Source organism: Cryobacterium sp. Hh7, from assembly GCF_004403155.1.
Lineage (GTDB): Bacteria > Actinomycetota > Actinomycetes > Actinomycetales > Microbacteriaceae > Cryobacterium > Cryobacterium levicorallinum.
The window spans coordinates 1-57,303 of the sequence record NZ_SOHG01000066.1 but is presented as its reverse complement, the minus strand read 5'-3'; the positions used below and the strand labels follow the sequence as shown (position 1 = coordinate 57,303).

Genomic DNA, 57,303 nt, shown 5'->3' with positions numbered 1-57,303 from the left:
GAAGCCTGCCTCGAAGTTGGTAACGCTACCGGTCAGGAGTGCCACCAGAATCGTCACTATCAGTGCCGTAGCGACCAAGTCGATGACTGCCCGAAAGCGCGGGCGCATCTTCCCCGGCAGCATCTCGATGGTGAAGTGCCGATCAGACGCGAACGCGAATGCCGCACCAAGGAACACCACCCAGAGGAGCGAACCGCGGGCAAACTCCTCGGTCCAGTGGACGCGAGGAATACCCTGAATGTATCGGCTCAACACCTGGTAGACCACTGTGATGGTGAATAGGGGAATGAGCACTTGAGTGGCTAGACGCGCGAGGCGTGCTAGCCACCTGTTCAGTGAACTGAGAAAGGACATGAGGGTTTAGAGTTCCTCGATTGACTTGAGTTCTTCGGAGACGCCCCACTGCTCGGCGTACTTCTCCCAGATCGGCTCCATCTTCGCGCGCCATGCCGAGGTGTCCACCTTAGTGACGGTCACACCATCGTGATCGCCGAGGCTCGCGATGAGCTCCTCGTCAGCGATGCCCTCAACGTCGCGGGCGAACACGCCAGCCTCTTCGCCTGCCTCGCGTACGAGCGGCGTCAGTTCGTCACCGAGTTTGTCCCACGTCTTGCTCGAGATCATGAGCATGCGGAAGGTGACCTCGTGCTGGGTGAGGAGGATGTTCGGAGCCGCCTCGTAGAACTTCTGGCTCTCGATGAAGACGGCCTCGTTCTCGGCGCCGTTCACGACGCCCGACTCGAGCGCGTTGTAGAGCTCGTTGTACGCAATAACGGTGGGCTCAAGACCCATGGCTTGGTACGACTCGGTGAGCATCTCAGACGGCTGCACGCGGAAGAGTCGACCCTCCACATCTTCGATCGACCTCGCCGGCTCGGTGAAGAACATCTGGCGCACGCTGCCACCGAAGTACGAGAGTATCTCAGTGCCGGTCTTGTCAGTGATGCCCTGCTCGATCGAATCGAGAATGCCCGACTCGAGGATCTGGTCGCGAGCGTCGCGATCCTCAACGAGGTACGGCATCGACAAGAGAGTAATGCTGGGGTAGTACTCGGCGATCGAACCCGGAGCGAAGATACCCGCGTCGACCGTGCCGGTCTCGAGTCCCTGGAACATTTCGGTCTCGTTACCGAGCTGTGCGTTTGGTTTCACTTCGACCTTGACTCGGCCGTCGGTCTTTTCCTCGACGAGTTCAGCGAACTTCTTGAGGCCTTGGTCGAACGGGGTGCCCTCTGCGAGCTGGTGGCCAGCAATGAGCACGATCGAATCGTCCTTGGTGCCCGATCCACCCTGATCGCTGCCCGAGCAACCCGTGAGCGCAAGCGCTCCTACTGCCGCGAGCGTGGCAAATTTCACAATTCGCTTATTCATCATTTCTTTTCTCCTTTGAACCGAATGGTCTGTACATCTTTGATCAAGGGTGTGAAGCCCATGTGCGCGATGATGTCTCGTTCAATATCGACGCCTTCCACCACCTCAACGAGTTCCACGCCCTCGTCGGTGAGCTTGAATACGGCACGTTCTGTGACGTAGAGCACCTCCTGGCCGAGTTCTTTTGCACGCTTGCCCGAGAAGGTCAAATGACCCACCCGCTCAACGAACTTTGCGTGACGGCCCTCGGTTTTCACGCTGAGGCCTTCGTCGCCGATCTCAACGTCGAGTCCTCCGGCGGTAAACGACCCGCAGAACACCACCTTGTGGGTGCCCTGCGTGATGTTGATAAACCCTCCCGCGCCGGTGATTCCGCCGCCGTATCGGCTCACGTTCACGTTGCCGTCACCGTCGACCTCGGCCATGCCGAGGAATGCGATGTCGAGGTGTCCACCGTCGAACAGATCAAACTGCTGCGGTGCGGTGAGGCTGCAGGCAGCGTTGTACACAGCGCCGAACTCAATGCCACCTGCTGGTGTACCGCCAATGTGCCCTTGCTCCACGGCGAAGGCGATCCTGTCGAGCTCTCCGCGCTCAGCCGCAAGCTTCGCGATGCCATCAGGCATACCGACGCCGAGGTTTACGAGTTGCCCTGGTTGGATCTCTTCGTAGGCGCGCTCAGCGATTATTCGGCGCATGCCTTGCGCGAGCTTCGGCATCGACCCGACCGGAACCCGGTAGGCGCCGGTGTAGCCAGGCTCGAGCCTGGTCTCGGACGTTTGCATGAATGGCTCCCCGACGACGAGGTAGTCGACGAGGAGTCCCGGCACTCGAACATCGCGCGGGTTCAGCGTGCCAGTGCTGACGTACTTCTGTACCTCGACGATTACGATGCCGCCCGCGCGGTGCGTGGCCAGCGCGGCTTCCATCGGCTCTAGCAAGGCTGCTTCGTTCTCGAAGCTGAGGTTGCCGTGCTCATCGGCCGTCGTGGCTCGCAGCAGGCATACGTCGAGATGGGGGGCCTTGAAGTAAAGGTACTCCTCACCGGCGACAGTAACGAGGTCGACGATCTCTTCCTTGGTGACTTTGTTGAGCTTGCCGCCATCAACACGAGGGTCAACGAAGGTCCGCAGCCCAACTTGGGTGAATAGGCCCGGTGCTCCGGATCCCGTGGACCGCAGCAGGTGAGAGATAACACCCTGCGGCAAGTTGTATGCCTCGAGCTCGTTGTTTTCGGCGAGGCGCGCGAGCTCGATGCTCATCCCCCAGTGCGCGCCGACGACGCGCCGGAGCTTGCCCGGTGCTTTCAGCAGGGAAAGACCGCCGCCTTTTTTGTCGCCGATCCCGCTGCAGTGCCAAACGGTGAGGCTGTGCGGGTTGCGCCCACCTTGGACATGGCCGCCGAGGGCACGCAAGAGATTCGTGGGCTCCTGGAGACCACCACCGGATCCGCCGACGAACACGGTCGAGCCGTCGGGAATGAGGTCTGCGACGACACGGAGCTCGATGACGGGCTTTGGGCCCCAGCTGACGGAGGTAGGCGCTGGGTTAATCACGGCGTCGCGCAGGGGAGGACGCAGAGCGTTGGAAGCTGCGCTAGGCAAGGTAACCTCCATCTACGGGGAGCACAACGCCGGTCACGTAGCGGAACGGGGCGGTGAACAGTGCAGTCACGACGGATGCAATGTCATCACCGTCGGCGACAGAGCCCAACGGGACACGCGAGACAATTTCTGCAAGACGAGTCTCGTCAGCGAGCATTAACTCAGTCAACGGCGTACGCACGTAGCCGGGAGCGACGACGTTGACTCGGATTCCGCGGGGTGCGAGCTCTCTGGCAAGCGACCGGGAAAAGCTGTGGACCGCAGACTTCACGGCGCCGTAGCACGCAAGGCCGGGCACTGAGGCCGCCCCTGAGATCGAACCGATGTTCACGATCCCGCCGCCATCGACCATACGCGGCAATGCCCACTGCGTTACCTCTACGATGGGGCGCAGGTTGTGTGTGTACAGGCGGTCGAGTTCGCCGAGTGCGACCTCCTCGACGGGACTGCGCTTGATCTGCACCCCTGCGCAATTGATCAGCGCTGCGATGCTTTGGCCTTCCAGCGCTGCTGTCACTCGGGCTTCGTGTTCGGGCCATCTGGTGAGGTCGGCTTCGATGCTCACATCAGCGTCGGGACAGAGCTTGATATCGATCCCCACGACGCGGAACCCCTCGTCGCGCAGACGGGCTGCTATGGCCCTGCCGATTCCACCGCCCGCGCCGGTTACGACTGCCAGCTTTTTCTGTATCACATCAGTCCTTTCAGTCGATCCGCCGCGTGGCGGACTTCATCTATCCAAGATCGCAACGCATCCATCTCGGACACGTGCGCAGCGATGCAAATGGCGTAGGTTCCTGTGCGCCCTGCGTTGTCCACACGAAACGGGACTGAGATGGAGGCCACCTGCTGCTCAAACTCGGCATTCGCCTCGGCATACCCGCGTTCGCGGACCAGCGCCACCTCGTCATCGAGTCGTGCTCGCGCAGTGATCGTCTCGCTGGTATATGCCTCAAGCGAGTATGAGCTGAGGAGCGCTGTGTAGCCCGCATCGGAGAGGGTCGACAGAATCGCCTTTCCGATCGAGGTGGCGTGGAGGGGGCCGGAGGAGCCGATTTCACCGCGCACGCTCATGGACCCTGTCGAGGGGATGTTCTCTGTGTAAACGAAGCGCTCCCCTACGAGCTTTCCGACCAGCGTCGAGAACGTCGTGCGCTCGTTGACCTCAAGCAGAACCTGACGGCCGCGAGCAGGTCCCCTCTGCTGGCTGATTGCCTGTGCGATGCGGAAGGCCCGCTCACCCAGCGTGTAGCGGCTGGTCGCTGCATCTTGAACCAGTAGTTCCGCTGTGACGAGGTGCTGCAGGTGTCGATGAGCTGTAGCCAAGGGCAGGACAAGAGCGCGACTGATCTGCAAGACGCCCTGCGGCGCGTCAGACGCAGCGACCATTTCCAAAATCGTCATTGCCTTTTCCATGGTTTTCCTTTTTACGGAAACTGTTTTCTTCATTGAATAGTTGCTAACACTATGCAGGCACCCTGATCGAGTCAACTCTGGCCACTGCGGTGGATCCGATGCTCGAGGGGAAAAGTCCACGGAATTGGGGGCTTCCGGGAGAAACGTGCTCCGTAGAGCGAGCAATTTGCACCACTTCGACATCTCTTCGTGATGCCTGGTGGTGCAGTCTGTCCTGGTCGACTTCGAGCTCAATACCTAGGCTGAAGGCATGTATTCTCTCTCTCCGACGGTGGTCCTCGCCCCGGACTCTTTTAAGGGCAGCCTGGCCGCCGCGGACGTCGTCGCCGCCATGGCGAAGGGGGTACGACTCGCCCTCGGCGATGCCGTCCGCATCGTGAGCGCGCCACTCGCTGACGGTGGCGAGGGCACACTGGACGCTCTTCTGCGCAACTGGCAGGGACATTTGGAATTTGTCGAGACCGTGGACGCGATCGGGCGGCCCAAGACGGCAAGGTTTGGGCTCAGCGCCGATCGTGCGACGGCGATCATCGAGGCTGCAGAGGCCAATGGCCTGCCGGCGGTGATGGATGCACCGCTGCAGCCGCTGCGCGCCGACAGCTATGGAGTTGGCATCATCGCCCGCCGCGCACTCGATCTTGGAGTGGCGCAGATCCTCCTCTGCGTCGGCGGTTCCGCCTCCACCGATGGAGGCACTGGGCTTTTGCGTGGCCTCGGCGCGAGGTTCCTCGATGCTGCCGAGAACGAGGTGGATTCTGGTGGCGGTGGCCTCAGTAGTATTCGTCAGATCGATCTGTCTGGACTACATTCTCGCGCACGTGAAGTCTCTTGGCGGATCGCCGTCGATGTCGATAATCCCCTCAATGGCGATCGCGGCACGGCCGCCGTTTTCGGGCCCCAGAAGGGCGCATCACGCGCGGACATCGCCGTGCTTGATCGGGGTCTCGCTGCATTCGCACAGATGTTGGACAAAGTCACCGAGGGCCACGTAGCCGAGATGAACTCACCGGGGTTCGGTGCAGCGGGAGGTCTCCCACTGGCTGCGAAAGCATTGCTCAAAGCTGAACTGGTCCCGGGATCACAGCTCGTCGCGGACGCCGTTCATCTCAACAGCAGGCTTGCGGATGCCGACATCGTGCTGACAGGTGAGGGCGCGTTCGACCGCCAGTCCCTAAACGGCAAGGTGGTGGGTATGGTGCTGAAGGCGGCTCCTAAAGGTGTTCCTATTGTGGTGATCGCAGGCCGGGTGGCCCTGTCTGCTCAGGAGGTGCGCGCGGCAGGGATCACCGCTGCATTCTCGCTCGCACCCGGCCCGGCTACTCTGGAGTCACTGGTGGAGGCAGCTGCTGAACGCGTCTCGGAGGTGACAGCGCACGTCGTCTCTGCCATGACGGGCCTGTCGAGCTACGGGGCAAGTGGGCGAGCGGTTGCCACGGTTACCGGGCCCACGTTGCCGGTAGCCGGTCCACCCGCGGCCGCTGGAGGACAGCGGTAAGTCCTCCTGTCCTCGCGACGTGGCGATTGCCGCGGTCTCGCTCGAATGGCTTGGGTGTGTCGTCCTCATCCTGCCAAGCCGCCCCGAACCCATAGGCCTTCGTTGGCGGTGATCCCGGTGTCGCAGTGGGCTGGACCGTCGTGTTCCTCGCGGGCTTGCCAAGGTAAGTCGGTATCGATCGGGGCCGACCTATGAAAACTCTTATCAAAGTCAGGTCGAGGACTGCCGCACGCGTTCTGCTCATCGCTACACCAGCGCGGGAGCTCAGCCATAGGCTCAGCTCCCGGGTTGCACACCCCGCCGTTCGGCAGCCAGCGCTATGCCTAGCCCGAGTTGTCCCCGACTGGAGCGCACATCCAGTCCGGTGAGGTCGCGCAGAGTACCCAGCCCGCGCGCGACCGAATTGCGATGCACACCCAGTCTGAGGGCGATGTCGCTCATGTTTCCGCCTGTTGCGAGGTACGCGGCTAGGAGTTCGCGCTGTTTGCTCTTGACATGCCGAAGCGGGTAAGCGAGCGTCTCGATGATGTTCGATGGCGCTGTAGCGACGAGAACTTCGGCGGTGAGGTCGTCGGTGCTCCAATAAAACTGGTCCACCGACAGCAAGTGTGGGTGCCGGGCGATGACGACGAGGACCCGTGTCGTTATAGCTAAGTCGGACGAGCTGGCGGCTGGTGGTGTAACCACGGAGACGAACTGCTGCCTTTCTGTTGCATCCAGAAATCGGGGCTCAGGTCCGAGTACCCAGAGTGCCCCCTCGAAGATGCCCCAGCGGCGCATGGTTTTGGGAAACTCGGCTTCGATTTGCCGCAACACGTTGACGGGCCATGAACCTTGGGCCCCTTTCGCGCGCGCGACAAATGCTGTAAGCCGCCATGGCCTTGGCAGTTGTGCCAGTCCGCGGTCGAGAAAGCCGGCTGCCACAGCATCCGTGTCGTGAACGAGTCGCGAGAGGAAGTCACGGTCTCGTGACCGGTGAATTTCTGATGCGCTCTGGTCTGCTTCGAGCGCGACAGTCAGTTCAACGGTAACTCGAAGCACGCGCGCGACGCTCTCGACTTCGGCGGGATCGCCCGTAACGCCAACGACGCCGACGACCCGGTTGCCGCTCCGAAACGGCAGATTGACTCCGGGCTGAATGCCTGCGGCGGGATCGGCGGCCCGCGCGCGGTATGCCTTGCCGCTTTCCAGCACCACCCGGGCTCCTCGGTGCATGGTGCCGACACGCTCAGGATTGACGGCCGCGATGATTAGCCCGGTAGCGTCCATGATGTTGACGTTGTACGGAATGCCCGGCGAGACGAGGTCGATGATCCGTTGCGCGAGCGCTGCCGAAAGGGGAATCGCCATGCCTGGAGTCTATGGCGAACCGCCCGCCGATAAATAGCACACTGGGGAGCAGGAATTCGTTCAAAGCGCGCACTGATCTCTGGCGTCAAGTTGGGGTACGCCCCAGTCGGACGTGTCCAGAGCTTCCTCCACAGCGGGAAGAGTGCATCTCAGGATCGCAGCAGACCATAGCTGCTCTCCAACTCCGCCGTAGACGGCCTCTCCAGAACTCGCCCGCGACAGGCCTAAACCTTGGGTCGGGAACCTACAGGGGCCGCCTGAATGTCATGTTGATGCTCGGGATCGGGGTCAAGGTCGTGCCCGCGCAGTCGCCGGACGCGTTCGGCGACACCGACGTTCCCCGCCGCTGTTCTCGCACCGGACAGGCGCTGCCGCAGCTCTACTGTTCGACGTCTCGCCTCAATCGCCGTGTGGTCTTCAATCACGCGAAGCCGCTCGAGAGATGCGACTGCCGCCGTGTACGCATCGTCATCGGGACGGGCTTCACCGAACGGCGACTCAGAATCCGTAATCTGGTTGAGGTCTCGGAAAGCGAGCACATTGCCGAGGTCGCGCCTCCACGCTCTCTGCAGGGAGGCATCATCGGGCTGGGACCGGAGGGCCGAGCGCCACGGTTCAGGCGTCGCGGCCGCGGCGTCGACGAGCGCTGCCGTTCGGTCTCGGATGAGGCCGGCCTGGGCATGCAGCCAATCGCGGACTGCCCGGTTGTCCCCGAGAGCTTCAACAGGCGGCGGAGTGACCCAGGTCGGCAGCGCACTGTCACCGGTTGTAGCCGCGGGTGCTGCGATGCGGTGATGGTAAATCTTCGCGAACGACTCCACTGTCGAGTCGGGTCCGGTATCCTCGGCCCGTACGGCCGCAGCCAGCTGCGCGCGCACGTCGGCACCCCGCGCCTCGTGCGCAGCCAACCGACTCGCGAGATGCGCCCACGCCTCGTCGTTGACGACCCGATCGGCGATGCCCGCGTCGAGCACATCGCGAACGATCGCTTCCATCCGCCCGATCTGGTCCGGGTCGTAGACCCGTGCGAGGGCATCCTCGTAGGCTGGCAGCAATGTTGAGAGGCTCGCCGCGGCATCCTGTTCGCGTTGGATCTCCTCGGTCGCAGAACGCTCAGCGCCCTCGCGCGCGAGCACCGCGGTAAGCGCATCGATGATCGAGGTGCGCAGGTGATCGGGAGCGTGCGCATCCACTTCGAGGGTCTCTTCCACGACCGCATACATCCGGTTGGATTCGCGGCCGCGGGTGGTCGCCACGTACAGCTGCTCGCGTGACGTGGACTGCGGGTCCACAAGAATATGGGAGGTGTCTACGGTCATGCCCTGCACCCGGTTGATCGTGGCTGCGTAGCCGAGCTCAACGTGCGTGGCCACGTATTCGGCCGGCAGGGTCAGCACTCCCCCGTGCCGGAGGCTCTTCACCTTCAGGTCGCCGCCCTCGTCGCCCAGGATCATCCAGAGGTCACCGTTCGCGACGAAGTCCTTGCCCTGGTTGGAGCGCAGCTTCCGATCGTTCTGCCGCGTCACGATCACATCATTCACACCGGCCCTGTTCCCGTCGTGCAGCAACGCCCCGCTCTTTCCGACAGCACCCTGGCCGATCAGGTCCAGGCGAGCACGCGCGTTCAGCGCGGCGACCTCTTCGTTGGTTCCCGCGACCATGATCGAGTGTCGGTGGTCTGCGCGATCGGCCGCCCATGCCACGTAGATCTCTTCCAGCATGCTCTGACGGATGCCGCCCCGCGTGCGATCCGCCGTGACATAGAAGTCCAGCGATCCGCTCGCGCCATCACGCAGCAGGAGGGACGCGGCCGCTTCGTCGGCGTCGATGAAGCGGTGCACCCGGTCGAGGTAGCTGGCGCCCACGCGCTGCTCGATCAGGCGCAGGGCTCCCCCGGATTCGACCGCGGCCAGCTGCGCCGGGTCCCCCAAGAGGCGGATCGTGGCCCCGTGCTGCTGGGCGAGCTCCAGCACGTCGGCCAGCAACGGGGTCGAGGCCATACCGGCTTCATCGATGAGAAGCACCGTGCTGCCGTCGATGCGGTACTGGTCCGATTCCTGCTGCTCCAGCGACCCATTGCGGTGCACGTCGACGAGCTTGTGCGCCGTCTCAGCCTCCACCTTGATCTCCTCGGCCAGCACCGTCGACGCAGCCGCCGTCGGAGCCAACGCCAGGACCCGGCCGCCGCCCGCTTCCACGGCACGCGCGAACGCGCGCATCGCCGTGGTCTTGCCAGTTCCGGCCGGTCCGATCCCGACCTCGAGGAGACGACCACCGGATGCGAAACGGCGGGCCAGCTCCACCTGCGAAGCATCCAACGGGTACGAGCTCGCGGCGTTCAGGGTCTCCACCGTGGTGGCGAAGATGGCCGGCTCGACGGCGAAGCCAGCGACGGTGCGGGCCGCGTCGATAAGGCTGTCCTCAATCGCGAGGATCCGCTCCGAGGTGAACCGTTCCGTCCCGTGCACACGGTAAACGGACTCGCCGTCTTGGCGCTGCAAAGCCTCGGGGACCGGGTTAAGTGTCGGCGCGGTGACGGCAATCACGCGCGCCATAACGGCCTGCACGACACCCTCTGCAATCTGCTGCGCGTCGACGCCAGGGCTCACGTTCGCGAAGGTCCGGGCGATGCGTTGCGCCTCCGCTGCAACATGCGACCGCCGCCAGGTTGCCCGGCTGTCTTCGACCGTGTGTAGCACCCGATCGGCGAGCTCGTCAATACTCAACGCTGCAAGGGTCTGGTCCTGCGCCGACAGCTGCTGTCGTTGCCGGACCGTAGTTCCGATCGTGTCTACGGCGACCTCGCCGATGATCCTGACCGCGGCCAGCCGCCACTCCGCGCGCTGCCGCGTCAGGCTCTTCGCAGCACTCTTGCCCTCGCGGGTTTCGAGAGTTGCCCGCTGCGCGAGGCTCAACTGCACCGACTTCGGCGGAGTGCGGCCATGCTTGGCCACGTACTCCTGCACCAGGGTTTCGTAGGCATCTTCAATGGCCGCACGCCGGGAGGAGAACGATTCCCGCAGCTCCCGGCTGATGCCGGCGATCTCCCGCACGCTGCGCTTGTTCCGCCCCCGCGTCTCATCCACGAACGTCACGCCGAGGCGGTTCCGGACCTCCTGCTCGACGAGGGTGTTGTAGCGTTCGGATGCCGCAACGCCGAGCGCGTGCAGCACCCGTCCATCCAGCGAACGCCACTTCCCATCGAGGCCCTGCACCTTCGTCGACACAGCAACATGGGTGTGAAGGTTGGGGTCGCCGGTGCGGGAATCGCGGTGTTCGAACGCGGTGGCAACGAACCCGTGCGTGTCGACCTGCGCGACCCCGCCGGCACCAACGCGCGTAACGCCGGCTTCGGTTTCGAGCCAGGAAACGGTGGCCTGCCAGGCGGCGTTGTGGGCCTCGCGCACCTGCTCCGAGGTGTCCAGATCGCCGAGCGCCCAGAGCACAGACACGCTTTTCACCGGCGTGAACACCAGGTCGTATCCGGCGACGGGCTGCCTGGGCGCCTTGCCCATTTGTGAGAGATGCGTGGCCACTTCCGCATCCGTTGCCGCCCGCTTCACCGTGGCTGCTACCCGGTCGGCAGCGATGTTCCAGCGGATCAGATCCCGCTCGACGCCGGGTTCGGGGCTGCGCCCGTTCGTGGCCGTGAACTCGGTGTACGCGTCGGCGACGGCGTCATCCCAGCCGTCCGCTATCGCTTGGATGCGCGGGAACCGGCGGCCCAGCCGGGATGCCTGCACGGCGTCTTCCGGGGTCGCTCCCCCGGCGACGGCGGCCCGAATGGCGACCTCCGCATCGGGGTGCAGTCCGTCGCCGAACAAGGCCTGCATCTGCTCTTCGGAGACCGCGCCGGAGACGCCGAGGTTGGCCAAACCCGACCCGAGCCATTGCCCGACCGGGTTGCCCTCGGCGGTGTAATACTCGGTGAGATCCTCACCGCGGCGCACGGAATGGTCCCCCGCCGCGACCTGGCGGGTCAGGTAGGTGTAGCCATCACCGGCGTGAAGGACATGCACGGTCATCATGGCGAAACCACCTCCTTTCAGACAGGTTAATGCCTGAATCCTTTCCAGACACTATTAGTGCAAGAGGTGTGTCTACTTGCCTTGGTTGTGGCGTGTCGTTTTGGAGCTGGTGATATCTGTGAAAAGTTTGATCTACGTGACGTTCGATGGGAGTGTTTGGTATGGCAATTGGACAGACTGGCAAGAAGATTGACGCTCGTGAGCGAGCGCGCCTTGCCCGCACTCGGGTTGATCAGGTGCGCGCGGAGCGTGACGACAAGATCGAAGCCACGCTCGCGGAGTTCTTCACCGCCGGTGATGAGCGCGACGCTCTGATCGCGCAACTGGCCACTCTGGAGATCACCATGGGTGCCCGGGTGACGAGCCTTTTCGAGCTGGGTGAGACGGCGACGCGAATCGCGGATCTGGTTGCGCTGGCCCCCAAGGAGCTCAAGCGATTGCGGGGGCTTGTCGCTCCCGTGCCGGCGGTAAGTTCCGTTCCTGACGCTGACTGAACTCCAAGGTCCGAACTCACGGGCTGCCCAAAAAGCTCCGCACTCGGCACCAGGGCTGCACTTTGGTGCGATTACCGGCTGTACGCCTGTTACTGAATTACTCTGTAACGCCGACCCACTGCTGGTGCGTGGGATCCCATTGCCCTTCCCTGAGGTCCCCGCTGAGGGCGGGCTGCAGCATCGCGTTCACAACAGAAATTGCGTCGTCGGGGTTCAGAAGGTCGATAAGAAGAGGGACTGTTCGGGCGACTTTGCTATACCCATCAGTCATCGATCGCGGCACCACGATCGACGTAAATGTTGGCAGGTGCCGGTGCAGCGCTTCAGTATGAACGCTGACGCGAAGTTGCTTGGCGCTGATGGGCATAGTTCGGGCGAGGATAGCCAGATCCACGAGATCTTTCGATCGGGTCGAGGACTGACCGCCGAACATCGAGAGGGTGGCGCAGACTTTGTCAGCGATCTGGTCCTCCACAGCGATTGCTTGATAGTCCACTACGGGGCCGAGGCGAGACATATCGAGCCGGAACGCCGGGGTGATCTTCTCCAGCGGGGCCGCAGGCGTGCGTTTGTGAATAGCCAGGTCGACGTTGATGGGGTTCTGAGTTCCGGCGCCACGCACTGTGACGCTGAAGGCGACTGCGGCGGCCTGCAATTCGGGCTGATTACGCCCGCCGGTGTCACGATGGCGGAGATATCGAAACTCCAGATGATCCCCCAGGTCGACGCTGACCGCCGCGCGAAGTTGGGTGATGGCCTCGTCAATAGTCATCTCCGGCGTCTCCAGATCAACGTCCGTTGTCCGCCGAGCTCCCGGAAGCCGTGCAAGCATGTTTGTGCCCCCTTTTAGAGCAAACGGGCAGTCCGGGGCGGAGAACACCCGGCAGAGAAAGCGGTCGAAAATTGCCAGTTCGATGAGGCTCTGAACGGATGTTCCCAGTCCGCTGCGATGCGCTGCGACCGCCTTCTCTTTAATGGCGGAGAGCACTGCTCGCCCATTCGGGTACGGCTGGTCGTTACTCATCAGCTTCTCCTGCTTCACTGGATCGTTCGTGGTCGCTCATCGTGTCCATGTCGGGAATCTCGCGCCCAAGACCGCGGGGTTGCGTAGCTGCGGGTACGGCAGGTGACGCGAACGACAGTTTCCAGGTATCCGCGGGGAAATTCATGACTGGCATTGTGGGCCTTTGCACCGTGATGGTTGGTAGCTGCGATGCGATGGTCGTCGCTATCTGATTCATCTGCTCTCGATACTGTCGAAGGACGGGCTCCAGCACCGCGTCCGCCATCTCGGAAATGAGATGACTCTGCTCCTGGATGGGCGCGAGCATCAGCCTCATCTGGTCGCCCAGCTGCGCATACCCGCCCAGCTGGAATTGAGCTTGCTCGGCGATGACCCGAAGCTGTCCAGCAACTTCTTGGCTTATGACGTTGGCAAGGGCAGCGCCCACCGCGGGACGCTGCACTAGTGCCCGAGCAACAGCAACATCGTCAATGCCCGCACTCCGACGGAGCTGCTCGACCAGTGCCGACCCATCCCCTCGAGCATGCCCGTACCGTGCTGCGTATGGTGCCAGCAGCCCGGCCAGGCGCTGCAGGTCAACGACACGATCCCCCCGCGTCGCGTCGGCGAGCACGTCACCAACTAGGGAGAGATCCCCGACGTCATCGACGAGATCAGCGACGGTGCGCTCGATGCTCGTCACCGGAAGTCCCCCCACAACGACAACATCCTCTGGATCCAGCACGCGCTGCCAGTACCCAATGTCCGGCCGTTGAGTTTGCCGCCGGTCGCGAGAAATCAGTCGGTACGGTGCCGGTGCAATATCGCCACACCCGTGCACGAGCGCCGCCGCTGCGCCGCCAACGACGACCTCCGGAGCGTCGACCCGCTCCCAGGCCAGCTTCTCCGGCACCGTCGACATCCATGCCGCCCGAAGCTCATCCAGGGGTGCCACCGGCACCCCGCCCAGCCGGTACACGCCGTGCGCGAGACGCACGAGACGCCCCTCTCGTTCCCGATGCGACAGATTGGCGCGGCTCACAAGCCGAATCCGAGCTTGAGCCGCCGTGAAGAGGCCCCACTGCCCGGAAGCTAGATCCTCAAGAATCGGCTCAACAACCATACTCATACTTGAAAAGTATAGTCTGGATATCCTTTTCAAGCAATCTTGCACCTGTGCCGTGCGGAAATGACCGACCCACACTGTCGGTACGGTGAAGTCTCAAACACGCAGGCCCTCAGCGTGCAACGGGAACAACTCACGGAGAGACAGATCGCTACACCCGTGGCCGGTGCGATATTGACCTGACGCTCGGCGCCGGATCCACATCGCCGTGATGCTCGTCGGCTCTTGCACGGGCGCGCGCGGCGAGCTCCTTGACCCGATCGCGCGCACCCACGGCGGCACCGTGGGCACCCTGCGCATCCGTCGTCTCAGCAGCCGGCTTCTGCTCGGTGGCCATGGCCGCGAGGCCTGCCGCCACTCGGGCCTGCCGCTCCTGCGCCTCTTGCAGGTCACCGCTGTGCTTGAACGGATCGTCGATGCGCGCATCCACCTCGGTGATTGTCGTCTCGGCGTCGACGCGTTTCTGCTGGGTCTCTGTGATCAGTTTGGGCAACGACGCGGCTCGGTTCTCGAGCTGCCGCACGAGACCCACCCCCGCTTCGGCGAACTGGTTCCTCGGCACCGTCACGCTCGCCCCCGGCACCCCGCGCAGCTCCGCCACGATGTGTACCTGGCCCAGCGACGTGCGTGAGGCCACGTCGATCGGGAATCCGCCAACCTGGCCTAACTCCCCCAGTGTCCGATCGGCGTTCGTGGGTAGATACCGCACGCCGTTCCGGGCCGCCCATTCCCCGATCGCGATTCCAGCATCAGCGCGTTTGCCATACTTTCGGCCGGCCACCGTCATCTGGAACAGGTCGTCGCTCGTGTCCACGACGCGGGGAAGCGCGGCCGTCAGCAGATCGATGTCGCGATCCAGCGCCTCGACCTGACTGCTCGCGTTTACGCGCATGCTGATCAGGTTGGTCTGGTTGCGCTGCCAGGCCCGCTCGAGGCGCTGCAGCCTCGACACGTCATTGTTCGCGACGGACTGTTCCATCAGAAGCGGGTTCCCCGACGACAGGGCCTTTGTCTCCGCGGCGCCGAGGGCGACATCGCCGATGTCCTCGATCTCGCGCATGTCGAGCCGGCCGCGCATGATCTGGGAGATGAACTTCGCCTTCCGTTCCACGGTCTGCCACATGTAGCTGTCGAAACTGCGCTCGACGACGTACCGGTACAGCCCGACCTCGGCATTCTGGTTGCCCTGCCGCACGATGCGTCCGTCGCGCTGTTCAATGTCGGCCGGCCGCCACGGGCAGTCCATATGGTGCAGCGCAATCGCGCGCGCCTGCACGTTCGTTCCGACGCCCATCTTCGCCGTCGACCCGACCAAAACCGCCACATGGCCGGCTCGCGCCGCCGCGAACAGCCGCGCCTTGTCGGGATCGGTTTTTGCCTCGTGAATATAACGGATGGCCTCGGCCGGCATCCCACCATCGACCAACTTCAGTCGCAGCTCGTCATACGCATTCCACCGGTCGGGTTTCGGCGTGCCCAGGTCACTGAACACCAGCTGCAACGCGCCCGGAGTAGGCGACGGCTCCTTCGTCACGTCATCGAGGTAGGAGAGGTCTTTCGTCTCATTCCAGATGCGCAGCACCTGGTGCGCGACAGCATCGATCTTCGTCGGCCCATTCGGACGGTCGCCGCCGACCATCCGCACGTCCAGGGCGGCCTTACGGCCATCCGTGGAAATCTTGAGCATGTTGTCCTCTTCGGGCCGCACCGACTTGTTCGCCACCCGCTCAGCACGCTCGCCGATGTCGGCAATGTAGGCCTCAAGCTCGGGGCCCGGCTGCAGCACCAGGTTCTCGGGCACCCGCTGCCCATCGGAGCGTTCCCGCAACAACGGGGTGGGGAGTTTGAGATCTTCGGCGGTCTTCACGTCAGCGAAGACGTGCCACATCCGGAGCATCTCGGGCACGTTCTGAAACTTCGCAAACCTTGTCTTCAGCCGGAAGTTGCCGCCGCCGGTGGGTGCCATCTCCATCTCGGTGACCGTCTGCCCGAACGTCGCCGCCCAGGCATCGAAGTGGCCGATGCCGGCGTTCTCCAGCAGATCGGGGCGCAGGTAGCGCTGCATCACGTACGCCTCGGTGATGCTGTTGGCCAGGGGCGTGGCCGTGGCCACGGTCACGACCCGGTCACCGTGCCGGGAGCGCAGATACTCCAACTTCATGTGCAGGTCCGTCGCCCGATCCGCACCCGTGATGGCGGCGTCTCGGATGTTGGAGACGGTGGCGAGGTTCTTATAATCGTGCATCTCGTCGACGACGACGTAGTCGATGCCGGTGGACTCGAAGGTGATGCCCGCGTCGCGGGGCCTATCGATGATTTTCTTGAACTTCTCTTCCAACGTCATCAACGTTTTCTCGAGGCGTTTCACCGTCATCGCGTCGTCACCGGTCGCGGTCTCGAGCACCGTTCGCACGGCGGACACCTCACGATTGACGTAGTCCGCTTCTGTCTCGGGTGAGAGCGGGATGCGCAGAAAAGCGGTGCGCGTCATGATGATGGCGTCCCAGTCGTTCGCGGCCGCGCGGGCGACGAACAGGCGGCGCTTGTCACCGGCGAGGTCATCGCTGGAGGAGGCCAGGATGCGTGCCTGCGGGTAGATCTGCAGCCACTCGCGGGCGAACTGCTCGAGCATATGGTTGGGCACGACGACGACGGGTTTGCTGACCAGGCCCATCCGGCCCAGCTCCATGGTGCCCATCACCATTTCCGCAGTCTTGCCCGCGCCGACCTGGTGGAACAACCCCACAGCAGGTTCGGAGAGCATCCGTGCGACCGCGGCGCGCTGGTGCGACCGCGGGACGAAGTTCAACGCCACCCCGGGCAACGTCAAGTAGTCGCCCTCGTGGCTGTAATCGCGCAGTGCGATGGAGTTGAAGCGGCGGTTGTACTCATCGGTGAGGCGTTCCGCCCGCTCCGGGTCTTCCCAGACCCACTCGCCGAACCGTTCCTGCAGCTGGTCGGCTTTCTCCTGCGCGGCCGTGGTCTCCAGGGCGTTCACGACGCTTTTCTTTGTACCCAGCTCGTCGATGTCGTCGCGGACGATCAGGGGCCGCTGCTCCATCAGCGCCTGGGCGATGTCCGTTGCGGGGCGCCGTTTGGTGCCCCACTCACTGGTAGCACGGAGGGTCTGCCTGTTGCCGCGCACCTCCCACATGCCCGGCATCGGGTTTTCTACCCGAAGGCTCCGATCGCGCAGGATCTCCTGCAAGAACTGCTTATGCGTGTCCGCATCCACCCACACGGCGCCGAGCCGCGCCTGAATCTGCTCCATCGTCAGCTTCTCCGGCAACGCCGCAACCAACGCATTCACGTTGACCGTGTACTGCTCCGGATTGGTCTGCGCGGCGGCCTGCGCGTGGTCGAGTTTGACGCGTACGTCGCCGGAGAGGTACTCGGGTGCGTGGATCAATTGGCCGGTTTTCGGGTCGTCGTAGACCATTGCACCCAGAGCAACGCGGGCCTCGGCGGTGTCTTGGCCGAGAAGGTGCGCGATGGTGTCAAGGTCGACACGGCCGGTCCGGTCCAAGGTAAGCGTGATCGCCTCCGCTGGTGTTTCCGCGCCCTGGGTGATGGGGCGCTGGGCAACGACGCGCTGATTGAGCATCGCCGCCGGCGACGCTGTCTGTGCCTCCTCATCGAATCGCTCCAGCGCCATGACCAGCGGGCCGAAAGGATCTTGCCGCAAGAGACGTGCGGGCGTCGGGGTGATGCGGGCCAGACCCGGTGCACCCGATTCCGGATCATCCCTACCCGTGGGACGCAGAGCGAAACGATTAAGGGGACCATAAGCCTGCTGGTAGGCGTCATACCGGTTTCGGAGCGTCGTGCGTGCGTTCACGATGTCCTGGGTGTCGTCCACCGTGATGGCCTCCGCTGCCAACAGCGCGGTGCCCGCGTCGCGAAGACCCAGCAACGCTTGAAGCTCTGTGACGGCGTTCTTCGGAACCCGCAACGGATCGTGTGTTCCGGAACGCACGACGGTGAACGTTCCGTCTTGCTGAGCGACGATCGTTCCGTCCCACTGAGTTGGTTCGGCCGGCCGGTATGTCGAGAGTTCCCGCTCCGACAGGGCGCTGCGAACGGTCATCAGCTGGCCGGCCACCGTGGCATCCGCAACCACACCCGCCAGAGCGGTGCGGAGCGCGGCCGGTGTGGCCTGGAGGTCGGTGGCCGTCACGTGCAACGTCTCGGTGCCATACATCCCCGTGCCGACGTGGACCTCACCGAGGATGTTTTCGGGGCGTTGATCGAAGTAGGAGTTGATCTTCACCACCTGCCCGTCGACCCGGCGCGCGGTGACTGTTTCCCACAGCTGCGACACCGCGGGCTGGCCGATCTCGCGGCGACGGAAGACGAGCAGGTCGGTCACAACATCGGTGCCGGCGGCGCGGCGGTGCGCGCCGGACGGCAGCCGCACGGCACCGACAAGGTCGGCCATCAGGTTCATCTCCCGGCGTGCTGACGGGTTCTGAGCGTCAAGCGTGTAGTGGCTAGTCAGCACCGCGACCAGGCCACCAGGTCGGGTCAAGGCGAGGGACTTGATGATGAAGTGGTTGTGGATCGAGTGCCCGCCCGCATTGTGCGCAGGGTCGTAGAGGCGAACATCGGCGAAGGGCACATTGCCAACCACAGCATCGAAATACCCGGCCGGGAAACGGCTGTCGGCGAAGGACTCGGCACGGATCCCTGCCTGCGGGTAGAGACCACGCGCAATGACGGCCGTCGTACTGTCCAATTCCACACCGGTCATCCGGGCACCCGAAGGCGCCAACCCGATAAACGTGCCCGAGCCCACACCCGGCTCTAAAACCTGACCGCCCTCGAAGCCCAGGTCGGTCAGAGCCGACCAAATTTCGCGCACGTAAGCCGGATCGGTGTAATGGGCATTGATCGTCGTGCGCCGAGCCTCCGCATACGCGTCACCCGTGAGCAACGATTTCAGTTCGCTGCGTTCACTCGCCCAGTTATCCTTCGACTCGTCGAAAACATCGGGCACGGCTCCCCAACTCGACCAGCGCGCGAGCACCTGGTGCTCGGCGGCCGTGGCAGGGCGGTCCTCGGCCTGCAGCTGCTGAGAGAGTCGGATGGCGGAAACGTTCGCCCCGTAACGCGCCTTTGCTCCGGACGGGGCCAGATCATCCTGGGTGCCCGGTGTGAAGCTGGGTGCGGCTACTCTTCCTGAGCCTGCGTCTGCTGGAACCGGCGATACCGCTGGTCCGCGCTCTCTGTCAGGATCTCCGCCTGCTCGCTCAAAAACCGGTACGGGTTGTCCTGCACCGCCAGAGCCTCCAGGAAGCTCCCCGGAAGCATCCAATCCTCTACCAGCTGGTCGATCGGATCGACGGACTTGAACTCCCGATCCTCGTCCTGCATCAGGAATGCCCAATCCGCCAACACCTCCACCGACGGCTGCACCGACGCCCACTCCTCCCGTTCCTCGTCCGCCGAGAACTCCGGTGTGATCCACACCAGGTCGGCCAGTACGATCTCCTCCGCCTGCCTCTTGGCCATCGTGAGTCGGCCCACCTTCTCCAGATAGCTCTCCCCCGCCAGGTCCGGTCCCGCGATCGTTATGCTCAGGTCGTCGACCTGGCCCTGCACCTGCTCGCCCAGAATCTCGAAAAACACCTCCGGATTCGGCAGCTCCGCGTACCGGCTCGGAGCCACCTTGACCCAGTGATCCCTGGCCTGCGCCCCGTACTTGTTCATCGGTCCCACCATCCTGTTGTTCACTCCACAAGTCATCAAAACTCAGCTGGCCGCTAACAAGGGCAGTCTCCACCAGCGAAGGTTTCGCGGTTCGCCCCTCGTCAAGCTGGGCGGCGGCGCTACTCTCATCGAGTCCCCACAAATCGAATTCGCCCTGGTCCTGCGAAACATGCTTCCTCGAGCGCCTGCCGGCCATACGCCACTCCCTGTCCCCCGAATGGGTCTATTCGAGGTTAACAGGTCGCCCCAGCGCCCCGCCCAGGCAGCACGCCACCGCTGCCCACGTCACGTCGGCTCCACAACAGAAGTCGCACTCTCGCGTTTCCGATGCCGTTCCAGCGCACGGTACACACCGCTGCGGGAAATAGTGAACAGGGCCGCGATCTCCGGAACATTCACCTCAGGATCAGCGAAATGCTCGGCCAGAGCTGCATCCTGCTCGGGCGTGAGGCGCGGTCGCCGCCCACGAAGTTTCTGCCGCACATCAGGCCTAGCCATCGCTTCTCGCGTACGGAGGCTGTTCCACCCACTCTCGGCCTCAGCCACCAACGTGAGCATCCGATAGAACATCGTCGACATCGGATCCAACGGGTCATACAGCTCACCGTCAATACTGAGGATGACGCCCCGCTCCCCCAAATCCCGAACAATCTCCACCACGCCCAGAGCACTGCTTGCAAGCCGATCAATCGACGGGACCACCAAGGCATCCCCCGCCCGGCAGACACCCAACGCCCGTGCTAGGCCATCCCGCGTCATGGCCACGCCCGAGAAGCCCGAATCGATATAGATCCGAGCAGGATCAACACCCAACCGGTTCAGCGTGTTGACCTGCGCCTGAAAATCCTCCTCCACCGCGGACACGCGGGCGTAGCCAACCAGCACCACTCCCGGATGCAGCTCTTCGGAATCAGTCATCCGCGATCCTCACTCATAAGCATGAGTGTACCGGATAGGCGCGCCTAAATGAGAATACAATGTTCGCGTTGGCGCAAACCCCCCGCTGTAGCCTTCCCCACATGGCGCCGCCCTAAGTTTTCACGGGTGGTGTTTTCATTCCGCAAGCGGTACCTGTTAACGCCGACTGAAAGTAGGGCCATAAATCGATTTCGAGACGTCAGTGGTTGGGCATCGCGAAGGATGCTGCAAACGTGGCCCGTATTGAAACGTGGTTTCGCCAGGATCGGTTTCGGTTCCTAGTTTCGGTCCCTGATCGCAGCGTCAAGTGCGCTCATGAGTTGTGACAGTCGCGACCTTCCCCGCGGTGCGACCGGATACCGGCGAAGCACATCGGGAAGGGGAAGAATGGCGTGCGCTGCGAGTGCACTGATGGTTTCCCTGCCCACACTCTCATCGCCATCCGCTTTCAGCTCGGCGACCCGCGCAGCACAGGAAGCGGCCCGGAGTATGTGACCGACCTGCGTCGCCCTCGCGATCGGGTGAAGGTATGCGGCGGCCGCGGCATCGCCGCAAGCGAGCGCCGCCAACTGTGCAATCTCGGTCGGCGCGCTCTTTGCCGCGCGATGAGCAGCAAAGGCGGTTGTTCGTTGGAGGTCCGTTCGCGGTGTTCCCTCAGCAAAGGCCAGTGCTGCAGTGAGTGCTTCGCGCGGACGCGTGTCGTCTGGGGCGTCGGCCTCGAACTCCGCGAGCACGGTCTGCGCACTCTCGGCGGCGAATCGGACCACGGCTCGCAACTCATTCATCGTCAGATTGAAGTCGTCGCTCGCTGATGCCATGACCCTATTGTCCCGTCCGCTTGCATGAATCCTCAGCCCGAAACTAATCGTTTGCGAGCAGCCAAGCCCACAGCAACAACGTCCGCGAGCTTCAGCAGTTGGGACGTGCGTGATTTTTTGCGCTCTCTGGCGGCATTCAGTGATCGCTATTTGGCACATCGAACTGATTTCCCGCGCCGGTCCTGAGCGGGGTCAGCGTCTTGTATCCCATGCATTACGAGACAGAAAGCAACGATACACATTCGAGCGCTGCGTGGAGAGACTCGGAACGCCCGAGATCCGGCACCATAACCTTGCACTGCCCGGGGCGAGCTCGTCGGGGCAGGCTCCGACGAGCTCGGTCTGGTTCAAACGTCTGCGGTTGTGGTGATCGGCACGTCGATGCGGTCTCGAGCAACCACGATTCCGTCCTTGATGGCGTAACACTCCACAATGTGCTCGCCGCGGAAGATCGAGCTCTCTTTGCGGATGCCGGGCTGTGTTGAGTCGATGATGTCGCCGCGGATCACGTGGCGACGCTCCGCCTCCGGGCCCTGGTTGAGCACCTTCCACTTCAGCGTGTACGGCTCGGACACCGTGCAGCTTGCGACCTGGAACTTCAGGTGCTTGCCAGCATTGAGCGGGACTCCGACACGCCCCATCGCGCGCAGCCACAGCGGTCGCCAGCCGTTTTGGGTGACCTCGCAGTCGATGGACACACTCTCGGTAATGTCGACCGGGTACTGATCCTCGATAAACTCCTCGGTGCCCGTCTGCAAACCGCTAGCCGAGGCCTTGAGAACGGCCTCGCTGACCGTCAGCGGCACGCTGGTGCCAAAGACCTCGCGCCACTTCTTGACCGACGCGGTCTTGCCCTCGTTCTCGATCGCAGAGGCACAGCGGTTATAAGCCTTCTTCGCCTTGGCCTGGAACTTGGCCTTGACGTAGACGCGCTGCCGGCTACCGAGAGCCAGGTAATAGTCTTTCTCCGGCTCGTCCATGAGGAACGCGAAGAAGTCCCGGGACATCAGGTCAAACGATGCGGTGTTCGCGGAATCGTAGTCGTCGGTTTGCGTGAAGAAGTTGTAGACCAGCGTGTCGATAACCAGGCCGCCGAGATTCACGCCGTTTGCGTTCTTCCAGGCCCGGGCCATCCGGGCGAGGTGACGCATATTCGTCGAGGTTCGGTCATTGCACTCTTTCGTCGCGGCAATCTCCGCGCGCGGCTTGGTGGTCTTCCAGCCGTCGGCCTTGGTGTCTGGGTAGTCGAAGCTGCCGTCGGGGTTCTCGAACACAGGCTGAACCTCAAACTTGAACGCATCGGACGCGAACTGCACGCGTACAACGCACTGGTCGACCCGGATGTCGGTGTTCGTGTACCGCGCCGTGAGCACGTTGCGCACGCGCTCGAGCATCCGGCGAGGGCCGTTGGCGTCGGCGAACCCGTCGCGCAGCCCCGGCGGCAGGATGAAGATCATATCTAGGTCGGAGATGGACTTGATCGCTGTGTGCCGTCCGAACGAGCCGATCATCAGCTTGTAGTCGACGCAGGCGTCCTTACCGCGGAAGTCCTTATTCAGGGCTTTGGTGATCTCGTCACGGCGGGCTCGGATCGCCGCGACTTTCTGCCCCACCTTGAGGTTCGCCAGCAACCCGTCGAAGATCTCAGAGGTGTCCATCCTCAGACCTCGCCTTCGTTGAGCCGCAACGCCTCGGGGAGCAGGAGGTCGAGTTCGCGGGAGGAGAACGTCAGCTCCTCGTTGAACTTCAGGCCCTTCTGAGCGCGGCCGTACGCCTTAGGGGTGGTCCGCGGCGCGAACGAGTAGACCGCGCGGGTGGTCTCCTGCAGCTCGTCGCGGCGAGCCCGGGCATCAACGTCCGCGATCTCACCGGACATCAGGTCGGCGATGAGCGAGACGTAAGACTCGCGCACGTCCCACAGTCGCGACGCGATGTCTCGGTGCGCCTCGGCCTCCTCGTGGAACCGGAACGTCTTGGCCCCAAGCGTCACCCAGGTCACCAGTACAGCGACGGTGGCGGTGATGAGGCTGGTCGTGGTTGTGCTGGCGAGCTGACTCACCACGGCGACCAGGAACGTGCCGGAGCTGACCGCGGTCAGCGCGATGAGCACGCCCTGCTGCCAGCGATGCTTGGTGAAGCAAATGTCCGCTTGCTTCTCGTGGGTCTTGTGGGTGTACGCCACGCGCCCGAAGGCCTCGCGCCCCTGGGCAAGCAGGTACCGGTCGCGGCCAGCGTCATCGTTGATCATTTCGCTCCGATCACTCTTGAACAGTCGAAGCACACACATCCAGCGAATGCCCCCGGTCTGAGTATGGCGGTGACCTCCGACATCATGGAACGAACAGCACGTCTTTGAGCCAGAATGGCGGTGGCCGTATTCGATGAAGCGATCCACCGCGGACTTTTCGGCAATCCGAAACTCGTTGGGAGTCAGTGACTCTGTTCTCAGCAAGCAGGTCAACTTCACAAAACCGTGATCGATTCCCATGTGCGGAATTCACTCGCTCTCACTGCAAAGGACAGAAGCCTGACCGGGCGCATATCGAAGCCTTGCTAAACCTGAATCCACCGGTTGACCTTGAGGTTTTGACGGCGCGTTAAACCGAGAATGCCCCTCTGATCAGCTAAAATAGTTGTTACTTAGACAAACTATTCAACGCTCAGGGAGACATCTCGTAGATGCAACTTTCTCACACTCACCGGTCCTTATCTGCATCCTTCGACGACCCCAATCTCGTGTCGTCGGCCGGACTAGTCCCCACGATGGCACTGGCGGCAAAAACGGGCCTCGGCACCTTGGTCGATGAGTGGGTGAAACTGCCCGGATACTTCGGCGCGAACGCCGGAATGAAAGCGCTGGCACTGGTCGCAGGGATGCTCACCGGCGCCGACTCCATTGACGATATGGCCATGCTCAGGCACGGCGCGCTCCGGAAATTGTTCACCGGAACCTACGCACCCTCAACCCTGGGGTCATTCCTGCGCGCCTTCGCTTTCGGCCACGTCCGGCAGCTCGACGCCGCCGCGTCCCGGTGGCTCCAGAACCTCGCCGCCGCCGTACCGATCGTCGCCGGCATCGACGACCTCGCCCTGGTCGATATTGACGACACCATCAAAGAAGTACACGGATACAAGAAGCAAGGCGCCGGGTTTGGCTACTCCGGCATCCGAGGCCTCAACGCCCTGTTCGCCATCGTCAGTACTGGGCTGGCCGCACCGATCATCGTCGCCTGCCGGCTTCGGAAAGGCCCCACCAACTCCGCCCGCGGCGCGGCGAAATTCGTCTCGGACACCCTCGCCACGGTGAAGCGCCTGCGCAGCCCCACCGCGACGGGGCTGCTGCTCCTCCGTGCTGACAGCGCCTACTACGTCAGTGCCGTCATCAAGGCCGCCCTCCGCGCCGGCGCAATGGTCTCGATCACCGCACGCCTGAATTCACTGGTGAAAGCCGCGATCAGCACGATCCCCGAGACCGCGTGGACCCCGATCAAATACACCAATGCGATCTTCGACGACACAACCGGGCGATGGATCTCCGACGCGGAAGTCGCCGAGATTCCCTTCACCGCGTTCGGATCCAAGAAAAAGAGCGAACAAGTTCCGGGACGCCTCGTCGTGCGTCGTATCCCCGAACTGAACAAGACCGTCGAGGCCGGGCAAGGCACCCTTTTTGACCTGTTCCGCTTCCACGCATTCTTCACCACCAGCACCCTCAACACTGTTGACGCCGACAAAACCCACCGCCAACATGCGGTCATCGAAAACCTGAACGCTGACATGAAAGCGTCGGCGCTGGCGCACTTCCCCTCCGGCGTTTTCACCGCCAACGCGGCCTGGCTCGTGCTCGCGAGCATCGCCTTCAACCTCACCCGCGCCGCCGGAACCCTCGCCAGCGGCGCCCTCGGAAAAGCCGTCACGGCGACCGTTCGCCGGAAACTCATCAACGTCGCCGCCAGAGTATCCACCTCGGCGCGCCGCATCACGCTGCACCTACCCGAACACTGGCCCTGGGAACACGGCTGGACAGCCGTGTTCCCAGCGTCTGCGGCCCACCGGGCCCAGCCGCCACCTAACCATCCAGCCCCAGAGGGCGCGATCAAGAACACCCAGTGGAACACCACGGCATCGAGGCCCAACCCTCAAACACGCCCGAACCACGAAAACGCGGTCAGGACGAAATCACGATTTCGTCAACGGCCGACCGGTGGATTCAGGCTAAAGCTGACGGCGATGGGCGACGAGGAAAGGCTCCCTGCCCGGGGGCCATGCGTCCGGATCCTGACGGGCGGCCGCGCGCGCAGGAATACACTGCGTAACTTCTGACACTCACAGAACCGGTGTCGGCGTCTCGAAACCCTAGGGATACAAGACGGCTCACGCCCACGCCTTGGCTCCCCCACGTTCGCCGGAATCTTGCGGTGCACCGATTCTCATAACTACGTCGCATAACCACATGCTTGAACTGTGGTCGTCGCCATTGGTTAGGAGACACCCCAGGAGCAGAAATGACTAAACTGACCGGCTACGCTCGCGTATCCACGCGACAGCAGTCCACCGACCGGTAACAGATCGACATCTTCGCCGCTGGCCTCCAGCGTAACGACCTCTACGTCGACCACGGCATCTCAGGCGCTCGAGCATCACGGCCGTACTTCGATCGCGCGCTCGACGCTCTCGAGGACGGCGACACTCTCGTCATCACGACCCTGGATCGGCTGGGCCGATCGACGCAGAACATGCTCGCTTTCGGCGAGGAGCTCCGCGATCGCAGTGCCGGTCTTCGCGTACTGAACCTCGGCGGCGGCGACGTCGATACAGCAACACCGATGGGGTCCATGCTGTTCACGATCATGGCGGCGCTCGGGCAGATGGAACACGAAATCAAGCGAGAGCGTGTTGTCGACTCCATCAACAAACGCCGCGAAGCCGGCAAGGATTTAGGCGGCCGTCCGCGGCTCATCACCGACAGCCAAATCCGCAACGCCCGTCAACTCATCGACAGTGGCGAGACAGCGACAACGGTTGCCCGCGATCTTGGAATGTCTCGAGCAACGTTCTATGCCGAACGCGGGCACTGGACCTCACCGCCGAGTCATTCTAGGCGGCCGAACGTGCCCCGTATAGTCTCCGCGAAATTCTATTGATCGAAGAACGAAGCGATGCGACGCCTTCAGTTCGCCTACGAGCGGTGGACGATATTGGTCCAGGCTGAAGGTGAGCACGTCGCCCGTGCCTGGTTTATTGGCGCGAACCCGTGGCTAGACTACGACACCCCGGTTACCGCCATCCGTGAAGACCGCTTCAAAGACGTAGCCACGGCGGTTCAGGCCGTCATCGACGATTCGTTTTCGGGTTGATGCGGGTTTGCAATCGCTCCGTTGCCCGCGAATTAGCGGCTGACGGCTCGACCCTGCCGGTTGAATTCGCTTCGACACAATAGGGTGTACCCTCTACTCAACTGGCGACGGGCTGACCTCCCTCATGTAGGTCCTCGCTCCGTACCGCCGAAATCAAGGGAGTTCGTCGCGCCCTGCAGAAGGACGCGGACGTGATGGTTGTCCCATTTGACGAGTACTGGGCCATGGTCGTCGCGGACTGGCATCAGGCCGGAACCATGCGCGCTCGGTGGCTCCCGAAAGTGTGGCGAGAAGTCCGGGCCATTTATCGTTTGAACTACACCTGGTGGGCGGACATGACATCAACCGAACTTCGCGGCGCTACCGAGCACCTCGACAGCGGACTGACCGAATTGGGCGGCACCGGAGTCCTAACTGTTGCCCACGTCACGGGCGACGACCGGGACATCACCACCTGGTTCGCCGGGTGGTAACCGCGGCAGTCGCCGAGCAAAACACGGCCATCACCGAGCTCGTCGCTAACAGTGCCACCGCAAACTGTGCAACCTTCGAGACTGGGACCGTTCTTGAAGTGGCCGGCACCAGCTCCGACTCCGTCAGGGGCAGCAGCGAGCACATGGCTTCGTTCGAGCCTGGGCTGGGTCGAGTGCTGGTGTGGTCGGCGGAGGCCGCCGGGCTGTGCTGGCGCGGCTTGCTTTCGTTATCCGGGTCGGAGGACCCATCATGGTGACTATGACCATTTCGTTCGAACTTCAACCAGGTCAGCCCTTGTTGGCTAAACGTGTCAGCCTGCGGGCACGCGTGACGGAGGCCCTGCGGGAGTCGCTAGTCGCCGGCGAGATGCAGCCGGGGCGCATCTACTCTGCTCCCAACCTGGCGGAGATGCTGGGAGTGTCGGCCACCCCGGTGCGCGAAGCGATGATCGATCTGGCTCGCGAGGGTCTCGTCGAGCCGATCCGCAACAAGGGGTATTTTGTCGTAAAACTCCGTGACGAGGACCTCGACGATCTGACCGCGCTGCGCGCACTGATCGAGGTGCCGACGATAGCTACGGTCGCCACGCTGATCACGTCCGACCAGATCGTGGCGCTGCGCCCACTCGCCCGGCAACTGAACAGCACCGCTATTTCGGGGGACCTGATTGATTTCATCCGCACCGATACCACCTTTCATCTTCAGCTTTTGGCGATAGCGGGCAACCGGCAGATCGTCGAAGAGGTGCGCCGGCTGCGCAACCTGTCCCGACTTTACGGGCTGGGGTCGCTCGCGGAATCCGGCGAACTGATCGCCACAGCGCAGGAGCACACCGAGCTGCTCGATTTGCTCGAAGAGCACGATGTGCAAGGGTCCCAAGACCTGATGAACCGCCATCTCGGACATATTCGAGGCGTCTGGGCCGGGGTTCACGAGGAATAACCTACGACGGAGTTTTTCGGTCTAGTTTTGTTTCGGTCTGATAAACAATTTTGCCGTCACCTTGTCGTTTGCTCAGTAAAATTGTACCGTTTACTTCAAGCGGCGACCGAAGACGGTCGCCTTTCACAAGTCTTGAGGGGTTCCAGTGTCTGTTTCTACCCCGCCGGTACAGATGGTGAGCCTCAGGGGCGTCTCCAAGAGCTACGGCGACAAAGTTGTGTTTAGCGACATCGACCTTGATGTGGCTGCCGGCGAAGTCACCGCCATCATCGGCCCCAGTGGCGCCGGCAAAAGCACGCTGTTGCGCTGCATAAACATGCTGGAAGTGCCCGACAAGGGCCAGATCACCATTGGGGACAAGACCATAACGGCTGGCTCCACCGCCACTCACAAGGAGGGCGAGGAGTTACGCCGCAAGGCCGGCATGGTTTTTCAGCACTTCAACCTGTTCCCGCACATGAATGTGCTGCGCAACGTCTCTTTCGCTCAGGAACGGGTACTGGGGCGCAGTCGCAAAGAGGCCGAGGAGCGGTCCCGCCTTTTGCTTGACCGGGTGGGACTGGCCGAGTTTGCGGATGCCTACCCGGCGCGCTGCTCTGGCGGCCAGCAGCAGCGCATCGCCATCGCCCGGGCCCTGGCGATGGATCCCGAGGTGATGCTGTTCGACGAACCGACATCCGCTCTCGACCCGGAAGTCGGCTTGGAGGTGCTCGCGGTGATGCGCGAACTCGCCGATGAGGGGATGACCATGATCGTGGTCACTCACGAGACCAATTTTGCCCGGGATGTGTCCGACAATCTCATTGTGATGGCCGACGGCAAGATTATCGAGCAGGGCAATCCCGGCCAGATTCTCTCCGCACCCAAACACGAGCGCACGAAGTTGTTTCTGCGCGCAGTCCTGGGTCGGTAGGGATGCAGCACCTGCAAGCAGTGCTCCTCGGCGTGCCCATGACACTGCTGATCACGGTCGCCGCAGTGGCGATCGGGGCAGTGCTGGGCCTACCTCTCGTCGTGGGTCTGCGGTCCAAACAGTTTTTGGTCCGCCTGTTCTGCCGGGGACTCGTCGACCTGATCCGCGGTATCCCCGCGATTGTCTGGCTGTTCATTATCTACTTCGGTGTCAGCATCGGAGCTTTTCGTTTCGATTCCACCATCGCAGCAATTTTGGGCCTCGGCCTGATCTCGGCGGCGTACTTCGCTGAAATCTACCGCGGGGGCATCTCCGCGGTCGACATGGGCCAGTGGGAAGCGGGCAACGCCCTCGGCCTGAACCGCTGGATAACGTTCAGTCATATCGTCGGCCCACAGGCGTTTCGGGTTTCCGTACCGTCGATGACGAGTTATGCCATCAGCCTTCTGAAGGATTCGTCGATTGCTTCCACGATCGGCGTCACGGAAATTGTCTTCTACACGACTCAGGATGCCAGGTCCAACGCCGGCGGCCTCACGGTGTACCTGCTTGCCGCCGCTATCTACCTCGCCCTGAGCATTCCGTTGGCCCTCCTAGCCCGACGACTAGACGCCAGCCTGAGAAAGAAGGTGTCTCGATGAGTTTCATCGCGGACTGGATCGAGTGGTTTCCCGACCTCGCCAACGGATTGTGGGTAAGCGTACGCATCACCGCGGTCAGCCTGATGGTAGGTCTGCCGATCGGGCTGCTGCTCGCAGTGATGGCCTCGAATCGGAACAGCGTCATGCGCACGGTCTCTGTCGTTTTCGTCGAAATCGGGCGAGGGGCCCCGGCCCTAGTTGTGCTGCAGTTGTTCTACTTTGGGCTGCCGAGCGTCGGTATTACGTTGTCGGCATTCGTGGCGGCCTGTACGGCGCTCGCGCTGACCACGGCGGCCTTCACCAGTGAGATTTTGCGCGCTGGCCTACAGGCTGTACCGGAAGGAGAGGTCGAAGCTTGTAAGACCCTCGGCGTCTCCAGCCGCGACACCCTGCGCTTCGTGGTGATTCCACAGGGCCTGCGGATCGCCTTGCCGGCTTTGATGGGCTTCAGCATCCTGATCTTCCAAGCCACGTCACTCACATTCACTATCGCCGTACCCGAGCTGCTTAGTCAGTCGTACTCCATCGGCTCGAGTACGTTCAACTACCTCAGCGTGCTGATTCTGGCCGGCCTGCTCTACGCCGTCATAACCATTCCGGCTTCCTGGCTGGTGGCGAGCACCGAGAAAAAAATGTCCCGGCATCTCAGCTATGCGCGGTAAACCCAACTTCACCCCCTGCACTGCACGCATCACCCTCACTCACACACAGAATGAACAACATCTATGGAGATTCGCATGAACAATTTCAAACGAACCGGTGCCGCCGCCGCACTCGTGGTCGGCATCATCGCCAGCCTGGCGGCGTGCAGCAGCAGCGAAACAGCGGATGTCGCAGCTGACTGCACCCCAGACCATGTCTTCTCCACCATCGAGTCCGGCACCCTCACCGTGGGGCTGACCGAGATCCCGCCGTTCAGCTACACCGAAAACGGCGAAGCTACCGGTATCGACGTCGACATCGTAAACACTTTTGCCGAGGCCAACTGCCTCACCGTGAACTACGAACCACTCGCCTACAGCGCTGCTGTTCCCTCCGTCGAGAGCAAGCGGATCGACCTCACCGTGGGTGACTGGTACCGCACCGCGGCCCGCGCCGAAATCGTGAACTTCTCCGCCCCCAACTACCTGGACGAATTCAGCGTGATCTCGGAATCCGGCATAACAACCGTCGAGGGGCTTATCGGCAATAAGGTCGGCACCGTCGATGGGTATCTCTGGGTCGACGACCTGCGTACCCTGCTCGGCTCCGACCTGCAGGTCTACCCCTCGAGCGTGGAACTGAAGCAGGACATCGATGCCGGGCGCATCGACGTAGGCGTCGACGCTTACGGGACCTCACTTTTCAACTTCAGTGACTCCGACTACGAGATCACGACTGTTGAGCCCGATGAGCGTGTGCTGGCGACGGTCGAAGCGGCCCAGACGGGCTTCCCTTACACCAAGGACAACACGGACATGGGCGTCGCCCTCGACGCCGTTATCGCGGAACTGCACGCTTCAGGCGGCATGGTCGAGATTCTAGAGAGCCACGGTCTGCCAGCATCCGCTGCCGAGGTCGGCGAGCCGCGCCTGATCGAGTAACCGCTAGTCACTTCGGCAACAACGCGACAGTTGCAGCCGAACCAGATTCAGTCACACCAGATTCAGTCAACAAAGAACGGAAAATTATGTCAACGTCAACGCTCGCCCCAGTCGCGCTGATCACCTCAGAGCAGGTGCACGAGGGCCTGTCGATGGCAGACGCCGTTCACGCCCTGGCCACGGCGTTGCGTGCGGGTCTCGACCCGCACGCGTCGCCGGCCCGTGGCAACATTCCACTTACTCGCGGAAGTTTTCTGCTGATGCCGGGGGAATTCGGCGACTATGCGGGAGTGAAAATTCTCACCGTGGCCCCCGACAACCCGGCCCAAAACCTGGCTCGCATTCAGGGCAACTACCTTCTTTTCGAGTCGCACACGCTGAGACCGGTCGCACTGATCGATGGTATCTCCCTCACTCTGCTGCGCACACCCGCGGTGTCGGCCCTCGGGGTTGACCTGCTGGCGGCAGCGGACGCCTCCACCCTGCTGATCTTTGGCACCGGTCCGCAGTCGCTGTTTCACGTGCGCGCCGTCGCGGCCGTGCGGCCCCTCACGCGAGTCACAATTGTTGGGCGCTCCGCCGAGCGCACCGCTGAGCTGGTGGCGACGCTGCAGGCCGAAGGATTTACCGCAGCGGCCGGAACGGCAGATGATGTCGCAGACGCGCAGATCGTGATCTGCTGCACGAGTGCCAGCGAACCTTTGTTCGACGGTGCCTTGGTGCGCGATGACGCGGTCGTCGTGGCAATGGGGTCACACGATCCGGCGTCCCGAGAGACCGACGACGTACTCGCTGCGCGCAGCCGGGTCTACGTGGAAGACGTCGACACGGCGCTCCGCGAGGCCGGCGACGTAGTGATCGGCATTGAGCATGGCAGCATCGATCCAGCGCATCTGGTTTCCTTGACCGATCTTGCCCGGAACGGTGCCGGGCCGCGCTCCGGTCCGGCCCTGTTCAAGAGCGTCGGCATGGGCTGGCAAGACCTGATTATCGCAAGCGCCCTCTACGCGCACCGTGATCCCGCCTAGCCGCTGCTGTGGGAAGTACGCCAGCACGCCATGACGCCGCGAGGCGCCGAAAATTTGGGCCGGCCGGTAGGTAGTTCTCGCGAATGACGATACCCGCACCTCGAGTTAGGACTCGCGAATGACCATCTCCGCACCCAAATCAGTTGTCGTCGTCGGCGCTGGCATTGTAGGCCTGTCACTCGCCTGGCATCTGCAGGAGCACGGAGTCCCTGTGACTGTGCTGGACAAAGCAACCATAGGCGCGGGGGCGAGCTGGGGAAACGCTGGATGGGTTTCCCCGGGACTCGTGACGCCCCTCGCCGAGCCGGGCGCGTGGCGCCATGCGCTGCAGGCAGTGATTGACCGCGACGCGTCCCTTTCTATCCCCGCCCGTTTCGACCCGGACCTTTTTCGCTTCCTGCTCAAATTCGGTCGTAACATGACTGCGACGCGGTGGCTGAAGACTCTTACCGCCCTCCAGCCCATCACGCACCTCGCGGAACAGGGGTTCGTGGATCTAATTACTGCGGGGGTGCAAGGAACGCTCACGGCAGCCCCGATAACGCTGGGCTTCACGTCAGCGACGGCGGCCGAGGCGTACACGGCCGAGCTGGAACATCTTCAGCATCTCGGCCAGAAACTTACTTCGCAGGCAAACAGCGATCCGGGTGAGACTGCGCTCTTCTCGCCCGCAATTACGCACTCCGTGCACGTAGACGACCAGAGCTACATCGATCCAGGCGCATTCGTGGAGGCCCTCGCCCAGTCGGTCAGAGCCCGGGGAGGAATCATCATCGAAAATTGTGCCGTGACCGACGTTCAGGGCGATTCTGATTCATCGTCGGTGCTCACGGGCGCCGGGGACACCATACATGCAGATGCCGTTGCGATCGCCACCGGAGCCTGGCTGCCCCACTTGTCGCGTCGCCTCGGCGTGACAGTGGGAGTGCAGTCGGGACGCGGGTACTCCTTCACTGTCGACACGGCCCAGAAACCGACGGGAACACTGTACTTTCCGACCCAGCGAGTGGTCGGTACGCCGTACCAGGGCGCACTGCGCATTGCCGGCACAATGGAGTTTCGACGCCCGGACGCCCCCCTTGACCCACGTCGCGCGACCTCGGTGCGCAACGCCGTGCAACCCCTAATGACCGGGGTCGACTGGTCAAGCACGAGGGACGTGTGGGTGGGCGCGCGACCGGTGACACCCGACGGGCTTCCCGTGATCGGCCGGACCCGTTCCAGCCGCATCTATGCTTCGGGTGGGCATGGAATGTGGGGCATCGTGCTGGGACCGGTCAGCGGGCGCCTGCTCGCGCAGCAGATCATGACAGGAAACGCACCACCCGAACTGGCCAATTTTGACCCGAGGAGGTAGGGAACGTCTTACGGGCTGCTCAAACCTCGAGTCCATCGCGGATTACTGTGTGGTCCGATGGCCACTCGGACATGGGCGCCAGCACAGGAAGCGCCAACGCTGGTCCGGTGTAGGTTTCGGGCTGCAGATTATTGTCGATCATGCGAGTCATTTGGCCGGGAAGCTTTTTCCACCCACCCCGTTCGTAGAAAGGCACGATGCTTGGGCGACAGGTCAAGAAGCCGAACGGCAGGGCCAGATCGTGAAAGCATGTGGACGCCTGTTCCAGAAGCCGAAGGCCAATACCGGACCCATGAAGCGAGGGATCGACACCGACCAGTCCCACGTCTCCGACCAACAGGCTTGAATCCTCGTTGAAGCGGAGCATCCGTCTCAGAAACCCGAGATGAGCGATGGGCCGGCCGTCCGAATATCCGATGACCCGTCCTTCCGGGCGTGCGCCTGCCCAACTGCGACCGTCCTCGAACGTCGAGTGGTGATCCGGATAGATACGCGAGAGAAGTGCTGCAAGAGCGTTGTGTTCAGCGCGTGAAAGATCCGACTCCCACCGGAGTTTCCATACCAGACCAGCCATCACGCCAGCGTAGCGAAGACGCTGAGCGGGACAGAGCCCATACGCTTCGGGGCAGGATTGGTCCTTCCGACACGAGCGCCGCTTGATCGAGGCCTTTGCCGAGATCGTCCAGGCTGATGGGGATCTGTTTCCGACATTGGCTGATGAGGTCGGCGTTATCGCAGCGGCGGGTCTCATTTTAGATACTCCGCTTCGCCGTCCAGCGGGCGATGTAGAACCCGATGATCTCAAGCACGCTGAGACCCAGGCCCACGTTGAAAAGAAGAGGCGAGTCGTCCTTGACCATCATGACGATTCCCACGCCGATGCACAGCCAAGGCATCACGAGACGGAGGGGTCCATAGCGCCACTTGTATCTTCGTGCTCCCGACTCCCCGCCTCGGTCTTGTTCGTTGCCTACTTTTCACATCGCTGTGGGCCTTCCGTGAGGGCATTATCGAACTGGCGGCGTTCCTGATTAGCATGGTCGTCTGATCGTACGCAAGCGACCCTGCGAAATCTGCCGAGAAGACGTAGCTGCCTGTCATGTTCCGTACTCGTGTGCAGAATGCAGACTTAGGCGGTGTCGCCGGCTCGTTGGATTGCCCGGTAGACCGTGGACCTGGCGACGCTGAAAAGTTCCGCGATCTGCGCGGTCGTGTGTTCGCCGCGTTGGTAAACCTCGACTAGGTGCTTCTCCTGCGCCTGAGACAGTTTGGGTTGCTTGCCCCGCAGCCGACCGGCCGCTTTAGCGACTTGCATCCCCTCGCGAGTTCTGGCGCGGATCAGATCGGCCTCGAATTCAGCGACCATCGCGAGCACATTGAAGAGGAGCCTTCCAACTGGGTCGGTTGGGTCGTGAACGGAACCGCCGATACTGAGCTTCACTTCACGAAGGGTAAGGTCGTCGACGATGTCTTTCGCGTCGCGAAGCGAGCGTGCCAGTCGGTCGAGCTTGGTCACGACGAGGGTGTCGCCGGCTCGGCATGCAGCCAACGCTTCGCGAAGACCTGGCCGGGCCCGGTTAGTTCCGGTGAGGCCTTGATCGGTGAACGTCTTTTGGAGCGAGACCCCGAGGGCGGCGAGGGCGTTCTCTTGGCCGGTGAGGTCTTGGTCGTTGGTGGATACGCGTGCGTAGCCGATAAGCATTCCGGTCATGCTGGAGTGTACCGTTTATCCCCCCTTCACCGGGCATTTTCTCGGGCAGGGCATACGGGAATTGGGAGCCCCCGAAACCATGCGGAACGTCTTCGGCGCTCCGTGCGCGTTCGAGTGTCCCAGTCGCCGTCCGGCTTGCGGGCACTCTTCCGCAGCCGAGTAGGGTTGGGGTGTGGTCACAGTTGAGCCCTACAACCGGGACTGGCCCCGTCTATTCGAGGAGCAGGCCGTAGAACTTAGGATGGCGCTTGGCTCCCGGGCCACCGAGATTGAGCACATAGGGAGCACCGCGATCCCAGGTCTCGCGGCTAAGCCGATCATCGACCTCGCCGCCCGGGCAGCTCCGAGCATTGACCCGTTTGCGCTTGGGTCAGTGATCGCCTTCCTCGGGTACTCCATGCACCGATCGGGACCGAAGAACCACGCCGTCTACGTCCGCGGCACAGCGCTTGGCCGGACACACATCCTGCACGTATTCCACTCGGACGACTGGGAGCACTGCAACCAGAGGGTCTTTCGCGACAAGCTTTTGCATGACGCGTCGGCGCGACATCTCTATGAGGACCTCAAAATTCAGCTCGCCGCGTCGGTCAGTGACGGCGCGGGCTATACGGCGGGTAAACGAGAGCTCATTCAGGCGCTCCTCAACCAAGAGCAAGCCGCGCGTGGGTTCCCACTCACGATTGCGTGGGACAAATAACGAGCCTCGACTGTGAAGGCACACGAGCGTGATCGGACCTTGAACGCCCCACTCAAGGCCCCCTATTTGGGGCGGCGAGTGTGTTTCAGTGAGGAGGCCGCTTCAGGAACTGTTCATGTAGCTGCCGGGTGTCTGACTCGCAATGCAATTGTCGTCAGTCTTGCTGCCAGTGGGCGACGAGGTCGAGGAGTCCGGGGAAGCGCTGGTTGATGTCTTCGGTGCGTACGCGGCTGCGGCGTTCGAGCCCGTATTGGCGCTGCCGAATTAATCCCGCTTCGCGAAGTGCCTTGAAGTGATGGGTAAGGGAGGATTTGGGGCGGTCGAATCCGAACCAGCCGCAGGAATGGTCGTAGTCCTCGGATTCAAGCATCAGTTTGCGCACGATCGTCAGCCGTAGCGGATCGGCCAGAGCCCCCATGAGCGCCTCCAGCTGAAGCTCGTCGATCGACGGCTCTGGCAGCGGTTCCGGCAGGTTCCCGGGAGGCTCCGAGACAACGTTCCCTCCTCTGACGGTTTTCGATGTGTCGAGCATACGTAAAGCATAGACCAAGTACGAGTTTTCTCGAACTGATGATAAGTTCGAGAAAACTCGTACTGAAGAATAGAGGTAGGACGATGGCACAGACCACGACTCGGCAGCCCGACCCGGCACTACTCCGCAAGCTCGGCGCTCGGCCGATGCTGTTGGCGGCCGTGATCGTGACCGCGGTGTTTGTCTTGTCTAACTCGCCGACACCGCTCTACGTTTCTTGGCAGAGGGAGCTTGGCTTCTCCGCGGGAATGCTGACGGTGATCTTCGCCGCCTATATGGTCGGACTTCTGCTCACCTTGACCGTTGCCGGACAATTGGCCGACCGGTTCGGGCGCAAGACGGTGCTCATACCAGGGCTTGTGCTCGCGCTAGTGGCATGTTCACTCTTCGGAGCTGCTTCTTCTGTCCTCGTGCTGGTGATTGCACGGTTCCTCACCGGCGTCGCGGTAGGCGTAATCGTCTCGGCCGGCATGGCGGCGGTCGTTGACCTCGGCGGTCCCGCCCGCCGTCGGCAGGCCGCTCTTACCGCCTCGGTCGCCATGGTCTTCGGCGCCGGACTCGGGCCGCTCCTGTCGGGACTCGTCGCTCAAGGGATGACGGCTCCGGCCCCAGTGATCTTTGCGGTCGAGTTCGTATTACTCGCCACCGCGCTTGTCATAGCCATTTTTCTGCCGCTGCCTCGTCCTCCAGCGAGCCAAAGCGCCGGCACAGCAGATGCAGCGTTCAGGTTGCACTTGCCGAGTGTGCCAAAGCGAAACCAACGCCACCTCGCCTACGGCATCGCGGTCTTCGCGCCAGGGATCACAGCCACTTCTTTCGTGCTCTCCCTCGGCCCCTCTCTATTGTCGAACCTGCTCAACGTCTCCAGTCCGTTGGTCGCCGGAGGAATGGCGTGTGCCATGTTCCTCGCCGCCACAGGTGTTCAACTCACGGTCAGTCGGGTACCTGTGCGCAGCATCCTCCTGCTCGGCTCCGCCGCGACACTCGCAGCGATGGCCAGCCTCATCATCGCCGTCAACGCCGCGCTCCCTTCGATCCTCATACTCTCCGCCCTGCTGGCCGGCATCGGCCAAGGACTCGGACAACTCGGAGGTCTCACCCTCATCGGGACCCATGTTCAGGGCAACCGCCGTGCCGAAGCGAACGCCGTTCTCAACATCGGCGGATACATCCCCGCCGGTCTACTCGCAGTCGCCACCGGCTACCTCATCAACGGCATCGGGCTCAGCGCAGGCACCACCCTCTTCGCGGCGGTCCTCGCCGCGGCCGCGGTCACCGGAGGAATCCTCGTGCGCCACAACGTCAGTCCACACTGAGCCAGGGGCACGGTTGTCGGCGTCAGCGTCGCTCTCCTGCACTTCTCAATGCAGAAGATTGCCGCCGAGGCAATCTCGCTGGGTCAAATGTCCCGCAGAGGGTTCCCGATTCGGGACATACCTCCGGAACAGGCGGCGTCTGTCACCCAGCATGCCAATCGTTGGGGTCGTGATACTTTACGCGTGAAACCGGCCCGGTCTTCGAACCTTACAAGGGCAGAATTGCGCAATCGAGTCTGCCCTTGTACTCCGTTTTAGTCGATCGGAGAGACACGAATGAGGTTGCCATCAGGGTCGGCGACCACGAATGTGCGCCCGAAGACGTCTTCGTGCGGCTCTTCGATAACAGTGGCCCCCTTGGACGTCCACGCGGTGAAGCAGTCATCGACTCCGGATGCTGACCCGGGCAGCATGAGTCCCAACTCGCTGGTTCGCGGCGTCGCCGTCGTGACAGTGTCGCCGCGGCCAGACCATAGAGCGAAGAGTACGCCCGGAGCTACCTCGAATGGGACATAACGCGGGGTAATGGTGACAGGTTCCATCTCGAAGAGATCGCTGTAGAACCGGGTGGAGCGCTCGACGTCGGTGACATAGATGAGGAACAGGTTTGGTGTTGCCATGGGGATCTCCTTAGTTGACGTTGTCGGCAACGCCAAGCCTTTCATCAATACATGACAGCTTTTGTTTGGTATCCGTCGATACTGGTGAGATGAAGTCCCACCGCCTACTTTCGATGATGTTGCTGCTCCAGACGCGCCACCAGATGACGGCGCTTGAACTGGCAGAAGAGTTGGGAGTGTCGGTCCGGACGGTACTGCGCGACGTCGTGGCTCTGGCGGACGCAGATGTACCGGTGTTCGCCGAGCGAGGCCGATATGGAGGCGTCGTCCTGCTTCCAGGGGCACAGCTGGATGTGTCCAAACTCAGTCCCACCGAGGTCGATGCGCTGAAGCTACTGGGTTTGGACACCGGGCAAGCGCGCCAACTTGGCATCGATTCACTCACGCGCAGCGCCCAAATGAAGCTCGCTTCCCGCCGCCCTCAGGGCCGCCAGTTGGAACTGCCATTGTCCGAATTGATTGTGGTCGACAACACTCCATGGTTTAGCCCGATGCCCAGTGCCGCCGGCGTCGCCGAACTCGCCCGAAACCTGCAGTCGGGCAGGCGTTTGCGGATTCATTATCGGAGACGTGCCGAACGAGGTGCTTCATGGCACGCCGTTGACCCGTACGGTCTTCTAGCGAAGTCCGGCCGTTGGTACCTGGTCGCCGATATCGACCGCGTGCCTAAGCTGTACTCGCTCCAAAGATTAGAGGGCTGGCATGTCCTGCCAGAGGTTCGACGCCTTCGACCGAACGCAACGCTCGCCAGTGTCAGCCGTGATTTGAGTACGGCGGTAGAAAACCGGGGAGACATCACAATTATCGCAACGCTGTCGAAGGACAGGCTTGACCTCGCTCGACGGATTCTAGGCGTTCGACTCGCCAGCAGTAAGCCCGCTGATGCCGAACAAGTCGAGATCACCGTGATCTACGACCAGGTGGAGTCCGTGCGTCAGCTGTTGCAATTCGGTGACCACCTCCGTGTCACGAGTCCGCCGGAGGCGCGGGCTGTTATGCGGGACGTTGCCACTGCCATGGCGGCCCTGTACTGAGGCTGACCCGGCAGCAGAGCCCAAAGCACCTCTCCACTGCGGCATCGTTTCTGGGTTTGCACCAAAAGGGAGTCCGAAACGTAGAGCCGTACGCGTCCCGCAAAGGGTTCCGCTTAGGGGCGGTCGAATCGGTCGAAAAGTGCACTTGGGAGTGCTTTCGCGAGGGCACGAAATCGTGTCCGGTGATCATCCGGCTTACGGGCGGTGGATCGAGAGTAGCTTTTCGACGGGTAGCCGTCCGGAAACGATCGCTCGCGAGCCCGTCATTGGCGTTCCCGGGTATCCGATGGAAATGGCGTGGTGCGGGAGCCATCCAGGCTCCACCTGAAGCAATCGTGCGGCCTGCGCCACATTGTCGTCGGGATAGATTGTGGCCAGGCAGCTGCCGAGGCCTAAAGCCGTCGCGGCGAGAATAGCCGATTGGCTGACCTTTCCGAGATCGAACTCGGTGTCCTGAAAGCCGTTATCGGCCGATAGGAGGACCAGGGCGCATGGTGCCGACGCGATGTGCTGTGCGTATGCCCCAAGCGTGCCGAGCTTTTCAAGGTGGGCCCGGTCCTGGACTGCGATGAAGCGCCAAGGCTGCCGGTTGCGAGCCGAACCAGTCCACCGCGCAATGTCAGCAATCTGCGCAAGCATTTCTGAGGGCACGGCGCGATCTGTGAAAGACCGTACAGCCGGACGTGCGGTGAGACTTCGAATCAATTCCAGGGCTTCCATCCACTCAGCTTCCCATCCCTACGGGATGGATGTTGGGCAGCGCAGGGGGTTCTCAAGGCTTCGTTCCGACACGAGATCAAGACTGTCGATTCAGCGGTCCGGCCGTGCGTGGGCGACCCCCGCCAGACAAGGATTCGTTGGGCGTGGTCGCGTTTTTTAATGCTCGCGGATCCAGGTGGCCACGCTTTCCGCCAGGCCAGGACTCTGTCGTGCCCAGGAAAAATGATTCAGGGTGGTCGTTCCTGACATCTCGTGGCTGTAACGCCATCGGGTAACGTTCGCGTTCGGAATTTTTCGGGACAGGTGATCGACGCATCCGGGCGGTGCCAGCATGTCGCCCTCGATCTCGATGATGTGTACGTTGATGCGGACATCACTCATCGCTGCTTCGTAGTCAATACTTGAGCCTGTCGCCCGATAGCGACCTGTCCTGACTTGAGCAGCCCAGTCCTGCATCAGCACTCTCGATTGGCGGCCGCCGAAGCCGAGGAAGTCTCCTGGCCAAAAACCGATAGATCTGGATATCAGTGCGATTCCCTGGGACAACACCAGATTTCGTACGCGCCGAAAGCCGCTGAATCCGCCGTACCACGCGGATCCGGTCGCGATGAGAACGACGCCAGCAATTCTCGACGGGTGGAGACCAGAAAATACGAGAGCGAGCTGGCCGCCGAGACTGTGCCCAATGAGCCAAAAGTCTCGTCCAGGAAATTCCTGTCCCACGGCCGCAACGATGCGGGGTAAGTCTGATTCCACGACTTCTTTGTAACCGGATGTGGTGTGACGACGGGGCGTTAAACCGCTTTCGCCTTGACCGCGGAGGTCCACTGTGATGCTCGTCACCCCCTGTGCGCTGAGCCGGCGAGCGAAGCGTTCATAGAAGCGTGCGGCCGCACCAAGAGCAGGCAGGAGTATCGCTACGGGGCCATCGTCGTGTCCGGAAGATGCCACGCGGAGCTGAAACTCTGTTCCATCGTCAAGGGCGAGGTGTGCCAGCTCGGAGTTCCGTTCTCCGACAGTCTTTTTTGGCGCACCGACAGCCTTGCCGACAGAATTTCGTGAATATGACAAGGCGATGCTCAATTCTTTGAACTCAATCCGTCTATGTTGACGGCGACCCGGAGACCCGACGCGTTTCGGTTCCTTCCCCCGGAACGACTGTGGCATAGTCCCTCACAGATCGCACGTCAGCACCATTGCCGACGGGCCACAAAACGATGTATTCGTCCAGGCATCGCGATCACTCTGACCAATTGAACTTCGGAGCTTGCAACGGGTCCCGCAGGAGGTTCTCTTTACGGGCGGCCATTATCTAGTGAATCTCGTGGGCGGGGTGGTGGGTGTCGTAGTTGGCTCGCGAGTGTCCAATGATTTCGCGGTGCTCGAGTGACCAGTCGGCGAGTTGTTTGACGAGGTGGGTCAGGCTGCTGCCGAGGGCCGTCAGTTCGTACGTGACTTGGGCGGGGACTGTGGGGTACACGGTTCGGGTGACGAGGCCGTCGCGTTCCAGCCGGCGCACGGTGAGGGTCAGCATGCGTTGGGAGATTCCGTCGATGCCGCGTTGTAATTCTCGGAAGCGGCGTATGCCGGAGGCGAGTTCAACGATGACGAGGACGGACCATTTGTCGCCCACTCGGGTGAGCACGTCGCGGATTCCGCAGTCCGGGTGCTCGTCCAGGCCGCAGGGTTCGATCGAGGCGGTTACTTGAATGTGGCTGTCTGACACGAAAGTGCCTCCTTGTGGAGTGCCGGTGAGTTACCGAGGATGAGTCTAGTTACTGTTCAGAACCACCGAGGGGACTTGCGCATGATTTTGGTTACCGGAGCATCCGGCCAGTTAGGCCGTGCCATCGTCGAGCGACTGGCCGGCGCGAGCCAGCCTGTCATCGCGGGGACGCGACGACCGGCCGACGGCAGCGAACAACGCCACGTTGACTTCGACGACCCTAGTTCTTTGGACTTCACCGGTTTCGCCACGGTCGTGATGGTCTCCGCGGGCTATGAGGAAGATGACGTGGTGATTGACAGGCATGAGAACGTTGTCGCGGCCGCGGAACGCGACGGCGTGCAGCACCTGATTTACACTAGCGTCGCCACAGATGGGGATCATTTGGGCTTCGCCCTCGCACATCGCTGGACTGAGCGGCGAATACAGGGCAGTACTCTGCGGTGGACGATTCTGCGCAATGGCCTCTATGCCGAGCTCTTCGGATCGTTGCTCGCACCGAGCCAGGGTGTCATCACCGCGCCGTTCGGCTCCGCTGGCGTGGCTGTGGTGACCCGCGCTGACTTGGCGGAGGCAGCGGCCAACGTGGCGGCCGCCCCGGACCGCCACATCAATCGTGTGTACGACCTCGTTGGGTCGCACGCGATCACGGCCGGCCAAGTCGCCGAGGGGGCTAGTTTGCTCTATCGCCCAGCTTCTCTCGGCAGTCACCGCGCTGCTCTGGAAGAAAGCGGGCTACTGCCCTTTCAGCCGGCGATGCTCCTCTCGACCTATTCGAGCGGGGCACACGGTTTTCTTTCACGAACTTCCAGCGACCTCGGCGATCTCCTTGGCCGCACGCCCACTGACCCCGAACCTGTTGCGGTGCGCATCGTGGAACAACTGACTGCTGCCTGATCCCCAGTTTGTGCCCGGGGTGTGTCTCGTTAACGGTGTTTCCGGCGTTTTTCATTAGTAGGATTCTGCGTTCGGCCAGCGGTCGTGGAAGGTGATGGCGAAGGCATTGAGAGCTGGCTTCCACCGCATCGTCCAACGAGCTCGGCCCTCACCGGTGGGATCGAGACTTCGCGTGACCAGATACAAGCATTTTAGAGCGGCCTGCTCCGTGGGGAAATGCCCTCGAGCACGCACCGCCCGCCGGTACCGGGCATTGAGTGACTCGATCGCATTCGTGGAACAGATCACCTGGCGGATCTCGGGGTCGTAGGACAAGAACGGGGTGAACTCTTCCCATGCCGACTCCCACAACCGGATGATCGCACCGTATTTCTTCCCCCAGATCTCGGTCAGATCATCCAACGCTGCCCGCGCCGCGTCAACGGTCGGAGCGGTATAGATCGGTTTCACCGCTCGTTTCATCGCATCCCAATCCTTCTTCGAGGACAGTTTGAACGTGTTCCGAATGAGGTGAATGATGCACGTCTGCACCGTCGTCAACGGCCACACGTTCCCGACGACGTCGGGCAGCCCCTTCAAACCGTCACAGACCAGGAAGAACGTGTCGGTCACACCACGATTTTTGATGTCCGTCAGCACAGACATCCAGAACTTAGCGCCCTCACCGCCAGTGCCGGCCCACAACCCGAGAACATCCTTCTCGCCGTCCAGGGTCACGCCGATGGCCGCGTAGATGGGCCGGTTGGCGACCTGCCCGTCCCGAATCTTCACGACGATCGCGTCGATGAAGATCGCCGCGTAGACGCCGTTCAAGGGGCGGGACTGCCACGTTTGCATCTCCTCGATCACCTTGTCCGTGATGCGAGAGATCGTCTCTTTGGAGACCTGCGCGCCATAGATCTGGTTGAAGTGCGCGCTGATCTCCCCGGTCGTGAGGCCGCGGGCATACAACGACAGCACAATCTCATCGACCCCGGTCAAACGGCGTTGTCGTTTCGGCACGATCACCGGAGTGAACGTGGCGTCCCGGTCACGAGGCACCTGGATGGTCACCGGCCCCGTCGAGGGGCTGATCACCGTTTTGGGCCGGGTCCCGTTGCGCACGTTGGATTCGTCACGCTCGTCCGGGGCACGGTTCTTCTCATGACCGAGATGCTCAGTCATTTCCTCGTTCAGCGCCGTCTCCAGGAACGTTTTCGTGAACTGGCCCAGCAGCCCGTCAGGACCGTCCAGAGCCAGGCCCTGCTCCTTGGCCAGGCGCACCCATTCCTTCGCAGCCAACGCCTCACGGGTGGGCTCATTTTTCGTCTTCTTCGTCACAGCATCAAGTGTCGTCATCACGGCACCTTTCCCGCCAGACCCAAGTCCGGCGCGTCAGGCCGGAAACACCGTTTAAGAGACAGTCCCGATTCAACCGGTCGTCGCAACGATGGGTATTTCTGGCTCTGACAATAGTCGTTGCATGGCTTGAGTGGGTGTGATGCCGCCGAGTGTTTTGCGGGGTCGATTATTGAGTTCGGTAGCGACTTCGAGTAGCCGCTCGGGCGAATGGACGGATAGGTCGGTGCCTTTGGGGAAATATTGGCGCAGCAGCCCGTTGGTGTTCTCGTTCGTCCCTCGTTGCCACGGCGAATGCGGATCACAGAAGTAGATAGCCATCTTCGTGGCCAGCGTGATCTTCCGGTGCTGGGCCAGCTCGGTGCCCTGGTCCCACGTCAAAGTCTTAGCTAAGTGCGCGGGGAGAGACTTGATGGCGGCCAACAGGCAATCGCGAACCGTGATCGCACCGTGGTCACCGGGGAGGTGGACGAGATCCCGATGCTCAAAACCGCTTGACAAAGACATTGAGATTCCCAATGCCCAGGCACGGCGCGGTCCTCAACCTCCGCTGGTCGCTCGCTGATCATGGTCATGTCCGGGATCTTGCCCGAGTTCTTCGCAGCAGGCCGTCTGGGACGCCTGATGGCGCGGCCGGTGCGCAAATGCCGATGAAGATCACCACGCAAGCCACCCCGGCCGCCGCCGTAAAGCGCCTGGTAGATCGCCTCCGGGCTGACCCGCATCTCCTGCATATCTGGATACACCGCAGCCAAATGATCACTGATCTGTTCCGGGCTCCATTTCATGCACAACTTTTTCTGCACCAAGAGCGCCAGCTCCGGACGGTCGAATTTGCTGGCCTTCGGGCGACGTCCACGAAGCTCGGCCTGCTTCTGCGCCGCATACGGGGCATACTTCGTCCGTGCCCGCGGGCCAGTCTTGGACCCGCCTCGAGCCAACTCTCGACTGATCGTGGCAGCAGACCGGCCCACCAGAGCAGCGATCGCCCGCACGCCGGTGCCAGCCAGATGCAAATCCGCGATCCGCAGCCGCTCCTCCAAGGACAAGTACCGCCCCGACCGCTCCGCCTCAGGAAGAGGGATCCGCCCACCCGTTGCTTGACGCCAACGCCGTCCAGTTCGTCGATTCACCCCGACAGCATCGCACGCTGCAGTCAGCGTCGACCCTTGAGTCATCAACACCCAAAACCGCGCCTGTTTCTCAACCAGCTCATACTTCGACCACACGTACAACACCTCATAAAAATCGAGTGTTGCGACGACCGGTTGAATCCGCCCTTCCTCTAGGGGGCAAACCGTTAGCGGCTTCCGGCATTGATTTTCTACAATTCGGCCTATGTCGCGTTGAACCGTCCCGGGTTTCATGCCGCCGTTTTGTTGGCGGCTTCGATATTTATCGGGCCGTTTGTTTCAGCGTAGTAGTTGCGTTCATATTCTTCGGGCGGCATGTTCCCGAGCGCGCTGTGCAGGCGCCGATTGTTGTACCAATCCAGCCAATCGAAGGTGAGCTTTTCGACGTCAGCGAGGGTCTTCAACGGCCCCGTCACGAACGGTGAGGTCTTCGCCACCGCCTCGTTCTTGTAAAGCCCCATGACCGTCTCGGCAGCCGCGTTGTCATAGGCGTCGCCGATGGTCCCGATCGAGGCGACGAGTCCCTCGAGCGCGACGGTCTCTGTGAACTTGATGGACGTATACTGTGAGCCAGCGTCTGAGTGATGTATCAGCCCTGGTCGCACCGCGTGGCCGGCATGGTCGCGGCGCCAGAGTGCCATATTCAAACAGACTTCAACGAACGGGGTGTCCTTGATCGTTGAAGCATGCCAGCCCACAATCGCTCGCGAGTACAGGTCGATCGCGAAGGCCACGTAGACGAAGCCGCCCCACGTCGGCACGTACGTGAAATCCGTTACCCAGCTGTGGTTCGGCCGGGGTGCACTGAAGTTGCGCTTGAGCAGGTCAGGGGCTCGAGGTGAGTCCTTGCCGGTCGAGGCCGACGCCCGGGGCTTCCGGCCTCGCACGAGGCCGTTCATGCCCTCGAGGCGCATCAAACGGTCGACCGTGTGCTTGGACACGCCAGCGAACCCGCCCCGGCGAAGCCACGCCGTCATCTTCCGCCGACCATAGAGAATCTCGGGCTGCTGACGACCCTGGACGTCTCGCACCTTCAATGCTTTGAGACGGTCGACGAGGACCGCGTCGCTCTGAACTCGCGCGGCGGCGGCGCGAGTCTTCCATGCCCGATACGTGCTGTGAAGTGACAGCGACGCCCTGCTCGCGCAGGACGCCACACGTCAACTCGACTCCATGGCCGTTCGCCTTCATCTGGACGATGAAAGCGACTATGGACGGTTGCGAGGGTCGAGCTCCCTGAGCTCAAGAAAGACGCCGCTGCTTTGAGGATGTCGTTCGTCTCGCGCAGGTCACGGTTCTCACGCTTGAGGCGTTTGATCTCCTCGAGCTCCTCGGTCGTGGGCCCGGTGCGTTCGCCGGCGTCGGCCTGCGCCTGCGTGACCCACTTTCGGAGCGTCTCGGCGCCGATGTTGAGCTTGGGGGCAAGGTCGCGGCACGCGGCCCACATTGACGGGTAATCCTTCAAACGATCAAGAGTCATACGGACCGCTCGTTCGCGAACCTCTGTTGGGTGTTTCTTGGGCATAACCGAATCCTTTCACCAGAAAGAAAGCGGCAGGAAATCAGGGACGGTTCAGTATCCACCCTCACCGTTCTCTCTTCCGATTCCAATGCCCATAGACAATGCACTGCGCGCTTGCCTCTTCTACGCGCTCACTTGCGTGACGGGTCTCCCTTACCGTGAGGTCCACGCCGAGGATGCGTCAATAATCCAGAAAAACCTTGCTAATCAAGACTTGCGACACGAACTCGCGGACCTTGCCTGGGAACTCCGGCGGCGCATCTTGCGCTCGGCCAGCGACGTCAGACATCAAGACACCTCTCGCTACGATCCGCTCCCACCTCAAACCGAACTCACCGAACCTGTGAACGAAGAAATGGCTGAGCACAGCTGCGCCACAGGCAGCTCATCCCACCGCTTGGGGGCGCAGACCGTTTCGAGGGCTGGGCCGGACGCAGCAAACGCCAGCCTCGCCGGACGTTCAAAAAGTTGCCATCCGCTGACCCCGTCAGGGGGGAAGGCTTCTAGTGGTCCCGTCAAGTTTGAATCTAAGACCTAGCGACGAGGGCTGTCTGTCACTAGACAGATGACCCCATCTTGACGACTTCAGACAGCCTCTATGACGTCAAGTTGGGGTGTACTCCACTTAGGCATATCGATCCGGCCGCCCAATGAGGCGAGTGAGAATAGCGCTGTCCGCGTCGGCTCTCATGTCACCGAAGCTAGACAGTCAAGTCCTTCTACGCGGCTTCCTTACCGTCTCGGTAGAGCGCCCGCCCGATCGACTCGATGATCTTCGCCAGCTTCGTGTCGCTGTTAAGCGCCTCCGTGACCATGTGCGCAGGGATGTCGCCGCCACCATCCATAATTGACATGACCACGCGGGGAATCGCGTGTGACTGGATGGGGATGCGAACACTATGGCTGCCAACGAACGAGTTACCGAAAACCTTGTTCGCGACCGGCTAAGGGACTTAGGCTATTTTGCCGACGCAAGCGACACCCGTGTCGAGGAGCAGCGAAGCCAAATTGCGGAAATCCGGCGTCTGCTAAAAGGTGCATCGAAGGGCGGCGGCTCAGGCACGGGGTCTCCTGAGTTCATAATCACTTCCGCCAGTGTCCCCGACTTCGTCCTCGTCGTAGAGTGCAAGGGCGATGTTCGGAAACATGAGTCTGCCAATCTAGACAAACCGGTCGAGTTCGCAGTTGATGGTGCCGTGCACTATGCCAAGTATTTAAGCGCCAGCTATCACGTGATTACGGTCGCCGTCAGCGGCCAGGATACGGACGAGCTGAAGATTTCCACTTACCTTTGGCCGCGCCGCGCAGAGGGTTTCCGTGAGCTGACCGCTCGATCTGGTGCGGCGTTAGATGACCTCGTGTCATACCCGGACTACCTCGACGCCGCGCAGTTTGATCCCGCAGTAGAAGCGGCGCGCGTTTCTGATCTCATGGGGTTTTCGAAAGAACTCCACAACTTCATGCGCGACTACGGGAAGCTGACCGAGGCCGAAAAACCCCTCCTCGTGTCGGGAACGCTGCTCGCGCTCCGAAACAACGCGTTCGCGAAGAGCTACGGCAGTTATTCACCCGCTGAACTGCAGCGCCAATGGCTGCGGGTTGTGAAGGACGAACTTGAGGCGGCGGAAATCCCTCAGGCAAAGAAGATCAACATGACCCAGCCCTACTCCACGATCGGAGTACATCCCGAACTCGGTAAGCCCACTCTGACTCACCCAAGGGGCGTGCTGTACGAATTGATTGCCATGCTGGCAGAGCATGTACTTCCCCTCACTCGAACCTACGAAGGCTTTGACGTGGTTGGGCAGTTCTATGGGGAGTTCCTCAAGTACACCGGAGGCGACGGCAAAGCCTTGGGGATCGTCCTCACGCCGAGACATGTGACTGAGCTCTTCGCCGAGCTCGCCAACGTCAACAAGAATGACATCGTTTTGGACACGTGTGCGGGTACCGGGGGCTTCCTCATTTCAGCGATGAATCGGATGCTCAGCGGAGCCACGACCGAAGCGGAAAGAGATCAAATCCGCAAGAAACGACTCGTTGGCGTCGAGCAACAACCGGGTATGTACGCACTTGCGGCATCCAACATGATCCTTCGAGGCGACGGTAAGGCCAACCTCTATCAGGGGTCCTGTTTCGATGAAGGAGTGTCCAAGGCCGTCAAAGCACACAAGGCGAACATCGGGCTAATCAATCCCCCCTATAACCAAAAGGGAGCCGGTCTCAGCGAGCTGTCATTCGTACAGCACATGTTGGACTTGTTGGACCAGGGAGGGACCGGCATTGCCATCGTCCCGATGTCCTGCGCGACCGCACCTAGCGTGGAGAAGGCGACCCTCCTCAAGTCGCACACGCTTGAGGCCGTGATGTCGATGCCCAATGAACTCTTTTCGCCAGTCGGAGTTATCACGTGCGTAATGGTCTTCACCGCACACAAACCCCACGCGACCTCCAACAAGAAGACGTGGTTCGGATACTGGCGCGACGACGGATTCGTCAAGACCAAGCACATGGGTCGGGTTGATTTGCACGGCCGATGGAGCGGAATACGCGACCACTGGGTGGAATCATTCCGCAACCGTGAGGTGCTAACGGGCGAATCAGTGACCCACTACGTCACGTCAGACGATGAGTGGTGCGCAGAGGCCTACATGGAGACTGACTATTCCAAATTGACTCAAGCTGATTTCGATACCACCGTGAGAAATTACGCCATCTCACAGCTACTCCTCGCCCTACGGAACGAACCGGAGGCGCTCGATGAGGATTGATGAGCTCTTCGACGTCTCCTATGGCAACAAGTTCGACTTCAATAAGATGACGGTCGAAAGAGACGGCATTTGTTTCGTTGGCCGCGCCGGTGTCAGACGAGGAGTCAGTGGAAGAGTGGCCAAGGTAGGGACGGTCACTCCGTATCCGGCCGGACTCCTCACTGTTGCTCTCGGTGGCGCATCGCGCCTGGCTACATTCGTCCAGAGTGAACAGTTCTACACTGCCCAAAATGTTGCGGTCCTAGTTCCTAAGACCGCGATGACCTTGGAAGCGAAGCTTTTCTGGGCTACCTGCATTCAGGCCAATCGATTCCGCTACGAAGGATTCGGACGCGAAGCGAACAGAACCCTTGCGACCTTGGAACTCCCCGACCAAGTTCCTGAGGGGCTCAACGCGTCCACGAGTGTCGAGCGCCTTACTACTCATCTCCCATCACTCTCGGGCATCACCGATGGCACGGGGTCACCCGGAGGGCTAGTCGAGGATCTGTTCACGATCAGATACGGCCAGAGCCTGGAGCTGAATCGGTTAGTGCAATGTCTGCCGCCCCTTGGAGTCAACTTGGTTAGTCGGACCGACAAACATAACGGTGTTTCAGCACGCGTAGTTCCCCCGCACAACGTCGACTTGGGCAAGGCAGGAGAGCTTACCGTTGCACTTGGAGGTAGCCCCCTCGCCACATTCCTCCAGGCAGAGCCATTTGTTTGCGGCAGAGACGTTGCGATACTTTCCGCACGCCAAGAGATGTCCGACGCCGAGAAAATCTATTGGGCCATGTGTATTCGCGCCAACCGTTACAGATTCTCTTATGGACGCCAAGCTAATCGCACCCTGGCCAAACTCCAGCTCCCACCGCTGCCCGCATATATGGCCTCATCGGACAACGTCGCAGCCGTGATCAACGCCATTCGCGATGAATTGGGCATCGCCCACGGTCACTTCGCCTCCTCGTAGCTAGTGCGGCGAAGGGTTCTGGAGGGGATTGCGAGTCCCGGCCCGGAAACCAAAAAAGCCCGGATCACGCGATTTCCGCGTATCCCACACGTCCGGGGTCATGAAAACGGGCATCCGGTCGTGGATCTCACCGGACGCGTCGCGCGCCGCGCGGGTGATGATCGTGAACGAGATCTTCCACACGTCTCCCTCCTGACGGGCCGCGTACAGGCCGGCCGCCGCCAGCACATCGCCGTCGCTGTGGATGAAGTAGGGCTGTTTGCCGTCGTCCATCTGCTGCCACTCGTAGTACCCGGCCATGGGCACCAGGCACCGTTGGCTGGCAAACGCGCTGCGGAACATGCCGTTACTGGCCACCGATTCCAGGTGTCATTTTTCGAAGTCGTCTGCACAAATTTTCGTACCCGCCTGCACAACCGGTGCAGTGAGTGTCTGCCGAGGTCTCGGCGCTCAGTTGGCCTCTGGATTGGTCGCCCGTCGTGCAAACGACCGCAACCGGACCGCCCCGGGGTCGATTCGGCGTCCACCCCGCTGCCTCCCTGTGCAGAGGAGTACGAACAAAAGCAACATTTGTGCAGAGGAGTACGAAAAAACCAGTGTTCACACTCGGCTGCACAACCCCGAAAACTCAAGGGCTGTCGTGCAGTCGACTTCGAAAAATGACAAAATGACAGCGCTCCAGGACAAAGCTCCTATTCCGTAATTCGTTATATCGTTATTCGTATTTCATATACGTATTGCGTCATGAGTGATACGATATGTGTATGAGCATCCCCGAGATCACTGACGTGCGCACCTGCGGTTTCCCCGGCTGCGATGAGCCCGTGGACGCCACGCCTGGCGTGGGCCGGCCCGCCGGCTACTGCACCAACTCCGCCCACAACCGGGCTGCGGCGTGGCGGGCACGTCGCGCCGAGTCCGGCCGGGTTGAACGGGCCGTCGAGGACGACAGGCTCCCCGTCGATGCCGCCCGGCAGCGGGCGAGCGTGCTGCGGTCCCAGGTCGCTGGGATGGTCGAGCACCTGCAGCAGCAGCTCGTCGTCCTCGTTGACGAGCTGCGCACGGTCGCGGACCCGGGTGCGGCCGAAGCGCAGATCGAGGCCGTCACCTCTGACGCGGCCGAGCAGGTCGCGTCCGCGGCCGCGCGCGCCAACCGGGCCGAGACCGCTACCCGCAAGGCCGAGGTCGAGCGTGCCGAAGCCGACGCGGCAGCTGAGGAATCCGCTGCCGTGGTCGACGAACTCCGTACGACTCTGGCCGCGCTCGAGCAGCGTGCCGCCGCCCTGGACGGCGACCTGGTCCTTGCGGGCGAGAACGATGCCCGCAAGGCCGCAGAGATCACTGCCCTGACAGACCAGGTGGCATCCCTGACCGTCGAGAATGCGGCCACAGTCGCGCAGCTTACCAAGGCCCATGAACTCGTCAGAGCGGCGACAGCGGCCAAGGACGGTGCTGTGGTGGCCGCGCGTGACGCGGCCGCGCAGGCTGACGCTGCCTCGGCACGCGCCGAGCGTGCCGAGACGGATGTTGCGAGCATCCGTGAGCTACTCGATCAGGCCCGAACGGAGCGCGAGAGCGCGCGGGCGGAAGCGCTCGTGCTCACCGGGCGCCTGGCCACGGTCAATAGCCAACGCGACAGTGCCGCGGCCGAGGCCACCCGAGAGCGTTCCTATGCCGAGCAGCGCGTCACCGACGTGCGGAATACCCTCGAGCAGCAACTCACTCAACTGCGCGCCGACCTGGACCAGTCCCGCACTAGTGAACGCGAACAGCGCACCCGCGCCGACCGCGCCGAAACACAGGCCACACGCCCCAACCAGAAGTAGACCGCCACCCCACTCCCCCGCCCCGCTCCGCGGCGGGAGCGCCTCACTGGGCGCGGGCCGGTTCGTCTGCGACGCCGGCAGGGGTGGCGTTCGCGGGCCGGCTACCGGAAGTTCTTCTTCGAGTCCGTCTCGTTGGGATGGCCGGTCGCGGCTTTCGTGATGACCACGCGTCCCGGTTTCTTTGCCTTCGCGCTGGGCTCGTCAACGGCATACCAGAGCCGAGCACCGTCCGTGACTTTATACTGCCACTGCGGCAGGACGACCCCATCGACCAGGGCCGTTGAGAGATCTCCTCGGAGTTGGTAGCACCGATCAGGGTGGTACTGCCCAGGATGAGCGGTGAGATAGTCGTGGGCATCGGCGAGGGCATTCTTCGCGGACGCCTTCAGATCAGTCCACCCACGTTCGGCCGCGGTGTTGCCGAAGAAGATCTCGTACTCGGTGCCCTTGATCGGTCGCGGAACCGAAACACCGCGCTTCCCCGCCATCTACGGGCGATTAACGCGGACAGGGACGGCCGCCAGCTCGACGGGCTCGACAGGTCTCATACCCATCGCATAAGCCACGGCCGTTTCCTTCCACTCCTGCTGCGCACGCAGCAGCCGTTCAAACGTGCCCAGCTCACTGGCGGCATAGACAAGCTGCTCAATCTCGGCAGCGTACGCGCGCAACTCCCCCGGAGTGAACTCCCCCGTCCACGCGAAAAGATCAGTCAGCGCAGCCGCCACGTCGCCCGTATTCCGGCCGATCGCGCGGATCAGACGGCTCGACAGCGCAACACCCTTCTCGAGGACATCGAGATCGTGACCGCGAAGGATTACGAGATCGTCACCATCACGGCGCGTGATCCGGACCTGGCCCTCGTCAATGTGGGCCAGAACCTCCTTGGGCTTTCGCAGAAGGTCGGTGAACGTCGCGGTACTCATACCCACACACTACATCAGATAAACATCTGATTAGCTGAGTGCTCCGACGATTGAGAAACGCCCTGGCAGGGAGAGAGGACGGCCAGGGGCGTTGACTGTGCGGCGCAGTATCCTGCGCCGGGCTTGTGACGGGTCTACCCTTCGAGGGCTCTACCCTGTGCCAGAGCGGCGATGCGGTCGGGTCGGAACCCGGCCCAGTGGTTGTGCTCGTCGACGACGACGATGGGTGCTGAGCTATATCCGAGGTCCTCAGAGACGTATTCAAGAGCTGCTGCGTTCTCGGTCACGTCGACGACTGTGTAGGTCACACCTGCTTTGTCGAGTGCTCGGTAGGTCATCGTGCATTGGATACACGCTGGCTTGCTGTACACCGTCACCATCTCACTCATGATTTTGCTCCCTCTCCACCAACAATTTTTTTGCCGGGCTGGCAAGAGAAATCGATAGCGACCGGGAGTGCCGCAGTACCGGGTCGTGGAATACCGCAACGCAGCGAGGATATGCCGCGAAAGCCCAGAACGCAGGCACGCAAGGAAGCTACGATGACCAGCCAGACAGGTAAAAACGAAAAGCCCTTACAGCGCCGCGCCGCGGCTCAATCGTTCGCCGGCCTCCGTGACGGCGAGCCGCGCTGGAGAGCAATTCGTTTCAGTATTTACTTATTTACTGAGTTGTGCACGAACGGCTTTGCTGATGGTCTCCTGCAGCCCGGGGTTGGTGTGGAGCTCAGCGATGAGGGCGCGGATTACTTCGACGTGTGGCACTTTCGCGCGGCCCAGATCCTCCGCGAGCCCTGCGCTGTAGGCCAGGAGTCCGCGGTAGCTCTGCGGGGCGAGGTCAGTCGTCACCCGCACGGGCTTAGCTCGTGGCGCCGCCCTGTGTAGTGGCTTGACTGCCTGCGACTCCCCCGGCGGCTCGGCAGCTGCTTCGGCCGGACGGCTTGCTGGCTGGCGCTCGGAGAGGCGCGCCGCTCGGGCCGCGAGTTCTGCCTTGCTGGTCATTTGATTTTCTCCAACATGTCGATCTCGCGGGCGGCGTCCGCGTATTTGCCCAGATCCGTCACGGGGGCTGCAAATGCCTGGGCGATCGATTCTCGTCGCGGAATGGTCGTGGCGAGGACGATGTGACCGCTGTCAGTGATCAAGTCTCGAAACATGGGCGTGGAGTTGGCGTTGGTAATCGTGCGATTCAGGAGCACGGCCACGTTGGGGAGGTCGTCTCGGAGGGATTCAACCTCATCGATCGCTGCCCAGACGTCCGGGAGCCGTTCAAATTCCAGCATGGTCGGGGCCATCGTGATGATGATGGTGTCGGCCGCACGTAGTGCTGAATAGACGATACCGGCGTGCTCGTCGAGTGGCGGCGTGTCGATCAACACGACGTCAGTCGTTGGCGACACGATGCCGGCGAGACGGGTGTGAAGGTTTTTGACGGGCAGGGCGATGGTAGGAATGTCCCACTCCCCCTGTTCGCTCCACCGGAGGGACGAGCCCTGGGGATCAGCGTCGATGACGAGCACGCTCTTACCTTGTGCGGCATAGGCGTGCGCGAGATGCGCGGTGCTGGTGGTCTTGGCTGACCCACCCTTGAGGTTCGCGAGCGTGATTACCTTCATACTTCGATCGTAGCGTAAATACGCGTTTCAGTAAACACTGAAATGCTTATTTACGCATTCAAGTAAATACGCGTTTACAAAAACGCGTATTTCAGTATTTGAGTAAATACGCGTTTGCGTAGACGCGTATTTCAGTATTTACACAAGGGGAGAGTGAGGTACTGACCCTCACTCCGGGGTCCCGCGACCGCTTGCCGAGTGGGACGCTTGGCACACAAAATCTACGGTCCGACCCGGCGGTGCTGGCCCGGCCTCCGTGCCGGCTTCCCGGTGGGGGAGTGTGAGGGGGCTGGCCCCCTCACCGGCCGGCCTCTCGGGGCCAGCCGGCTGCCGTGGCTAGATGTTGCGGAACATGCTGACGATGGTGGGGAACGGGGAGAGGCTGTCGACGAGGGTGTCGATGGTGCCGTCGTCGGGCTTCTGCGCGAAGGCCTTCTGGAGCCTCACGAGTTGGCGGTCGGTGAGGCCGATGGTTTCGCCGTCGGGGGTGACGCTGACGGCGATGGCGGTGCCGAAGATGACGGTGGGGCTGCCGAGGAGGTGGGTGAGCACGGTTGCGGGCAGGTTCAGGGGTGAGCCGTTGATGAGTCCTTCATCGTCGACGAACAAGTCGATGCTGTCGGCTAGGCCGACGACGTCGAACATGGAGCAGCCAATGGCGGCGCTGATGTCTGCCCCGATGCTGCCCGGGGTCAGGTTCAGGGTGGTGATGGTTTCGGTCGGGTTGATCTTGACGCTACGGATAATGGTGGTCATGGGGTTCTCTCTCCTTGGTTGGTGACGTGCGCGGGGTTCCGGCTCTCGGCAGTGGTTGTGTAGTCGTCCACCGTTTTTCTGCCCTTGGTGGCGAGAGAATCGATGGAGAGCGGGAGTGGCGAAGCACCGCAGGCTCGGGCGAAATAAGGGAGCCTGCGACCGCGTCCGAGACTGCGGTGCGTAGGCACGGAGCGAACTACGATGACCGGACACCAAGGGAAGAAAAGTCTTGAACAAGACGGACCGGCGCAGCCGGTTCCATGTGCGGCCGGCCTCCGTGCCGGCTCCACCCGTGGGGGAGTGTGAGGGGGCATCGTCCCTTCACGGCCGGCCCTGGCTGGGCCGGCCGTGACCGCCTGTGTTATTCGGGGCGCTGGTGCTGCTGAATCTCCGCATACGGGGCGGTGTCGGTCCAGGTGTAGCCGGTGGTGACGCTGACTGTTTTGGCGTTGGCGCGGACGACGTCGCGCCACTGGCCGCGAATTTTCACCCGGTCGCCCTTCTGGATGGTGTCGCGGCTGTGGCCGGTGGCCTGTCCGGTGGCGATCTGTTCGGCTCTGACGGCTTCCCAGTAGGTGATCTGGTCGCGTTTTTCTGCGATGTGCGGCGCGAGGTGATCCGCTCGGGCCTGTTTCTGCGCTTCGGTTGCGTCGATGTACCCGCGTTCGTCGTCGTAGCACGGGGCAATGATGCGTCGTTCGAGCTTGCGGAGCTCGGCGCCCATCGTTTCGATGCGGTTGGCGACGGTGATGGGGGAGTAGCGGGCATCGGTCGTGTGGGTGGCGGCGTCGGCGCGTGCCTGGGCCTGCTGGGCGGTCGCGGTCGCGTCGAGGGCGGCGCGGGTGGCTCGGTCGGCTGTGGCTATGGCGTTGCGGTGGCGGGTTTCGGAGTGGTGGCCGATTTTGATCGGTTCGCCGCCTTCGGGCAGCCGCCGCAGGGCTGCGTGTTCACGGTCCCACGCGGCCGTTTCGGCGGTCGCCGTGCGGTCGGCCTTGTGCTCGAGCGCGTCGACCCGGTCGGCTTGGCGCTGCACCTTCCCGGCCTCCACTTCGGCCATGGGGCGGTGGGTGCTGTCGAGGCTGGTGCTGACAGTGAAACCTGCGGCCTGCAGCGCTGTGCTGGTGCGCTCGATGGTGCCGAGCTTGGGGAGGCGGTCGCGGGAATTGGGGACGAACCAGGCGCTGATGCTGCGCCCCCAACGCCACCCGCTGGCCTTGAGGACCTCGGCGGTCCCGTCGCCCTTGCTGGTGCCGTCGATCAGGGTGCCCTCAGCGTGCGTGTGGGTGATGGGGTCAGCTCACGAAACGGAATAAATACCACGCTAAGAGTTCCCGGGCCTGTGCAGGGGGCGGAGTTTTCCGGCTTTGGGTTGGCGGGGGTTGTTCCAGGTGTAGTCGCCGGTGAGGTTGATGTGTTCCCAGCCGAGCGGTGAGAGGTGATCGAGCAGTGGATCGTCAGTGGGGTGGCCTGTTGTGGTGATTGAGCTGCTGCGGATATCTCGGACAGTGGGCCCTCTTAAAATGGGGCGTTACTGAAAGTAGAGATCAGCATGACCGCATCGCGGAGAAAATTTACCCA

General features: G+C 62.1%; 51 protein-coding genes and 5 pseudogenes (1 of these 56 only partly in view). 20 read left to right on the top strand and 36 right to left on the bottom strand.

Annotation, left to right across the window (positions count from 1 at the left end):
• The 5 genes from E3T43_RS17975 to E3T43_RS17955 form a co-directional block, all read right to left on the bottom strand.
• On the bottom strand, window positions 1-294 hold the 5' portion of the coding sequence (locus E3T43_RS17975) for a TRAP transporter small permease (RefSeq protein WP_166791384.1). 162 nt of this gene lie to the left of the window's left edge; the window shows 294 of its 456 coding nt (coding positions 1-294); it begins with the start codon at window positions 292-294; the stop codon falls past the left edge of the window.
• Window positions 295-360: 66 nt separating this feature from the next.
• A complete protein-coding gene (locus E3T43_RS17970; RefSeq protein WP_134473434.1) occupies window positions 361-1,374 on the bottom strand; it encodes a TRAP transporter substrate-binding protein in 1,014 nt (337 codons plus the stop codon).
• Window positions 1,371-2,987, bottom strand: a complete 1,617-nt coding sequence (locus E3T43_RS17965) for an acyl CoA:acetate/3-ketoacid CoA transferase (RefSeq protein WP_134473433.1) — start codon at window positions 2,985-2,987, stop codon at window positions 1,371-1,373. The genes E3T43_RS17970 and E3T43_RS17965 overlap by 4 nt, the downstream gene beginning before the upstream one ends.
• The gene (locus tag E3T43_RS17960; protein WP_134473432.1) at window positions 2,968-3,669 is read right to left on the bottom strand and encodes an SDR family NAD(P)-dependent oxidoreductase; all 702 of its coding nucleotides are present in this window, start codon (window positions 3,667-3,669) and stop codon (window positions 2,968-2,970) included. Before E3T43_RS17960 ends, E3T43_RS17965 begins: the two co-directional genes overlap by 20 nt.
• Window positions 3,666-4,424, bottom strand: a complete 759-nt coding sequence (locus tag E3T43_RS17955) for an IclR family transcriptional regulator (protein ID WP_166791382.1) — start codon at window positions 4,422-4,424, stop codon at window positions 3,666-3,668. Before E3T43_RS17955 ends, E3T43_RS17960 begins: the two co-directional genes overlap by 4 nt.
• A gap of 238 nt (window positions 4,425-4,662) precedes the next feature.
• Between E3T43_RS17955 and E3T43_RS17950 the strand changes: the two genes are divergently transcribed.
• The gene (locus E3T43_RS17950; RefSeq protein ID WP_370450004.1) at window positions 4,663-5,886 is read left to right on the top strand and encodes a glycerate kinase; all 1,224 of its coding nucleotides are present in this window, start codon (window positions 4,663-4,665) and stop codon (window positions 5,884-5,886) included.
• A gap of 276 nt (window positions 5,887-6,162) precedes the next feature.
• Here the strand turns inward: E3T43_RS17950 and E3T43_RS17945 are convergent, their stop codons facing one another.
• Together E3T43_RS17945 and mobF are read right to left on the bottom strand one after the other, a co-directional pair.
• Window positions 6,163-7,236 (bottom strand): sugar diacid recognition domain-containing protein, encoded by a 1,074-nt coding sequence (locus tag E3T43_RS17945; RefSeq protein ID WP_134473429.1) that lies wholly within the window; start codon window positions 7,234-7,236, stop codon window positions 6,163-6,165.
• A gap of 224 nt (window positions 7,237-7,460) precedes the next feature.
• A complete protein-coding gene (gene mobF / locus E3T43_RS17940; protein ID WP_134473428.1) occupies window positions 7,461-11,264 on the bottom strand; it encodes a MobF family relaxase in 3,804 nt (1,267 codons plus the stop codon).
• 161 nt (window positions 11,265-11,425) lie between these two features.
• Here mobF and E3T43_RS17935 point away from each other — a divergent pair, with 161 nt between their 5' ends.
• Window positions 11,426-11,758 carry a hypothetical protein gene (locus tag E3T43_RS17935; protein ID WP_134473427.1) on the top strand — a complete coding sequence of 111 codons (333 nt, stop codon included), beginning with the start codon at window positions 11,426-11,428 and terminating at the stop codon, window positions 11,756-11,758.
• 97 nt (window positions 11,759-11,855) lie between these two features.
• Here E3T43_RS17935 and E3T43_RS17930 read toward each other — a convergent pair whose 3' ends face one another.
• The 8 genes from E3T43_RS17930 to E3T43_RS17895 form a co-directional block, all read right to left on the bottom strand.
• Window positions 11,856-12,782, bottom strand: a complete 927-nt coding sequence (locus E3T43_RS17930) for a nucleotidyl transferase AbiEii/AbiGii toxin family protein (RefSeq protein ID WP_134473426.1) — start codon at window positions 12,780-12,782, stop codon at window positions 11,856-11,858.
• A complete protein-coding gene (locus E3T43_RS17925; protein WP_166791381.1) occupies window positions 12,775-13,890 on the bottom strand; it encodes a type IV toxin-antitoxin system AbiEi family antitoxin domain-containing protein in 1,116 nt (371 codons plus the stop codon). Before E3T43_RS17925 ends, E3T43_RS17930 begins: the two co-directional genes overlap by 8 nt.
• Window positions 13,891-14,038: 148 nt before the next feature.
• Window positions 14,039-18,883, bottom strand: a complete 4,845-nt coding sequence (locus E3T43_RS17920) for a helicase (protein WP_174844366.1) — start codon at window positions 18,881-18,883, stop codon at window positions 14,039-14,041.
• 173 nt (window positions 18,884-19,056) lie between these two features.
• Entirely contained in the window at window positions 19,057-19,596 is a 540-nt protein-coding gene (locus tag E3T43_RS18980) for a hypothetical protein (protein WP_174844365.1), read from the bottom strand.
• A 285-nt stretch (window positions 19,597-19,881) separates the two neighbouring features.
• The gene (locus E3T43_RS17910) at window positions 19,882-20,514 is read right to left on the bottom strand and encodes a recombinase family protein (protein ID WP_134473424.1); all 633 of its coding nucleotides are present in this window, start codon (window positions 20,512-20,514) and stop codon (window positions 19,882-19,884) included.
• A 278-nt stretch (window positions 20,515-20,792) separates the two neighbouring features.
• The gene (locus E3T43_RS17905; RefSeq protein WP_134473423.1) at window positions 20,793-21,332 is read right to left on the bottom strand and encodes a putative immunity protein; all 540 of its coding nucleotides are present in this window, start codon (window positions 21,330-21,332) and stop codon (window positions 20,793-20,795) included.
• Between the two features lie 347 nt (window positions 21,333-21,679).
• Entirely contained in the window at window positions 21,680-22,990 is a 1,311-nt protein-coding gene (locus E3T43_RS17900) for a nucleotidyltransferase (RefSeq protein ID WP_134473422.1), read from the bottom strand.
• 2 nt (window positions 22,991-22,992) lie between these two features.
• Window positions 22,993-23,580, bottom strand: coding sequence for an SLATT domain-containing protein (locus E3T43_RS17895; protein WP_134473421.1), 588 nt, complete (start codon window positions 23,578-23,580; stop codon window positions 22,993-22,995).
• Window positions 23,581-24,011: 431 nt separating this feature from the next.
• Between E3T43_RS17895 and E3T43_RS17890 the strand changes: the two are divergent.
• From E3T43_RS17890 to E3T43_RS17840, 11 genes and pseudogenes are all read left to right on the top strand, one after another.
• Window positions 24,012-25,367 (top strand): annotated as a pseudogene (locus E3T43_RS17890) (IS1380 family transposase); the annotation flags it as partial.
• Window positions 25,368-25,837: 470 nt separating this feature from the next.
• Window positions 25,838-26,476, top strand: a pseudogene (locus E3T43_RS17885) (recombinase family protein).
• Between the two features lie 15 nt (window positions 26,477-26,491).
• Entirely contained in the window at window positions 26,492-26,689 is a 198-nt protein-coding gene (locus tag E3T43_RS17880) for a hypothetical protein (protein WP_134473420.1), read from the top strand.
• 191 nt (window positions 26,690-26,880) lie between these two features.
• Complete coding sequence (locus E3T43_RS17875) at window positions 26,881-27,162, top strand: hypothetical protein (RefSeq protein WP_134473419.1); 282 nt, start codon at window positions 26,881-26,883, stop codon at window positions 27,160-27,162.
• Between the two features lie 259 nt (window positions 27,163-27,421).
• Entirely contained in the window at window positions 27,422-28,105 is a 684-nt protein-coding gene (locus tag E3T43_RS17870; RefSeq protein ID WP_166791380.1) for a GntR family transcriptional regulator, read from the top strand.
• 172 nt (window positions 28,106-28,277) lie between these two features.
• Window positions 28,278-29,018 carry an amino acid ABC transporter ATP-binding protein gene (locus E3T43_RS17865; protein ID WP_134473460.1) on the top strand — a complete coding sequence of 247 codons (741 nt, stop codon included), beginning with the start codon at window positions 28,278-28,280 and terminating at the stop codon, window positions 29,016-29,018.
• 2 nt (window positions 29,019-29,020) lie between these two features.
• Entirely contained in the window at window positions 29,021-29,659 is a 639-nt protein-coding gene (locus E3T43_RS17860) for an amino acid ABC transporter permease (RefSeq protein WP_134473417.1), read from the top strand.
• Window positions 29,656-30,321 (top strand): amino acid ABC transporter permease, encoded by a 666-nt coding sequence (locus E3T43_RS17855; RefSeq protein ID WP_134473416.1) that lies wholly within the window; start codon window positions 29,656-29,658, stop codon window positions 30,319-30,321. Before E3T43_RS17860 ends, E3T43_RS17855 begins: the two co-directional genes overlap by 4 nt.
• Before the next feature lie 75 nt (window positions 30,322-30,396).
• Entirely contained in the window at window positions 30,397-31,242 is an 846-nt protein-coding gene (locus E3T43_RS17850; RefSeq protein WP_166791379.1) for an ABC transporter substrate-binding protein, read from the top strand.
• Between the two features lie 86 nt (window positions 31,243-31,328).
• On the top strand, window positions 31,329-32,270 hold the full coding sequence (locus E3T43_RS17845; RefSeq protein WP_134473414.1) for an ornithine cyclodeaminase family protein: 942 nt from the start codon (window positions 31,329-31,331) through the stop codon (window positions 32,268-32,270).
• Window positions 32,271-32,388: 118 nt separating this feature from the next.
• Complete coding sequence (locus E3T43_RS17840; protein WP_134473413.1) at window positions 32,389-33,627, top strand: FAD-binding oxidoreductase; 1,239 nt, start codon at window positions 32,389-32,391, stop codon at window positions 33,625-33,627.
• A 19-nt stretch (window positions 33,628-33,646) separates the two neighbouring features.
• On the opposite strand, the gene E3T43_RS17835 is transcribed toward E3T43_RS17840, so the two are convergent.
• From E3T43_RS17835 to E3T43_RS17830, 3 genes are all read right to left on the bottom strand, one after another.
• Entirely contained in the window at window positions 33,647-34,201 is a 555-nt protein-coding gene (locus E3T43_RS17835) for a GNAT family N-acetyltransferase (RefSeq protein ID WP_166791378.1), read from the bottom strand.
• A 178-nt stretch (window positions 34,202-34,379) separates the two neighbouring features.
• Window positions 34,380-34,523 carry a hypothetical protein gene (locus E3T43_RS18890; RefSeq protein WP_166791377.1) on the bottom strand — a complete coding sequence of 48 codons (144 nt, stop codon included), beginning with the start codon at window positions 34,521-34,523 and terminating at the stop codon, window positions 34,380-34,382.
• A 233-nt stretch (window positions 34,524-34,756) separates the two neighbouring features.
• Window positions 34,757-35,338 (bottom strand): recombinase family protein, encoded by a 582-nt coding sequence (locus E3T43_RS17830; RefSeq protein ID WP_134473411.1) that lies wholly within the window; start codon window positions 35,336-35,338, stop codon window positions 34,757-34,759.
• A gap of 172 nt (window positions 35,339-35,510) precedes the next feature.
• Here E3T43_RS17830 and E3T43_RS17825 point away from each other — a divergent pair, with 172 nt between their 5' ends.
• A complete protein-coding gene (locus E3T43_RS17825) occupies window positions 35,511-36,038 on the top strand; it encodes a GrpB family protein (protein ID WP_134473410.1) in 528 nt (175 codons plus the stop codon).
• A gap of 154 nt (window positions 36,039-36,192) precedes the next feature.
• On the opposite strand, the gene E3T43_RS17820 is transcribed toward E3T43_RS17825, so the two are convergent.
• Entirely contained in the window at window positions 36,193-36,570 is a 378-nt protein-coding gene (locus tag E3T43_RS17820; protein ID WP_134473409.1) for a helix-turn-helix transcriptional regulator, read from the bottom strand.
• Window positions 36,571-36,653: 83 nt separating this feature from the next.
• Here E3T43_RS17820 and E3T43_RS17815 point away from each other — a divergent pair, with 83 nt between their 5' ends.
• Window positions 36,654-37,886, top strand: coding sequence for an MFS transporter (locus E3T43_RS17815; protein WP_134473408.1), 1,233 nt, complete (start codon window positions 36,654-36,656; stop codon window positions 37,884-37,886).
• 254 nt (window positions 37,887-38,140) lie between these two features.
• Here E3T43_RS17815 and E3T43_RS17810 read toward each other — a convergent pair whose 3' ends face one another.
• Window positions 38,141-38,506 (bottom strand): VOC family protein, encoded by a 366-nt coding sequence (locus E3T43_RS17810; RefSeq protein WP_092342527.1) that lies wholly within the window; start codon window positions 38,504-38,506, stop codon window positions 38,141-38,143.
• 89 nt (window positions 38,507-38,595) lie between these two features.
• On the opposite strand from E3T43_RS17810, the gene E3T43_RS17805 reads away from it, so the two are divergent.
• A complete protein-coding gene (locus tag E3T43_RS17805; RefSeq protein ID WP_134473407.1) occupies window positions 38,596-39,540 on the top strand; it encodes a YafY family protein in 945 nt (314 codons plus the stop codon).
• A gap of 195 nt (window positions 39,541-39,735) precedes the next feature.
• On the opposite strand, the gene E3T43_RS17800 is transcribed toward E3T43_RS17805, so the two are convergent.
• The 3 genes from E3T43_RS17800 to E3T43_RS17790 form a co-directional block, all read right to left on the bottom strand.
• Window positions 39,736-40,260, bottom strand: coding sequence for a nitroreductase family protein (locus E3T43_RS17800; RefSeq protein ID WP_134473406.1), 525 nt, complete (start codon window positions 40,258-40,260; stop codon window positions 39,736-39,738).
• Between the two features lie 156 nt (window positions 40,261-40,416).
• Window positions 40,417-41,343 carry an alpha/beta fold hydrolase gene (locus E3T43_RS17795; RefSeq protein WP_166791376.1) on the bottom strand — a complete coding sequence of 309 codons (927 nt, stop codon included), beginning with the start codon at window positions 41,341-41,343 and terminating at the stop codon, window positions 40,417-40,419.
• 229 nt (window positions 41,344-41,572) lie between these two features.
• The gene (locus E3T43_RS17790; protein ID WP_134473404.1) at window positions 41,573-41,986 is read right to left on the bottom strand and encodes a helix-turn-helix domain-containing protein; all 414 of its coding nucleotides are present in this window, start codon (window positions 41,984-41,986) and stop codon (window positions 41,573-41,575) included.
• An 81-nt stretch (window positions 41,987-42,067) separates the two neighbouring features.
• Here E3T43_RS17790 and E3T43_RS17785 point away from each other — a divergent pair, with 81 nt between their 5' ends.
• Window positions 42,068-42,883: an NAD(P)H-binding protein gene (locus tag E3T43_RS17785; RefSeq protein WP_134473403.1), complete on the top strand. Its 816-nt coding sequence runs from the start codon at window positions 42,068-42,070 to the stop codon at window positions 42,881-42,883.
• Between the two features lie 54 nt (window positions 42,884-42,937).
• Here the strand turns inward: E3T43_RS17785 and E3T43_RS17780 are convergent, their stop codons facing one another.
• The 4 genes and pseudogenes from E3T43_RS17780 to E3T43_RS19540 form a co-directional block, all read right to left on the bottom strand.
• Window positions 42,938-44,224 carry an IS256 family transposase gene (locus E3T43_RS17780; RefSeq protein ID WP_134473402.1) on the bottom strand — a complete coding sequence of 429 codons (1,287 nt, stop codon included), beginning with the start codon at window positions 44,222-44,224 and terminating at the stop codon, window positions 42,938-42,940.
• A gap of 69 nt (window positions 44,225-44,293) precedes the next feature.
• A pseudogene (locus tag E3T43_RS17775) lies at window positions 44,294-45,399 on the bottom strand (IS30 family transposase).
• A 185-nt stretch (window positions 45,400-45,584) separates the two neighbouring features.
• A pseudogene (locus E3T43_RS17770) lies at window positions 45,585-46,879 on the bottom strand (IS3 family transposase).
• A gap of 716 nt (window positions 46,880-47,595) precedes the next feature.
• Entirely contained in the window at window positions 47,596-47,730 is a 135-nt protein-coding gene (locus E3T43_RS19540) for a hypothetical protein (RefSeq protein WP_255454219.1), read from the bottom strand.
• 45 nt (window positions 47,731-47,775) lie between these two features.
• Here E3T43_RS19540 and E3T43_RS17765 point away from each other — a divergent pair, with 45 nt between their 5' ends.
• Together E3T43_RS17765 and E3T43_RS17760 are read left to right on the top strand one after the other, a co-directional pair.
• Entirely contained in the window at window positions 47,776-49,647 is a 1,872-nt protein-coding gene (locus tag E3T43_RS17765) for a class I SAM-dependent DNA methyltransferase (RefSeq protein WP_134473401.1), read from the top strand.
• A complete protein-coding gene (locus tag E3T43_RS17760) occupies window positions 49,637-50,602 on the top strand; it encodes a hypothetical protein (RefSeq protein ID WP_134473400.1) in 966 nt (321 codons plus the stop codon). The genes E3T43_RS17765 and E3T43_RS17760 overlap by 11 nt, the downstream gene beginning before the upstream one ends.
• On the opposite strand, the gene E3T43_RS17755 is transcribed toward E3T43_RS17760, so the two are convergent.
• A complete protein-coding gene (locus E3T43_RS17755) occupies window positions 50,603-50,959 on the bottom strand; it encodes an SOS response-associated peptidase (protein WP_241979072.1) in 357 nt (118 codons plus the stop codon).
• Window positions 50,960-51,366: 407 nt separating this feature from the next.
• Here E3T43_RS17755 and E3T43_RS17750 point away from each other — a divergent pair, with 407 nt between their 5' ends.
• Complete coding sequence (locus tag E3T43_RS17750; RefSeq protein WP_134473399.1) at window positions 51,367-52,428, top strand: hypothetical protein; 1,062 nt, start codon at window positions 51,367-51,369, stop codon at window positions 52,426-52,428.
• A gap of 101 nt (window positions 52,429-52,529) precedes the next feature.
• Here E3T43_RS17750 and E3T43_RS17745 read toward each other — a convergent pair whose 3' ends face one another.
• The 8 genes and pseudogenes from E3T43_RS17745 to E3T43_RS19415 form a co-directional block, all read right to left on the bottom strand.
• Window positions 52,530-52,916 (bottom strand): hypothetical protein, encoded by a 387-nt coding sequence (locus tag E3T43_RS17745; protein ID WP_134473398.1) that lies wholly within the window; start codon window positions 52,914-52,916, stop codon window positions 52,530-52,532.
• Window positions 52,917-53,354 (bottom strand): hypothetical protein, encoded by a 438-nt coding sequence (locus tag E3T43_RS17740; RefSeq protein WP_134473397.1) that lies wholly within the window; start codon window positions 53,352-53,354, stop codon window positions 52,917-52,919.
• A 134-nt stretch (window positions 53,355-53,488) separates the two neighbouring features.
• The gene (gene nrdH / locus E3T43_RS17735; protein ID WP_134450350.1) at window positions 53,489-53,743 is read right to left on the bottom strand and encodes a glutaredoxin-like protein NrdH; all 255 of its coding nucleotides are present in this window, start codon (window positions 53,741-53,743) and stop codon (window positions 53,489-53,491) included.
• A gap of 270 nt (window positions 53,744-54,013) precedes the next feature.
• Window positions 54,014-54,355 (bottom strand): hypothetical protein, encoded by a 342-nt coding sequence (locus E3T43_RS17730; protein WP_134473396.1) that lies wholly within the window; start codon window positions 54,353-54,355, stop codon window positions 54,014-54,016.
• Window positions 54,352-54,969 (bottom strand): ParA family protein, encoded by a 618-nt coding sequence (locus E3T43_RS17725; protein ID WP_134473395.1) that lies wholly within the window; start codon window positions 54,967-54,969, stop codon window positions 54,352-54,354. The genes E3T43_RS17730 and E3T43_RS17725 overlap by 4 nt, the downstream gene beginning before the upstream one ends.
• Before the next feature lie 336 nt (window positions 54,970-55,305).
• Complete coding sequence (locus tag E3T43_RS17720; protein WP_134473394.1) at window positions 55,306-55,725, bottom strand: DUF3846 domain-containing protein; 420 nt, start codon at window positions 55,723-55,725, stop codon at window positions 55,306-55,308.
• A gap of 361 nt (window positions 55,726-56,086) precedes the next feature.
• On the bottom strand, window positions 56,087-56,782 hold the full coding sequence (locus E3T43_RS17715) for a DUF3560 domain-containing protein (protein ID WP_241979071.1): 696 nt from the start codon (window positions 56,780-56,782) through the stop codon (window positions 56,087-56,089).
• A 264-nt stretch (window positions 56,783-57,046) separates the two neighbouring features.
• Window positions 57,047-57,193: pseudogene (locus E3T43_RS19415) on the bottom strand (Tn3 family transposase); the annotation flags it as partial.
• Between the last annotated feature and the right edge of the window lie 110 nt (window positions 57,194-57,303).

Coding starts and splice junctions, on each gene's coding strand:
- E3T43_RS17970 (WP_134473434.1), bottom strand. CDS start 1,374: ATGATGAATAAGCGAATTGTGAAATTTGCCACGCTCGCGGCAGTAGGA.
- E3T43_RS17965 (WP_134473433.1), bottom strand. CDS start 2,987: ATGGAGGTTACCTTGCCTAGCGCAGCTTCCAACGCTCTGCGTCCTCCC.
- E3T43_RS17955 (WP_166791382.1), bottom strand. CDS start 4,424: ATGAAGAAAACAGTTTCCGTAAAAAGGAAAACCATGGAAAAGGCAATG.
- E3T43_RS17945 (WP_134473429.1), bottom strand. CDS start 7,236: ATGGCGATTCCCCTTTCGGCAGCGCTCGCGCAACGGATCATCGACCTC.
- mobF (WP_134473428.1), bottom strand. CDS start 11,264: ATGATGACCGTGCATGTCCTTCACGCCGGTGATGGCTACACCTACCTG.
- E3T43_RS17935 (WP_134473427.1), top strand. CDS start 11,426: ATGGCAATTGGACAGACTGGCAAGAAGATTGACGCTCGTGAGCGAGCG.
- E3T43_RS17930 (WP_134473426.1), bottom strand. CDS start 12,782: ATGAGTAACGACCAGCCGTACCCGAATGGGCGAGCAGTGCTCTCCGCC.
- E3T43_RS17925 (WP_166791381.1), bottom strand. CDS start 13,890: ATGAGTATGGTTGTTGAGCCGATTCTTGAGGATCTAGCTTCCGGGCAG.
- E3T43_RS18980 (WP_174844365.1), bottom strand. CDS start 19,596: ATGAACAAGTACGGGGCGCAGGCCAGGGATCACTGGGTCAAGGTGGCT.
- E3T43_RS17910 (WP_134473424.1), bottom strand. CDS start 20,514: ATGACTGATTCCGAAGAGCTGCATCCGGGAGTGGTGCTGGTTGGCTAC.
- E3T43_RS17905 (WP_134473423.1), bottom strand. CDS start 21,332: ATGGCATCAGCGAGCGACGACTTCAATCTGACGATGAATGAGTTGCGA.
- E3T43_RS17900 (WP_134473422.1), bottom strand. CDS start 22,990: ATGGACACCTCTGAGATCTTCGACGGGTTGCTGGCGAACCTCAAGGTG.
- E3T43_RS17895 (WP_134473421.1), bottom strand. CDS start 23,580: ATGATCAACGATGACGCTGGCCGCGACCGGTACCTGCTTGCCCAGGGG.
- E3T43_RS17880 (WP_134473420.1), top strand. CDS start 26,492: ATGCGACGCCTTCAGTTCGCCTACGAGCGGTGGACGATATTGGTCCAG.
- E3T43_RS17870 (WP_166791380.1), top strand. CDS start 27,422: ATGACCATTTCGTTCGAACTTCAACCAGGTCAGCCCTTGTTGGCTAAA.
- E3T43_RS17865 (WP_134473460.1), top strand. CDS start 28,278: ATGGTGAGCCTCAGGGGCGTCTCCAAGAGCTACGGCGACAAAGTTGTG.
- E3T43_RS17860 (WP_134473417.1), top strand. CDS start 29,021: ATGCAGCACCTGCAAGCAGTGCTCCTCGGCGTGCCCATGACACTGCTG.
- E3T43_RS17855 (WP_134473416.1), top strand. CDS start 29,656: ATGAGTTTCATCGCGGACTGGATCGAGTGGTTTCCCGACCTCGCCAAC.
- E3T43_RS17850 (WP_166791379.1), top strand. CDS start 30,397: ATGAACAATTTCAAACGAACCGGTGCCGCCGCCGCACTCGTGGTCGGC.
- E3T43_RS17845 (WP_134473414.1), top strand. CDS start 31,329: ATGTCAACGTCAACGCTCGCCCCAGTCGCGCTGATCACCTCAGAGCAG.
- E3T43_RS17840 (WP_134473413.1), top strand. CDS start 32,389: ATGACCATCTCCGCACCCAAATCAGTTGTCGTCGTCGGCGCTGGCATT.
- E3T43_RS17835 (WP_166791378.1), bottom strand. CDS start 34,201: ATGGCTGGTCTGGTATGGAAACTCCGGTGGGAGTCGGATCTTTCACGC.
- E3T43_RS18890 (WP_166791377.1), bottom strand. CDS start 34,523: ATGCCTTGGCTGTGCATCGGCGTGGGAATCGTCATGATGGTCAAGGAC.
- E3T43_RS17830 (WP_134473411.1), bottom strand. CDS start 35,338: ATGACCGGAATGCTTATCGGCTACGCACGCGTATCCACCAACGACCAA.
- E3T43_RS17820 (WP_134473409.1), bottom strand. CDS start 36,570: ATGCTCGACACATCGAAAACCGTCAGAGGAGGGAACGTTGTCTCGGAG.
- E3T43_RS17815 (WP_134473408.1), top strand. CDS start 36,654: ATGGCACAGACCACGACTCGGCAGCCCGACCCGGCACTACTCCGCAAG.
- E3T43_RS17810 (WP_092342527.1), bottom strand. CDS start 38,506: ATGGCAACACCAAACCTGTTCCTCATCTATGTCACCGACGTCGAGCGC.
- E3T43_RS17805 (WP_134473407.1), top strand. CDS start 38,596: ATGAAGTCCCACCGCCTACTTTCGATGATGTTGCTGCTCCAGACGCGC.
- E3T43_RS17800 (WP_134473406.1), bottom strand. CDS start 40,260: ATGGAAGCCCTGGAATTGATTCGAAGTCTCACCGCACGTCCGGCTGTA.
- E3T43_RS17785 (WP_134473403.1), top strand. CDS start 42,068: ATGATTTTGGTTACCGGAGCATCCGGCCAGTTAGGCCGTGCCATCGTC.
- E3T43_RS19540 (WP_255454219.1), bottom strand. CDS start 47,730: ATGTCAATTATGGATGGTGGCGGCGACATCCCTGCGCACATGGTCACG.
- E3T43_RS17765 (WP_134473401.1), top strand. CDS start 47,776: ATGGCTGCCAACGAACGAGTTACCGAAAACCTTGTTCGCGACCGGCTA.
- E3T43_RS17760 (WP_134473400.1), top strand. CDS start 49,637: ATGAGGATTGATGAGCTCTTCGACGTCTCCTATGGCAACAAGTTCGAC.
- E3T43_RS17750 (WP_134473399.1), top strand. CDS start 51,367: ATGAGCATCCCCGAGATCACTGACGTGCGCACCTGCGGTTTCCCCGGC.
- E3T43_RS17745 (WP_134473398.1), bottom strand. CDS start 52,916: ATGGCGGGGAAGCGCGGTGTTTCGGTTCCGCGACCGATCAAGGGCACC.
- E3T43_RS17740 (WP_134473397.1), bottom strand. CDS start 53,354: ATGAGTACCGCGACGTTCACCGACCTTCTGCGAAAGCCCAAGGAGGTT.
- nrdH (WP_134450350.1), bottom strand. CDS start 53,743: ATGAGTGAGATGGTGACGGTGTACAGCAAGCCAGCGTGTATCCAATGC.
- E3T43_RS17730 (WP_134473396.1), bottom strand. CDS start 54,355: ATGACCAGCAAGGCAGAACTCGCGGCCCGAGCGGCGCGCCTCTCCGAG.
- E3T43_RS17725 (WP_134473395.1), bottom strand. CDS start 54,969: ATGAAGGTAATCACGCTCGCGAACCTCAAGGGTGGGTCAGCCAAGACC.
- E3T43_RS17720 (WP_134473394.1), bottom strand. CDS start 55,725: ATGACCACCATTATCCGTAGCGTCAAGATCAACCCGACCGAAACCATC.
- E3T43_RS17715 (WP_241979071.1), bottom strand. CDS start 56,782: ATGGCCGAAGTGGAGGCCGGGAAGGTGCAGCGCCAAGCCGACCGGGTC.